The sequence below is a fragment of the Thermomonospora echinospora genome (assembly GCF_900108175.1).
Lineage (GTDB): Bacteria > Actinomycetota > Actinomycetes > Streptosporangiales > Streptosporangiaceae > Thermomonospora > Thermomonospora echinospora.
Window position 1 is genome coordinate 1 of record NZ_FNVO01000019.1, and the last position, 56,016, is coordinate 56,016.

52 protein-coding genes and 2 pseudogenes (1 of these 54 only partly in view) are annotated in these 56,016 nt (G+C 70.0%); 22 read left to right on the forward strand and 32 right to left on the reverse strand.

What is annotated here, in order from left to right; translation table 11 throughout:
- A partial coding sequence (locus C4U03_RS30540) for a transposase (RefSeq protein ID WP_200827582.1) occupies window positions 1–280 on the forward strand: 280 nt, incomplete at its 5' end.
- 29 nt (window positions 281–309) lie between these two features.
- Here C4U03_RS30540 and C4U03_RS30545 read toward each other — a convergent pair.
- The gene (locus C4U03_RS30545) at window positions 310–1,395 is read right to left on the reverse strand and encodes a beta propeller repeat protein (protein ID WP_146087579.1); all 1,086 of its coding nucleotides are present in this window, start codon (window positions 1,393–1,395) and stop codon (window positions 310–312) included.
- A gap of 135 nt (window positions 1,396–1,530) precedes the next feature.
- Between C4U03_RS30545 and C4U03_RS30550 the strand changes: the two genes are divergently transcribed.
- Complete coding sequence (locus C4U03_RS30550) at window positions 1,531–2,064, forward strand: hypothetical protein (RefSeq protein WP_200827583.1); 534 nt, start codon at window positions 1,531–1,533, stop codon at window positions 2,062–2,064.
- A gap of 29 nt (window positions 2,065–2,093) precedes the next feature.
- Here C4U03_RS30550 and C4U03_RS41355 read toward each other — a convergent pair whose 3' ends face one another.
- On the reverse strand, window positions 2,094–2,258 hold the full coding sequence (locus C4U03_RS41355; RefSeq protein WP_200827584.1) for a hypothetical protein: 165 nt from the start codon (window positions 2,256–2,258) through the stop codon (window positions 2,094–2,096).
- Window positions 2,259–2,854: 596 nt separating this feature from the next.
- On the opposite strand from C4U03_RS41355, the pseudogene C4U03_RS43055 reads away from it, so the two are divergent.
- Window positions 2,855–3,121 (forward strand): annotated as a pseudogene (locus tag C4U03_RS43055) (pentapeptide repeat-containing protein); the annotation flags it as partial.
- Between the two features lie 627 nt (window positions 3,122–3,748).
- Here C4U03_RS43055 and C4U03_RS30565 read toward each other — a convergent pair.
- Genes C4U03_RS30565 through C4U03_RS30575 form a run of 3 tightly spaced genes read right to left on the reverse strand, consistent with a single transcriptional unit; the run spans window position 3,749 to window position 7,053 of the window.
- A complete protein-coding gene (locus C4U03_RS30565) occupies window positions 3,749–4,819 on the reverse strand; it encodes an LLM class F420-dependent oxidoreductase (RefSeq protein WP_103942733.1) in 1,071 nt (356 codons plus the stop codon).
- A 6-nt stretch (window positions 4,820–4,825) separates the two neighbouring features.
- A complete protein-coding gene (locus C4U03_RS30570; protein ID WP_103942735.1) occupies window positions 4,826–5,959 on the reverse strand; it encodes a CaiB/BaiF CoA transferase family protein in 1,134 nt (377 codons plus the stop codon).
- A complete protein-coding gene (locus tag C4U03_RS30575; protein WP_103942737.1) occupies window positions 5,956–7,053 on the reverse strand; it encodes an ABC transporter substrate-binding protein in 1,098 nt (365 codons plus the stop codon). Before C4U03_RS30575 ends, C4U03_RS30570 begins: the two co-directional genes overlap by 4 nt.
- Window positions 7,054–7,188: 135 nt before the next feature.
- On the opposite strand from C4U03_RS30575, the gene C4U03_RS30580 reads away from it, so the two are divergent.
- Together C4U03_RS30580 and C4U03_RS30585 are read left to right on the forward strand one after the other, a co-directional pair.
- Window positions 7,189–8,004 (forward strand): crotonase/enoyl-CoA hydratase family protein, encoded by an 816-nt coding sequence (locus C4U03_RS30580; protein ID WP_103942739.1) that lies wholly within the window; start codon window positions 7,189–7,191, stop codon window positions 8,002–8,004.
- A gap of 136 nt (window positions 8,005–8,140) precedes the next feature.
- Window positions 8,141–9,025: a LysR family transcriptional regulator gene (locus C4U03_RS30585; RefSeq protein ID WP_103942741.1), complete on the forward strand. Its 885-nt coding sequence runs from the start codon at window positions 8,141–8,143 to the stop codon at window positions 9,023–9,025.
- On the opposite strand, the gene C4U03_RS30590 is transcribed toward C4U03_RS30585, so the two are convergent.
- Window positions 8,960–9,844, reverse strand: coding sequence for a LysR family transcriptional regulator (locus C4U03_RS30590; RefSeq protein WP_103942742.1), 885 nt, complete (start codon window positions 9,842–9,844; stop codon window positions 8,960–8,962). The two genes, C4U03_RS30585 and C4U03_RS30590, sit on opposite strands and share 66 nt — an antisense overlap.
- Before the next feature lie 141 nt (window positions 9,845–9,985).
- On the opposite strand from C4U03_RS30590, the gene C4U03_RS30595 reads away from it, so the two are divergent.
- The 5 genes from C4U03_RS30595 (at window position 9,986) to C4U03_RS30615 (ending at window position 15,827) form a co-directional block, all read left to right on the forward strand.
- Entirely contained in the window at window positions 9,986–10,792 is an 807-nt protein-coding gene (locus C4U03_RS30595; RefSeq protein WP_160147140.1) for an enoyl-CoA hydratase/isomerase family protein, read from the forward strand.
- Window positions 10,793–10,800: 8 nt separating this feature from the next.
- A complete protein-coding gene (locus C4U03_RS30600) occupies window positions 10,801–12,753 on the forward strand; it encodes an acetate--CoA ligase family protein (protein ID WP_146087580.1) in 1,953 nt (650 codons plus the stop codon).
- Window positions 12,750–13,979, forward strand: a complete 1,230-nt coding sequence (locus C4U03_RS30605) for an acyl-CoA dehydrogenase family protein (protein ID WP_103942748.1) — start codon at window positions 12,750–12,752, stop codon at window positions 13,977–13,979. Before C4U03_RS30600 ends, C4U03_RS30605 begins: the two co-directional genes overlap by 4 nt.
- A complete protein-coding gene (locus C4U03_RS30610) occupies window positions 13,976–15,001 on the forward strand; it encodes an acyl-CoA dehydrogenase family protein (RefSeq protein WP_103942750.1) in 1,026 nt (341 codons plus the stop codon). The genes C4U03_RS30605 and C4U03_RS30610 overlap by 4 nt, the downstream gene beginning before the upstream one ends.
- A 76-nt stretch (window positions 15,002–15,077) precedes the next feature.
- Complete coding sequence (locus C4U03_RS30615) at window positions 15,078–15,827, forward strand: IclR family transcriptional regulator (RefSeq protein WP_103942751.1); 750 nt, start codon at window positions 15,078–15,080, stop codon at window positions 15,825–15,827.
- A gap of 78 nt (window positions 15,828–15,905) precedes the next feature.
- On the opposite strand, the gene C4U03_RS30620 is transcribed toward C4U03_RS30615, so the two are convergent.
- From C4U03_RS30620 to C4U03_RS30650, 7 genes are all read right to left on the reverse strand, one after another.
- The gene (locus C4U03_RS30620; RefSeq protein ID WP_268817554.1) at window positions 15,906–17,075 is read right to left on the reverse strand and encodes an acyl-CoA dehydrogenase family protein; all 1,170 of its coding nucleotides are present in this window, start codon (window positions 17,073–17,075) and stop codon (window positions 15,906–15,908) included.
- Window position 17,076: 1 nt separating this feature from the next.
- The gene (locus tag C4U03_RS30625; RefSeq protein ID WP_200827585.1) at window positions 17,077–18,318 is read right to left on the reverse strand and encodes an acyl-CoA dehydrogenase family protein; all 1,242 of its coding nucleotides are present in this window, start codon (window positions 18,316–18,318) and stop codon (window positions 17,077–17,079) included.
- A gap of 113 nt (window positions 18,319–18,431) precedes the next feature.
- Window positions 18,432–19,211, reverse strand: a complete 780-nt coding sequence (locus C4U03_RS30630; RefSeq protein WP_103942753.1) for an SDR family NAD(P)-dependent oxidoreductase — start codon at window positions 19,209–19,211, stop codon at window positions 18,432–18,434.
- Window positions 19,212–19,247: 36 nt separating this feature from the next.
- Window positions 19,248–20,435, reverse strand: coding sequence for a thiolase family protein (locus tag C4U03_RS30635; protein WP_103942756.1), 1,188 nt, complete (start codon window positions 20,433–20,435; stop codon window positions 19,248–19,250).
- A gap of 3 nt (window positions 20,436–20,438) precedes the next feature.
- A complete protein-coding gene (locus C4U03_RS30640; protein ID WP_103942758.1) occupies window positions 20,439–21,644 on the reverse strand; it encodes an acyl-CoA dehydrogenase family protein in 1,206 nt (401 codons plus the stop codon).
- 111 nt (window positions 21,645–21,755) lie between these two features.
- Window positions 21,756–22,628, reverse strand: a complete 873-nt coding sequence (locus tag C4U03_RS30645; RefSeq protein ID WP_103942760.1) for an ABC transporter permease — start codon at window positions 22,626–22,628, stop codon at window positions 21,756–21,758.
- Window positions 22,625–23,458, reverse strand: coding sequence for an ABC transporter ATP-binding protein (locus C4U03_RS30650; protein WP_103942762.1), 834 nt, complete (start codon window positions 23,456–23,458; stop codon window positions 22,625–22,627). Before C4U03_RS30650 ends, C4U03_RS30645 begins: the two co-directional genes overlap by 4 nt.
- Window positions 23,459–23,586: 128 nt before the next feature.
- Between C4U03_RS30650 and C4U03_RS30655 the strand changes: the two genes are divergently transcribed.
- The 4 genes from C4U03_RS30655 to C4U03_RS30670 all read left to right on the forward strand — a co-directional run bounded on the left by C4U03_RS30655 (window position 23,587) and on the right by C4U03_RS30670 (window position 27,590).
- Window positions 23,587–24,531, forward strand: coding sequence for an LLM class flavin-dependent oxidoreductase (locus C4U03_RS30655; RefSeq protein ID WP_103942764.1), 945 nt, complete (start codon window positions 23,587–23,589; stop codon window positions 24,529–24,531).
- 69 nt (window positions 24,532–24,600) lie between these two features.
- A complete protein-coding gene (locus C4U03_RS30660; protein WP_103942766.1) occupies window positions 24,601–25,395 on the forward strand; it encodes an enoyl-CoA hydratase/isomerase family protein in 795 nt (264 codons plus the stop codon).
- A gap of 31 nt (window positions 25,396–25,426) precedes the next feature.
- Window positions 25,427–26,572, forward strand: a complete 1,146-nt coding sequence (locus C4U03_RS30665; RefSeq protein WP_103942768.1) for an acyl-CoA dehydrogenase family protein — start codon at window positions 25,427–25,429, stop codon at window positions 26,570–26,572.
- Window positions 26,520–27,590 carry a LysR family transcriptional regulator gene (locus C4U03_RS30670; protein WP_103942770.1) on the forward strand — a complete coding sequence of 357 codons (1,071 nt, stop codon included), beginning with the start codon at window positions 26,520–26,522 and terminating at the stop codon, window positions 27,588–27,590. Before C4U03_RS30665 ends, C4U03_RS30670 begins: the two co-directional genes overlap by 53 nt.
- Here the strand turns inward: C4U03_RS30670 and C4U03_RS42155 are convergent.
- Window positions 27,556–28,524, reverse strand: a pseudogene (locus C4U03_RS42155) (LysR family transcriptional regulator); the annotation flags it as partial. The gene C4U03_RS30670 and the pseudogene C4U03_RS42155 sit on opposite strands and share 35 nt — an antisense overlap.
- Before the next feature lie 128 nt (window positions 28,525–28,652).
- Here C4U03_RS42155 and C4U03_RS30680 point away from each other — a divergent pair.
- The 7 genes from C4U03_RS30680 (at window position 28,653) to C4U03_RS30710 (ending at window position 36,194) form a co-directional block, all read left to right on the forward strand.
- Complete coding sequence (locus tag C4U03_RS30680) at window positions 28,653–29,549, forward strand: SDR family NAD(P)-dependent oxidoreductase (protein WP_103942774.1); 897 nt, start codon at window positions 28,653–28,655, stop codon at window positions 29,547–29,549.
- Window positions 29,550–29,553: 4 nt separating this feature from the next.
- A complete protein-coding gene (locus C4U03_RS30685; RefSeq protein WP_103942776.1) occupies window positions 29,554–30,414 on the forward strand; it encodes a MaoC family dehydratase in 861 nt (286 codons plus the stop codon).
- Window positions 30,411–30,830, forward strand: coding sequence for a Zn-ribbon domain-containing OB-fold protein (locus tag C4U03_RS30690; protein WP_103942777.1), 420 nt, complete (start codon window positions 30,411–30,413; stop codon window positions 30,828–30,830). Before C4U03_RS30685 ends, C4U03_RS30690 begins: the two co-directional genes overlap by 4 nt.
- Window positions 30,830–31,957, forward strand: a complete 1,128-nt coding sequence (locus tag C4U03_RS30695) for a thiolase C-terminal domain-containing protein (RefSeq protein ID WP_103942779.1) — start codon at window positions 30,830–30,832, stop codon at window positions 31,955–31,957. Before C4U03_RS30690 ends, C4U03_RS30695 begins: the two co-directional genes overlap by 1 nt.
- Before the next feature lie 21 nt (window positions 31,958–31,978).
- On the forward strand, window positions 31,979–33,514 hold the full coding sequence (locus C4U03_RS30700) for an AMP-binding protein (RefSeq protein WP_103942781.1): 1,536 nt from the start codon (window positions 31,979–31,981) through the stop codon (window positions 33,512–33,514).
- A gap of 167 nt (window positions 33,515–33,681) precedes the next feature.
- Window positions 33,682–34,758, forward strand: coding sequence for a zinc-binding dehydrogenase (locus C4U03_RS30705; protein ID WP_103942782.1), 1,077 nt, complete (start codon window positions 33,682–33,684; stop codon window positions 34,756–34,758).
- Window positions 34,755–36,194, forward strand: a complete 1,440-nt coding sequence (locus tag C4U03_RS30710) for an aldehyde dehydrogenase family protein (RefSeq protein WP_103942784.1) — start codon at window positions 34,755–34,757, stop codon at window positions 36,192–36,194. Before C4U03_RS30705 ends, C4U03_RS30710 begins: the two co-directional genes overlap by 4 nt.
- 314 nt (window positions 36,195–36,508) lie before the next feature.
- On the opposite strand, the gene C4U03_RS30715 is transcribed toward C4U03_RS30710, so the two are convergent.
- The 12 genes from C4U03_RS30715 to C4U03_RS30765 form a co-directional block, all read right to left on the reverse strand.
- The gene (locus C4U03_RS30715) at window positions 36,509–37,054 is read right to left on the reverse strand and encodes a TetR/AcrR family transcriptional regulator (protein WP_103942786.1); all 546 of its coding nucleotides are present in this window, start codon (window positions 37,052–37,054) and stop codon (window positions 36,509–36,511) included.
- Window positions 37,041–37,382, reverse strand: coding sequence for a Clp protease/crotonase-like domain-containing protein (locus C4U03_RS41365; RefSeq protein WP_200827586.1), 342 nt, complete (start codon window positions 37,380–37,382; stop codon window positions 37,041–37,043). The genes C4U03_RS30715 and C4U03_RS41365 overlap by 14 nt, the downstream gene beginning before the upstream one ends.
- Window positions 37,383–37,597: 215 nt before the next feature.
- Entirely contained in the window at window positions 37,598–37,918 is a 321-nt protein-coding gene (locus tag C4U03_RS30720; RefSeq protein WP_103942788.1) for a VOC family protein, read from the reverse strand.
- On the reverse strand, window positions 37,915–38,898 hold the full coding sequence (locus C4U03_RS30725) for an LLM class flavin-dependent oxidoreductase (protein WP_103942790.1): 984 nt from the start codon (window positions 38,896–38,898) through the stop codon (window positions 37,915–37,917). Before C4U03_RS30725 ends, C4U03_RS30720 begins: the two co-directional genes overlap by 4 nt.
- Window positions 38,899–38,906: 8 nt before the next feature.
- Window positions 38,907–39,881 carry an enoyl-CoA hydratase/isomerase family protein gene (locus C4U03_RS30730; RefSeq protein ID WP_160147143.1) on the reverse strand — a complete coding sequence of 325 codons (975 nt, stop codon included), beginning with the start codon at window positions 39,879–39,881 and terminating at the stop codon, window positions 38,907–38,909.
- 47 nt (window positions 39,882–39,928) lie between these two features.
- Window positions 39,929–40,915 (reverse strand): LLM class flavin-dependent oxidoreductase, encoded by a 987-nt coding sequence (locus C4U03_RS30735; protein ID WP_103942794.1) that lies wholly within the window; start codon window positions 40,913–40,915, stop codon window positions 39,929–39,931.
- On the reverse strand, window positions 40,912–42,474 hold the full coding sequence (locus C4U03_RS30740; RefSeq protein ID WP_103942796.1) for a class I adenylate-forming enzyme family protein: 1,563 nt from the start codon (window positions 42,472–42,474) through the stop codon (window positions 40,912–40,914). Before C4U03_RS30740 ends, C4U03_RS30735 begins: the two co-directional genes overlap by 4 nt.
- Window positions 42,471–43,484, reverse strand: coding sequence for an LLM class flavin-dependent oxidoreductase (locus tag C4U03_RS30745; protein WP_160147144.1), 1,014 nt, complete (start codon window positions 43,482–43,484; stop codon window positions 42,471–42,473). Before C4U03_RS30745 ends, C4U03_RS30740 begins: the two co-directional genes overlap by 4 nt.
- Entirely contained in the window at window positions 43,481–44,620 is a 1,140-nt protein-coding gene (locus C4U03_RS30750) for an LLM class flavin-dependent oxidoreductase (protein ID WP_103942800.1), read from the reverse strand. The genes C4U03_RS30745 and C4U03_RS30750 overlap by 4 nt, the downstream gene beginning before the upstream one ends.
- Window positions 44,621–44,652: 32 nt before the next feature.
- Complete coding sequence (locus C4U03_RS30755; protein ID WP_103942802.1) at window positions 44,653–45,666, reverse strand: acyl-CoA dehydrogenase family protein; 1,014 nt, start codon at window positions 45,664–45,666, stop codon at window positions 44,653–44,655.
- Between the two features lie 13 nt (window positions 45,667–45,679).
- A complete protein-coding gene (locus tag C4U03_RS30760) occupies window positions 45,680–46,831 on the reverse strand; it encodes an acyl-CoA dehydrogenase family protein (RefSeq protein ID WP_103942805.1) in 1,152 nt (383 codons plus the stop codon).
- Between the two features lie 33 nt (window positions 46,832–46,864).
- Window positions 46,865–48,481: an AMP-binding protein gene (locus C4U03_RS30765; RefSeq protein ID WP_103942807.1), complete on the reverse strand. Its 1,617-nt coding sequence runs from the start codon at window positions 48,479–48,481 to the stop codon at window positions 46,865–46,867.
- A gap of 88 nt (window positions 48,482–48,569) precedes the next feature.
- Here C4U03_RS30765 and C4U03_RS30770 point away from each other — a divergent pair, with 88 nt between their 5' ends.
- Complete coding sequence (locus C4U03_RS30770; protein ID WP_235018249.1) at window positions 48,570–49,454, forward strand: MBL fold metallo-hydrolase; 885 nt, start codon at window positions 48,570–48,572, stop codon at window positions 49,452–49,454.
- A gap of 53 nt (window positions 49,455–49,507) precedes the next feature.
- On the opposite strand, the gene C4U03_RS30775 is transcribed toward C4U03_RS30770, so the two are convergent.
- The 6 genes in view from C4U03_RS30775 to C4U03_RS30800 are tightly spaced (at most 34 nt apart) and all read right to left on the reverse strand, a layout consistent with a single transcriptional unit that may run on beyond the window.
- Window positions 49,508–51,079: a class I adenylate-forming enzyme family protein gene (locus C4U03_RS30775; RefSeq protein WP_103942809.1), complete on the reverse strand. Its 1,572-nt coding sequence runs from the start codon at window positions 51,077–51,079 to the stop codon at window positions 49,508–49,510.
- On the reverse strand, window positions 51,076–52,599 hold the full coding sequence (locus C4U03_RS30780) for a class I adenylate-forming enzyme family protein (RefSeq protein ID WP_103942811.1): 1,524 nt from the start codon (window positions 52,597–52,599) through the stop codon (window positions 51,076–51,078). Before C4U03_RS30780 ends, C4U03_RS30775 begins: the two co-directional genes overlap by 4 nt.
- Window positions 52,599–53,096: a VOC family protein gene (locus C4U03_RS30785; RefSeq protein ID WP_103942813.1), complete on the reverse strand. Its 498-nt coding sequence runs from the start codon at window positions 53,094–53,096 to the stop codon at window positions 52,599–52,601. The genes C4U03_RS30780 and C4U03_RS30785 overlap by 1 nt, the downstream gene beginning before the upstream one ends.
- Before the next feature lie 34 nt (window positions 53,097–53,130).
- Complete coding sequence (locus tag C4U03_RS30790) at window positions 53,131–54,030, reverse strand: SDR family NAD(P)-dependent oxidoreductase (RefSeq protein WP_235018250.1); 900 nt, start codon at window positions 54,028–54,030, stop codon at window positions 53,131–53,133.
- Window positions 54,030–55,214, reverse strand: a complete 1,185-nt coding sequence (locus C4U03_RS30795; RefSeq protein ID WP_103942817.1) for an acetyl-CoA acetyltransferase — start codon at window positions 55,212–55,214, stop codon at window positions 54,030–54,032. The genes C4U03_RS30790 and C4U03_RS30795 overlap by 1 nt, the downstream gene beginning before the upstream one ends.
- Window positions 55,204–56,016: the 3' portion of a hydroxymethylglutaryl-CoA synthase family protein gene (locus tag C4U03_RS30800; protein ID WP_103942819.1), read on the reverse strand. It continues 594 nt past the right edge of the window; 813 of the gene's 1,407 nt are visible here — the last part of the coding sequence; its start codon lies beyond the right edge, outside the window; it ends in the stop codon at window positions 55,204–55,206. Before C4U03_RS30800 ends, C4U03_RS30795 begins: the two co-directional genes overlap by 11 nt.

Sequence of the window (56,016 nt, forward strand, 5' to 3'; positions counted from 1 at the left end):
GGACGCCTGGCCCTCCTTCATTCCGTTCCTGGCGTTCCCGGCCGAGATCCGCAAGATCGTCTACACCACCAACGCGATCGAGAGCCTGAACGCCCGGTTCCGCCAGGCCACCCGCCGACGCGGGCACTTCCCCACCGAGCAGGCCGCGCTCAAGGTCCTCTACCTGGTCATCCGCCAGCCGCTGAAGAACCGGCCGAACGTGACCGGCAGGACGCCCGGCTGGAAGGCCGCGCTGAACGCCCTGTCGCTGCACTACGGTGACCGCATCACCGTGAACTGAAAGCTGATCACCGCCTCACCCACAGACTTTCAGACAGTCCCGGTCTTGGGAATGTGGACCATGTCCGCGACGTAGAGTTCTCCCTCTGGTGTGGTGGGCATCGGATGGAAGGTGACCTTCCCCCCGGTGTAGTGCAGGAAGTACTTCTTGACGGTCCCGTCGGCCTGCCGGCGCCCCGTGGCGACGAGCCAGAGGCCGCCGGCGCCGTCCGAGGCGATCTTCTCCAGATGCTGGCCGGGCAGCCGCAGCCTGTCGCGGCTCCAGCGCTCGCCGTTCCAGCGCAGCAGGACCGCCCCGGCGACGGCCTCCTCACCCGGGCCGTACGGCCGGCCGGTCGCCCAGGCCGAACGCGGGCCGAGCGCGACCACGTCCGTCAGGTCGTAGCTGTGGGCTCCCTTGGGCAGCTTCACGGCGGGTGGTTTCACCGTGCGCCACGACCGTCCGTTCCAGCGCATCATTGTCGGGCCCCAGTCGCCGTAGACGCTGCCCACCGCCCAGATGTTCTTGGCCGACACCGCGCTCATCGTGCGGGGGTAGTGCGGCAGCGGCACCTGCTTCCAGCGGGTTCCGTCGTAGTGCGCCGCCCAGGGTTTGATGTGACTTTCGGTTTTGAGGCCGAGCACCCAGACGTTCTTGGGTCCGAGCGTGAGGATGTCGTGGATCGCAGAACCCGAGGGCAGGGTCTTGGTCTTCCAGGTGCTGCCGTTCCAGCGAGCGACCGCCACTCCCTTGTTGAAGTCCCCTGCGACCCAGACGTTGGAGGGCGAGGTGGCGCTGACGCCGGTGAGTTCCCAAAAGTTCGTCGTGGTGGGCGCCTTGGGGGCCGGGAAGGTCTGCCAGACCCGCCCGTTCCACCGGGAGATCAACGGAAGCCGGATCGTCCTTCCGGGGCGGGACTCCTCCTGGGTGCCAACAGCCCAGGCGTGGTGCGGGCCGATCGCGGCCACGTCGTTCCAGTTCTCACGGACCCGCAAATTCGGAGGGTCGGGCAGCACCGACACCACCCGCCAACCTGGTACGGGCGCGGCCTGCGCGCTCCCCGGCGTCCCGGCCACAAGCGACACGGCCACGGCCGTGGCGGGCAGTCCCCACAGGCTGGAGCGGCGAGAGGCCATCGGTCCTCCATGATCAGCGCTGATCGGCCGAGCGAAACTACCAGACGGCGATGATCTTGCACTTGGTTTCCGGTAGACCGGACACTCCCCGGGTCTGATATTGGAGGCTTGATGTCTCAGCGCCAGACTTGCGGCGTGGCGATCGATGTCAGTGATGAAATGCGTCGGATCTGGAACGGCCCGACTCGCGATGAGCAGGGATTCCTGGTCAAGGTCGGCTTCGAGGCCGATGAGCCGTTGGAGGTTGTGAAGACGGCCAGGGAGACTCTCTCGGCGGTCCTGCAGCGGCTGGAGGCATGGCCTGACGATGCGGAGTGGTCCGGGCTGCTGCCGGCGGCCTTCCTCTCACGTTGTGCGCCCGAGTCACCCGAACCTGAGCAGGAGATCGGGCCCGAGGCCATCGCGGAGTGGGAACGCCAGTGGCGGTCCCTTCCCGTCGAAGAGAAGCTCGCCCTGGCTGAGGGCCCCTGGACGTTGTCGGATTGGCTGTATTACTTCGACCCTGCAGACGACGGCCGCGGCCACGATCGCCATTGGTGGTGGTGGGACGCCGGGATCGACGCTGCCGACCACGGATGGATCGAGGTGACGACGACCGGCTGGCCGTTCGAGACGGGCTCGCTCTACTGGCTGATTGAAGCCAGCGGTGGCCACTGCACTCACCACTGATGGCGTGGTGCCGGTGAGGTCTCTGGCGGTCACCTCGTGTGGTTGCCGGGGGCGTAGCGGTTCCAAGATCCGCCGACTTCGGCGGCGATGCGGGGGGTGCTCTTGTGGTGGAAGCCGAGGGAGCGGGTGATGACTGGCGCTGGGGCTTGGAGGACGAGCTGACGGAGGGAGGCCGGGCGGGCCTTGCCGGTCATGTAGCCGTGTTGGCGGAGTTGTTCGCGCAGGGTGCCGGGGTTGAGGGGTTGGCCGGCGCGGCGTCCGGGGAACCCATCGGGTGTCGGAGTTGGTGGCGGTGTTCATGTTCGAGCGGTTGGCGGCCTGCTCAAGGAGCAGGGCGGCAACCGGTTCGGGGACCGAGCCGGATGAGCACCTCGCCGTCTTCTTCGAGGCGGCAATCCCCTCATCCGCTTTCGCGGACACAAGGTTCCCATGCCCTCGGCTGTATCGAGGTAGACAGGACTTCCCGGCTCTCAAGATCGTCGAGGTGTTTCCGGTAGGGAGTACCTGATGGTAGAGATCGATGTGGCCGCGGCCGTGCGGAGAGCGTCCCTGGGCATCAGGGTGATCGCCCACGGGTGGAACCATGCCTTCGGCGGTGGACGGCTGCCCGGATCGCGTCGATGATCCGGGGGCCTTCCCCCTGAGGTGTGGACACCTTGAAGCCTGGATCATGGGTCCAGGGGAAGGAGGTGTCTTTGATGGCGCTGAAGCACTATCCAGAGGAGTTCAAGGCCGACGCGGTGGCGTTGGGGGCTTCCCCCTCGGTTGTGGACACCTTGAGACCTGGATCATGAGTGGTTCAGGGAGAGGAATCCGACGCCGGCGCGGGCTCGGCGACGCCGACAAGCACCAATCGTCTTCGCGGTGCTCGGGTGCGACGGACGCCAGCTTCGATGGGGCGTCGCTCTCCGGGCACGTCCGCTTCGCTGGGGCGTTGTTCTCCGGGCACGCCAGCTTCGACGGGGTGTCGTTCTCCGGGGACGCTGGCTTTGTCAGGGTGTCGTTCTCCGGGCACGCCGACTTCGGCAGGGCGAGGTTCGCCGGTGATGCACGGTGGTCCTCCTGCCGGATCGGGGTCTTGTCCTTGGACCAAGTGGTGGCCGACGGAGAGATGCGGGTGGAGGCGGCGGCCGGCCGGGTGTCGGCCTGGCGGCTGCGGTCGGCGGGGCGGGTGGCGTTGCGGCTGCGCTCAGCGCGGGTGGACCTGTCGGAGCTGGTGTGCGGCGGGCCGGTGAGCGTGCACGCCCTGGCCCGGCCGATCCTCGACGTGCCGGATCTGGACGGCCCCACCCGGGTGGCGGTGACCTCGCTGCGCGGGGTGGACGCCGGGTCGCTGACCTTGACCGATGTGGACCTGAGCGAGTGCCTGTTCGCCGGGTTGCACCGGACCGATCAGCTCCAGCTGGACGGCCGCTGCACCCTCGCCCCCGGCCCGGGGGGACGGCGGCGGGTGCTGGCCGAAGAACACCACTGGCACGCCGCACGCCGCAGTGGGCACCCGAGAGCGGCGGGCCGGTCCGGTCCGCGCCCGGGCTGCCTTGCCGCCCGGTCCTTGATCAGTTGGCCGTCGGGGCGAACAGGACGCGGGGGCGGCCGCCGCCCCGCCGCCCCCGCCGGGAAGACCGACGCCGTGCGCACCGCGTACCTGGAGGGCCGCCGCTCCATCGCCGCTCTCGCCCGCGACCTAATGCCGCCCCACGATGGCCTCCGCGATCTTCCGCAGGTGTGCGAACTGGCGAGCTCGCTCGTCATTGTCGGTCGACACAGGCGACAGGTTCAGCTGGCCCACACCTGCTGCGGCGTAGGCTGCCACCCTCTTCTCGATGTGGTCCGGTCCCCCGACGAGCGAGATGCTGTCGACGAGCGAGTCAGGGACGGCCGCGGCCGCCGCAGCCTTGGAGCCGCCGAGGTAGAGATCCTGGATCTCGTTCGCGGCGGCGCCGAAGCCGAGGCGGGTGACCAGTTGGTGGTAGAAGTTCTTGCCGCGGGCGCCCATTCCGCCGATGTAGAGGGCGAGGCCGGCGCGGACCTTGGCACGGGCCGCCTCGAGTTCATGCTCGTCGTCGCTGATGAAGAACTTGGCGTCCGCGATCACCCGGAGGTCGGGCAGGAGCGGGTCGCGCTTGGCGCGGCCCTCCGCGAGTGATTCGCCGAAGACCTCGTCGGCGAGCTCGGGGTAGTAGAAGATCGGCTGCCATGCCTCGAACAGCTCCGCGGCCAGGGCGATGTTCTTCGGCCCCAGGGCCGCAAGGGTCATCGGGATGCTCGGTCTCACCGGTGGGTTGATGAGCTTGAGCGACTTGCCGAGGCCACTGCCACCGCGCTCGGGCGTGAGCGGCACGTCGTAGTAGTGGCCGTGCAGCTCGACCTTCTCCCCGCTCCACACCTGCCGACAGATCGCCACGACCTCCCGGGTGCGCCCGAGCGGCGCGTGGAACGGGACCCCGTGGAAGCCCTCGATGACCTGGGGGCCGCTCGACCCGACACCGAAGGAGAACCGGCCGTCGGAGACGTAGTCGAGTCCTGCGGCCGTCATCGCGAGGAGTGCGGGCGTGCGCGAGTAGATGTTGAGGATGGAGGTCGCGAGCTCGACCCTGCTGGTCCGTGCGGCGATGTAGCCGAGCTGGCTGACGGAGTCGAAGGTGTACGCCTCGGGGACGGTGACGACGTCGAGGCCCGCGTCCTCCAACGCCTGGAGCCCTTCGACCGACTGTTTGAAGCCGGCGGCGTACGGGATCGGCATTCCGAACTTCATCGGGCATCAACTTCCTGGAGAGCGGGGGTCCCGTGGCGCGGCGGGCCGGGCGGGTTCGCACCAGCGGCGCAGGGCGTCGTCGGCCGAGAGATGGGTCGAGGCGGTCAGGTACGACGTCTCGGCGCCGGCCTCGCGCGGGGCAGCAGCCGCCAGGACACCGTCGGGGGTGTTCCGGAGCACCGAACGTGCGGCCATGTGGGGGTGGGTCGATGCCTCGGCCATCGTCAGGACCGGCGTGACACAGGCGTCGGTTCCCTCGAACACCGATTCCCAGTGGTGGCGCGGACGGCTCGCGAAGGTGCTTGCGAGGAGCGCCTCCAGCGCCGGCCACTGGGCCGGGTCGGCGCGATCCGGGACGTCCGGGCCGGTCAGCCCGAGGCCCTCGAGCATGGCCCGGTAGAAGGCCGGCTCCAGGGCGCCGACGGCCATCCAGCCGCCGTCGGCGCAGCGGTAGGTCCGGTAGAACGGCGTGCCTCCGTCGAGCAGGTTCGCGGCGCGCCGGTCCTGCCAGCGGCCGTCGGCCCGGAGCGACCAGATCAGCTGCATCAGGCTGCTGGTTCCGTCGACGATCGCCGCGTCGATCTCGCAGCCCTCCCCGGTGCGGCCGCGTCGGAGCAGCGCGGACACGACACCGAGGACCAGGTAGGCGGACCCGCCGCCGAAGTCGCCGACGAGGTTGAGCGGGGGCGACGGCCGGTCGTCCCCGATGGCATGGAGCGCGCCGGTGAGCCCGATGTAGTTGATGTCGTGCCCCGCACGGTCGGCCCAGGGGCCGTGCTGGCCCCAGCCGGTCATCCGGGCGTAGACCAGTCCCGGGTTGAGCGCGCGGAGCTCGGCGGGGCCGAGCCCCATCCGCTCGGCTACCCCCGGACGGAAGCCCTCGACCAGCACGTCCGCAGCCGCGGCCAGGTCGCGGACTCGCCGGACGTCCTCCGGCGACTTGAGGTCGGCAGAGATGACCGTCCTCCCCCGGCGCGTGGCGTCCCAGGCCCGCGCGTCCGGCTCCGCACCGGATCGCTCGACCCGTACGACGTCCGCGCCGAGGGACGCGAGCAGCATGCCGGCGTGCGGAACGGGACCGATGCCGCCGAGCTCGACGACACGGACACCGTCCAGGAACCGTGGGGCACCTGTGCTCATCCGACGACGGAGGCGCAGCTCGCCGCGGCCTTGGTGAACCGGGTGTCGATGAGGTCCGCGGAGTCGAGCGGCTTGTCGTACTCCAACTCGCCACGCTTGAGGGCGAACTCCTGCAGGGCGTCCGCGAACTTCTCCGTTCCGTCCATCGAGAACGACGGGTCGAAGACGAGGAGGGCCGAATTCTTGATCGTGGACTCCTCGACCTCCTCAGCGGCCGCGAGCAGGCGCACCGTCTCGGGGTTCTGGCGGTAGTCACCGGTGAGGTACTTCTTGGTGACCTTGCTGAGCACCTGGGTGAACTTGACGGCGAGCTCGGGTCGATCGAGGAGCGCCCGGCCGGCCATGATGGCGGTACCGGTCACGCCCGGCTCGTAGCCCGCGATCGGGACGAGGTCGGGGTTCTTGGCGGCCTCGACTTCGAGAGGGGCGGAGATCCAGGCGGCCGAGACCGCACCGTTCGCGAGTCCGTTCAGCGCGTCGGGGCCGACAAGTGGCGACACGAGCTTGACGTCCTTGATGCCCAGACCCACCTTGCTCAGCGCGTTGTCGAGGATCAGGCCGCTCACACCGGTGCCACCGGTGGGAGTGCTGACGTCGGCGCCCTTGAGCTTGGAGAGGTCGGGGGAGGTGGCACTACCGACGACGTCCTTGCGGGACCAGTAGCCGGGCACCGGGGTGCCGGGCGGGATCTCCTGCTGGTCGTCCATTGGCACGATCCAGCGAACGTCGACCCCGTCCTTCAGGGTGTTGAAGTGGGCCGAGCTCAGCGAGGTCATCTGTGCGTCGAGCTGACCGCGGGCGACCAGCGGCAGCGATTCGGCGCTCGGGATCTTCTTGATCTCGATGTCGATACCGGCCTTGCTGAACTCCCCGGTCTCGACTCCGAGCAGGAGCGGCGCGAACACGGCGAGCGGGGAGCTCATGCCGATCTTGATCGTGCCCTTGGTGTCAGCGGTCGGGCAGATCTCCGCCTCTGGCCTCTTGTCCGCCTCGCTGTTGCCGCCCTGGGGGCTGGCGCAGGCGACCAGGGTACCCGACAGCACCAGCAGTGCGGCAGCGACAGCGGTCGCCGAACGGGCAGGAACTCGACGCATCGTGGGCCATCTCCTTGATCGATCATTTCCTTCAATGGAATTTCATTCCGCTGTGTGCAACCATGTGACCATGGTCACTGGTCTGTCAAGACCTGCGCCGACATTCGCCCACATTCACCCAAGAGGAGGTCACCCGTGAGCGACGCCCAGGACACCACTCCCTCGGCCGCGACGACCGACGCACGCGACGCACCCGAAGTGCTCGTCGAGGATCGGGAGGGCGTGCTCGTCATCACCCTCAACCGGCCGCAGGCGAAGAACGCCATGACCCAGACCATGGCGCGGGTCATCGCGTCCGCCCTCGACCGGCTCGATGACGAACCGGCCCTGCGCCTCGCCGTGATCACCGGCAGCGGAGGCAGCTTCTGCGCGGGCATGGATCTCAAGGGCTTCCTGCGCGGCGAGCGACCGAGCATCCCAGGACGCGGCTTCGGCGGAGTGACGGAGGCACCGCCGCGCAAGCCGCTCATCGCCGCGGTGGAGGGATGGGCGCTGGCCGGTGGTTTCGAGCTCGTGCTCGCCTGCGACCTGGTCGTCGCGGCGTCGACGGCACGGTTCGGCATCCCCGAGGTCAAGCGCGGCCTGGTCGCCGCCGCCGGTGGCCTGCACCGCCTGCCGGACCGGCTGCCCGAGGTCGTCGCCATGGAGCTGGCGCTGACCGGCGACCCGGTGAGTGCCGAGCGGCTGCACGCCCTCGGCCTGGTCAGCACGCTGACGGACGAGGGAGGAGCACTCGACGCCGCCCTCGCCCTCGCCCGGACGATCGCCGCCAACGGACCGCTGGCGGTCGCCACGAGCAAGCAGATCATCGTCGAGTCCCGCACCTGGCCCCGCGAGGAGCGGTTCACCCGTCAGCAACCGTACGTCGACGAGGTGCTCCAATCGAACGACGCTCAGGAAGGCGCTCGCGCGTTCACCGAGAAGCGGCCGGCCGCCTGGACCGGCAGCTGAGTCCTCGTGGCCGTTACGGCGCCGTCGAACTCATGGGGCCGGACATGCGGATACCGCTCCCTCCCACAGCGTGCTCACGTAGGGGAGTCGTTAGCTCGCTTAACGAGGTTCAGGCAGGCAGGACTAGGCTGCTGCCGTGGAGCTTCACCAACTGCGGGCCTTCCTGAGCGTCCGCGACACCGGCAGCGCAACGGCCGCCGCGGCACGGCTCGGCGTCCGGCAGTCGACGGTGTCGGCCGCCATCCGTGCCCTGGAGCAGGAGCTCGCGGCACAGCTGTTCCACCGCGTCGGTCGCGGGATGTCACCGACGCCGGCAGGCCACGCCCTGGTCGGGCCGGCGCGCCGGATCCTCCGCGACTGCGAGCAGGCCGCGGAGACCCTGGCCGCGGCCGGCCAGGGCGGTCGGCTGGAGCTCGCAGCCTTGTCAACCGTGGTCAGCGGCCCGTTCTCGTCGCTCGTCTCCGCGTGGCTCGGCGCCGCGCCGGGACGCGCGATCCGGGTGCACGACCTCGACCGCGAGGACGCGGTGGCCGAGGTCCTGACCGGCGGCACGGCAGAGATCGTCTGCACCCGGCTGCCCGTGTCCCCACCGGTGAACGACGCGCTGACGGTGCTGCCGATCGGCTCGTGGGGGTGGCGGGTCGCCTTCCCCCCGCAATCGGGAGCCGTCCCGGAAGATGCGGTGACGATGCGGGAGCTGTCCGCCGTACCGACCGTGCTCGTCGCGGCGGGCCGTAACTCGGCCCTCGAGCGTGCCACGACCCGGACTCCCCTGTCGGCCGCCGTGGTCGCCGACCAGCGTGAGGCCCGTACCGCATTGATGCTGGCCGGGGTGGGCGCCACGATCGTCGGCCCTCGACTCGCCGTGGACGCGGCGGCCGCCGGCGCACACGTGCGACCGCTGGACCCACCGTTCACCCAGTCGATCGGGCTGGTCTTCGACCCGGTCCGACTCTCACCGCTCGCTCGGGAGTTCGTCGCGGCCGCGGGCGAGTTCGACGAGGGCAACGCCGGCGGGTGACAGCGCCTGCTCGCGCCAGACCAGGTAGGCGTCCCGCCACAGCGGCGGGTCGAGCGAGCGGAGCGACGCCCAGGGCATGACGGTCTTCGCCGTGTCCCGGCCGACGAACGTCGCGACCGTCCCGTCTCTGACCAGCTCCCACAGCATCGCCCGGTGGGCGCACTGGGCCCGGACTCGGCCCGCCATCGACGCCACGGCCGTCGCGGCGGCGCTCGCGGAGTCGAGGTCGGAGGGAACCACCCCGAGGTCGAGGCCTGCGACCCGTGCCCGCGCGACCGGCTCCGTCAGCCCTGCGGCGAACTCCGGACTCGCCACCAGCACGATCTCCTCGGCACCGAGGTCGCACCAGCCCCATCCCGCGTCCGGGGGCATGACGTCGACCACGCCCAGTTCGGCCTCGCCCGAGCGCACCATGCCCAAGGCTCCGGCTGCGGTGCTCGCGTCCCGGACGTGGACCTCGAGTCCCGGATGCCGCCCGCGAAGCGCCGCGATGAGCGGGGTCAGCGGATGCACCGCGAGTGTGGTCGACGTCGCGACGACCAGCCGGCCGACCTCGAGGTTGGTCACCTGCCGGACCCGTTCCCTGGCGCCGTCGGCCTCGGCGATCACCTGGCGTGCCAGGCCGACCAACCGCGCACCGTCGGCCGTGGGAACGGCACCCCGCCCGGACCGGTCGAAGAGCCGGACGCCGAGCTCGTCCTCGAGCCGGCGCATCGCCAGGGAGAGCGACGGCTGGCTCACGAACAGGACGCGTGCGGCCTGTGTCATGCCGCCCTCGTCGACGACCGCGACGAGGTAGCGCAGCGTCCGGAGGTCCATGGCTCCTCACCCTAGCCAGACATAGGAAGGGCCGATAGGACCTGCGAAAAAGCGGTCTTTGCGCGTATGCCTCCTGCAGCGCGACAGTGGGAGCCGAGACACCCGGACCACGCCACACGCTCGCAGAACACCGGAGCACCCATGACCGAACGTCACGTCACCGTCGAACAGGAGGGCCGCGTCGGGCTGGTCTTCCTGGACCGCCCGGACCGTCGCAACTCCTACACCCCGCTGATGGCCCTCCAGCTGCAGGAGGCGCTGGTCGCCTTCGACGCCGACCCGGAGGTGTCGGTGATCGTGGTGAGCGGGCGGGGCGAGCACTTCGGCGTCGGTGCGGACCTCGACATGAACTGGCGCGACGAGAAGACCCACGGCGTCGAGACGCTGACCGAGCCGGAGAAGGCGCCCTGGAACCTGAGCACGCCGATCATCGCCGCCATCAACGGTGACGCTATCGGCGTGAGCCTCACCTGGGCGATGCAGGCCGATATCCGCGTCGTGGCCGACTCGGCCCGACTGGCCTTCTCGTTCAACCGGGTCGGCATCATGCCCGACCGCGGCTCGACCTGGCTCCTCCCCCGGCTGGCGGGCTTCGGCGTCGCGATGGACCTGCTGCTGACCGGCCGCACGATCGACGGCACCGAGTTCGAGCGCCGCGGCCTGGCGACCCACATCGCCGCACCGGAGGACGTGCTCAAGGTCGCCGTCGAGCTCGCGACCGACATGGCCGAGCGCTGCGCGCCGGTGTCGATGACCGCGACCAAGCGGCTCATGTACGAGTTCCTGGAGTCGACCGACCGGGTCGCGGCGTACAACCGCGAGCGCCGCACCCTGACCTGGATCCGCACCTGCGGCGAGACCCTGCGAGGCATCGCGGCCTTCAAGGAGAAGCGCGTGCCCGAGTGGGGCACCACCAAGCACACCCGTATCCCGGCCGAGCTCCGATGAGGCCGGACGTGACGAACCAGTCCGACCTGCGGGTCCCCGACCTGCGCCCCCTGCTCTCCCCTGCCACCGTCGCCGTCATCGGGGGTACGTCGCGGGAGACCGGCCTCGGCGCGCGCACCCTGCGACACCTGCGCGAGGCGCAGTTCGGCGGCGAGGTGCTGACGCCCGACCCGCGGGACGGTCTCGACCGGGACGTGGACGTCGCGCTGCTCTGCGTGCCGGCCGCGGCCGCCCAGGAGGTGCTCAACCGGATCGACGGGCGTGCCACGTTCGCGGTCGTGTTCGCATCCGGCTTCGAGGAGACCGGTGGCAGCTCGCTGACCACCGCCCGGGGCACCATCGTCCTGGGCCCGAACACCGTCGGGCTTTACCATGCGCCCGACCACGCACTGCTGACCTTCGCCCAGGCCTTCGACAGCCTCGTCGACTGCCGGCACGGGAGCGGCGCCTTCCTCGTCTCCCAGAGCGGTGCCTTCGGCGCCCGCGTCGTCACGGCGGCAGCCCGATACGGCTTCCACCTCGACGGCTTCATCGGCAGCGGCAACGAGGTCCACCTGGACGCCTGCACCCTGGCCCGAGGTGTTCTCACCGCGGTCGAGCCCCGGGTCCTGCTCCTCTACCTGGAGGGGATCCGCGACGCGGGCACGCTGCAGGCCCTGCTGGCCGATGCGGAGCGCCGCGGCGTGCCGGTCGTGTGCCTGCTCGGCGGCCTCTCCGCGGCCGGCTCCACCGCAGCCGCCTCCCACACCGCGGCGGTGAGCACGGACACCGCGGTGACCCGCGAGCTGTTCGAGGCGTACGGCGCCATGCTCGTCGGCTCCGACCGCGAGCTCGTGCTCGCCGGGCTGGGCCTCTCCCTGATGGGCCGCGCGGCCGGGCGTCGTACCGGCATCGTGACGGGCTCCGGCGGAGCCGGCGTCGTCGCCGCCGACCTGCTCAGCAGCGTCGGCCTCGAGGTCCCGGTCCTCAGCGCCGGCCTCCGGGAGCGGTTGATGGCGCACCTGCCGGACATCGCCTCTGCGCGCAACCCCGTCGACGTGACCGCGCAGACGATCGGCGACGACGCAACGCTTGAGAAGGTCTGCGCGACGCTGCGCGAGAGCGGCGAGGTCGATCTCGTCGTCGTGATCGGCCGTGAGAACCAGGCCGCTGCCGCAGGCGCGCACGCCGGCGCCGCGCTGCCCACGGTCGTCGCCACGCTCGACCGGGAGCCGGCCAGCGTCAAACCGCGCATCGAGGCCGGCGAGGTCGTCCTCCCCGACCTCGACTCGGCGTGCCGGGTCCTCGCGTCCTGCGCGCCGCCGAGGTGGAGCGTCGACGCCTGCCTCCGGCCGGTCGCCGCCGATTCCGGCTCCCTCGACTCCGACCCGACCGCGTCCGAGAGCCTCCGCCTCGTCGCCGACGCCGGTGTGGAGGTGGCCGGCTGGGGCGCTGCGACCACGGTCGCCGAGGTGCTGACCCATGGCGAGGGTCTCGGCTGGCCGGTCGTCCTCAAGTCCGACGTCGCGGCCGGCGTCCACAAGGCGCGTGCCGGTGGGGTCCGACTCGACGTCACCGCAGCCACCGCTCGCGAGGTCGCCACCGAGCTCCTCGCGAGCGGTATCCCACTCATCGTGGCGCGTCAGCTCCGTGCATCGATGGAGCTGTTCGCCGGCGTCCGGCGCGACCCCCAGTGGGGCCTGGTCGTCTCGGCGGGCCTCGGCGGCGCCCACGTCGAGTTGCTGGACCGTACGGTCGCCATGCCGGCGGCCCTCGGGGCCGAGCACTTTACCCGGCGACTCGCGGCCGAGCTGTTCGACCGTGTGGCGGGACGGTACGACGGACTGGCGGCGGGGCTTGCCGCAGCGGCGTTCGCCCTCGCCGACCTCGCCGACCGCACCGGTGCCGCGCTCGTCGAGTGCAACCCGCTCGGAGTCGTCGACGGTCGGATCGTCGCCCTCGACGCCAGGGTCGTGCGATGAGCGCCGCGCTGCAGCTCGAGGAGCTGCTGCGGCAGGTGCTGCCCGCGCGCTGGACCGAGCTGGTCGACAGCGACGACCGCGAGGGCCTGGCCGACTACCTCGCCGGCCTCGATGCCGACCTGAGCACCGATCTCGTCCGTACCGTCGCGGCCGACGGCTGGCTCGTCCCGGAGTGGCCGACCCACCTGGGCGGACGCGCCTTGTCCGCCGACGAGACGGTCGACGTCCGTCGCACCCTCGCCCGCTGGCGGGTGGGCACGGTGGACAGTGCCATCGGCACCGGCTGGGTCGGACCTGCGATCCTCACGTTCGCCGGCGACGACGTCGCCGCCGAGCTGCTCCCCTCGATCGCCCGCAACGAGGTGCTCTGGTGCCAGCTCTTCAGCGAGCCGGAGGCCGGTTCCGACCTGGCCTCGGTCCGGACCCGCGCCCGCCGCGACGGCGACCGGTGGCACCTCACGGGCCGCAAGACCTGGACCAGCCGCGCCGACCGGGCCGGTTGGGGCCTCGCGGTCGCCCGTACTGACATCGACGTGCCCAAGCACGCGGGCCTGACCTGCTTCCTCGTGGACCTCTCGACGCCCGGCATCCAGGTCCGGCCGATCCTCCAGATGACCGGCGACGCGGAGTTCTTCGAGGTCACCCTCGACGACGTCGTGGTGCCCGACCGGTACCGCCTCGGTGAGACCGGCCAGGGCTGGGAGGTCGTGCGCACAGTGCTCCAGCTTGAGCGCATGGCCGGCTCGGGGGCGGGCGCCGCCACCCCCGGCTCCGTCGTCGGCCGCACCGTCGACGAGCTCGTCGCCGAACGTCTGCCGGGATCCGACCCCGTCCAGGCCGACGCGATCGTGCGCCTGTACGTCGAGGCCCAGGCGATCGCGCTGAACAACCGGCGCAACGCCCTCCACCGTTCGGAAGGACTGCCTCCGGTGGCGAACGGCACGCCGTACAACAAGGTCCTGCAGGCCGAGCACACCAAGCGCCTCCAGCGCGGCATCCTCGGCAGCGCCGGCCTCGGCGCGGTCGCCCACGCCCCCGGCGACCGCGCCCGCTCGTATGACGCCTGGGCCTTCCTGCGCGTGCAACCGAAGACCATCGCCGGCGGCACCTCAGAGGTGCTCCGCGACCAGATCGCCGAGCGTGCCCTCGGCATGCCGCGCGGAGCGGACCCGAGCAAGACCGTCTCCTGGCGCGAGTTCACCGGCTCCCGGGGAGGGAACGCATGAAGCTGGCGTCCACCGAGCAGACGGACTTCGCCGAGACCGTCAGCGCCCTGCTGCGCAAGCGCGACCCGCTGGAGCGGATGCGCCACGCGCCGGGACCGCGGAGGTTCGACGCGGGGCTCTGGTCCGAACTGGTGGCCAACGGACTCCTCGACCCGGCCGAGGTCGGTGACGTGGTCACCGCATGCCTGGTCGCCGAGGCCCTGGGCCGTGCCGCCGCTCCCCTGCCGTTCCTGAGCGCTTCGGTCGCGGGCGCCCTCATCGTGTCGGCCGGTGGCGAGGTCACCGGCCTGGCGACCTACGGGCTGCTGGCCGAGGACGGCACCTGGTCCGCCCCCGCGCTCAAGATCCGCGACGGCCTGGTCCACGGCGCCCTTCCGTTCGTGCCGGACGCGGACATCGCCGACGTCGTCGTGGCGGCCGTGCAGGCGCCGGAGGGTCGTCGGCTCGCGCTGGTACGGAGGAGCGACACCACTGTCGAGCCGCTGGAGAACCTCGACGCCACCCAACCACTCGCCCGGGTGGTATGCGGGGGCTCCCCCGCCACCCTGCTGCCGGCCGGCGGCGACGCCCTGGCCTCCGCGATCGAGGAGGCACGCCTGCTCGCCCTGGCCCTGCACAGCGCGACGCTGCTGGGACTGGCGACCTGGCTGCTGGACACCACCGTCGAGTACACCGGCCAGCGGGTCCAGTTCGGCATGCCGATCGCCGGCCGGCAGGCCGTCAAGCACCGGTGCGCGAACATGCTGATCCAGGTCGAGTCCATCCGTTCGATGGTGCTCGAACTGGCCGACGCCCTGGAGGCCGGCACCGACGACCGCGCCCTCGTCGCCGCGACCACGATGGCCTGGACGACGGAGGCGGCCGAGGAGGTCGCCGGCGGCGCCTTCCAACTGCACGGCGGCATCGGCTTCACCTGGGAGCACGACCTGCACCACTACTTCAAGCGCTGCACTGTCGGCGCCTTGCTGTTGGGCACCTCCAGCCACCACCGCGCACAGATTGCGGCCGCACTCACCGCCTGACCTGTAATTCGATTCGACTGAACAAAATCCTGATAGGCTCCAGTGGAATCGTCTCGGAGACTCAGGAGGTCGACCGGTGGCCGAGGGTTCGATCGCACGGACGCTGCGAGTGCTCGAGGCAGTCTGCGACCACGGTCCGGAGACCCTCAAGGCGCTCAGCGAGCGCACCGAGCTGGCGCCGCCCACGCTGCTGCGGATCCTGCGCCTGATGGCGGACGAGGGCTACGTCGTGCAGCAGGCCGACCGGACCTGGCGCGGGACGATGCTGGTCTGGCGGCTCGGCTGTGCCGTCAACACGTCGGTCGGCCTCCTGGCCATCTCCCGCGAGCACACCGACCGGCTGACCGCTGCGCTGGACGAGACCTCGGTGTACGCCGTCTACGAGCAGGGCGCGGTGACCTACGCGGCCCACTCGGAGCCGATCAAGCCGGTCCGGGCGCACGTGCGCCTCGGTCAACGCTATCGACTCCTCGCGGTCACCACCGGCCAGGCCGTGCTGGCACAGCTCGACGAATCGATGGTCGAGCAGGCCCTCGCCGAGCAGGCCGCGAGCGGCGACCCCCGCGACCCCGAGCAGGTCAGGACCATGCTGGCCGAGATCCGGCAGCGCGGCTACGCGGCCGGCCCCGGTGTGCGCTGGCCCGACCTGTGGGGGTGCGCCGCGCCCGTCTTCGACGCCACCGGAGACGTCATAGGCGCCCTCGGCGTGTCCATCCCGACCGCGCGCGCCGAGCAGATCCGCGACCAGGTCGTCGCCGGCGTGCTGCAGGAGGCGGATGCCATGAGCACCCGCCTCGGCCGGCCTGTCGTCGTCCGGGAGGTCTGACCGGGCAACGCACGAAGGCCCCTGCCGCACCGTCCTCGGACAGCGTGACAGGGGCTTTCCTGTGGTGCCCTCATCGCATCAGGTCAGCTCAAGCGTCCGGGCGATGATGCCCTTCATCACCTCGCTGGTCCCGCCGTAGATGCGGGCGACCCGCGCATCGGCGTACAACCGGCAGATGTCCTGCTCCCAGACGTAGCCGTAGCCGCCGTGCATCTGGAGACAGGCATCGGCCACACGGCCGTGAAGCTCGGTGCAGAACAGCTTGACCTGGGCCGCTGCCGCCGGGGCGAGCTCGCGACGCTCGTGCCGGGCCATGGCCTGATCGACCAGTGCCTGGCCCGCCGCGATCTGCGTCGCCTGCTCGGCGAGCACGAACTTGGTGTTCTGGAACCCGCCGAGCTGCCGGCCGAACACTTTCCGGTCGCGGACGTAGGCACAGGTCAGATCCAACGCCGCGACGGCCTGGGCCTGCGAGTTGACCGCGATGGACAGCCGTTCCTGGGCCAGGTGGGAGGACAGGTAGCCGAACGCCTGCCCCTCCTCACCGAGCACATTGGCCGCGGGTAGGCGCACGTCGTCGAAGAAGAGCTCGGTCGTGTCCTGCGCCTTGAGGCCGAGCTTGTCGAGCTTGGCGCCGCGGGTGAAGCCCGGCATGCCCGCCTCGACCACGACGATGGTCAGCCCGGCACGGCGGTCGTCTTCGGACGACGAGGAGCGGGCGACCACGAGGACCAGGTCCGACTGCGCACCACCGGTGATGAAGGTCTTCGCACCGTTGAGAATCCAGTCGGACCCGTCACGACGCAGCGTCGTGCGCATGCCGGCCAGGTCGGAGCCCGTGGCCGGCTCGGTCATGGCGATCGACGTCATCAGCTCGCCGCTCGCCATCCCGGGGAGCCAGCGGCGTTTCTGCTCGTCGGTCGCCAGGGACAGCACGTACGGCGTGACCACGTCGGTGTGCACGCGCAAGGAGCCCAGGGTCACCCGTTCGTAGGCGACCTGCTCGGTCAGGACGCAGTTGAAGAGGAAGCCGTCCTGGCCACCGCCGCCGTACTCCTCCGGGATCTGCAGGCCGACCAGGCCGAGCTTTCCGGCGGACCGGTACACGTCCCGGTCCACCATCCCCGCGGCCTCGAACTCGGCGACGCGCGGCGCCACCTCGTTGCGCAGGAAGGCGCCGACCATGTCGCCGAAGTCCCGGTGTTCGTCACCGTAGACCGTACGGTCCAACTGGGGTCGCAGCGGCACGTCACTTCCTCCGCTGGCTACCGCTGACGCCCAGCATCTGGGCACCGAGCACGTTGCGCATCACCTCGGGCGTCCCGCCGCCCATCACAAGGCCGCGCCCGTCGCGGAAGTAGCGCTCCACCGGCCAGCGACGCGAGTAGCCGCGAGCGCCGTGGACACCGATGGCCGCGTTGGTGACCCGCTGCACCATCTCGCTGCTGTGGAGCTTGGCCATGAGGGTCTCCGTCTGGTCCGGGAAGCCCCCGTCCCCACTGCGAGCAGCCCGCCACACCAGCATGCGCGAGACGTGCACGTCCAACGCCATGTCGGCGATCTTCCACTGGAGTCCCTGGAACTCCGCGAGCGGGCGGCCGAACTGGCGACGGGCGTTGAGGTGGCCGATGCTCGCGTCCAGGGCGGCCTGGCCGAGACCCGTGCACATGGCGGCGTTGCCGCACCGCTCGGGGTTGAACTGGTTGACGAGGATGCCGGTGCCCTTCTTGGAGTGCTCCTCGGGCATGACCAGGACGTTCTCCGGGCCGATGCGCACGTTGTCGAAGTGCACCAGGCACTCCGCGACGCCCCGGATCCCCATCTTCGGGTCAATGTGAAACTCGCCCATCCCGTCGGGCCGCTCGGTGAGTACCACAGCACCGATGCCGTAGGGGCCGGAAGTGCCGGCCAAGCGAGCGAACACGATGATGGTGTCGGCGACGTGACCACCGGTGATCCAGCACTTGGTGCCGGTCAGTCGGAACCCGTCACCGTCCGGAGTCAGGGTGGCCCGCAGGTCGGTGCCGGCGCTACCGGCGGCCGGCTCGCTCATGGCGATCGCGAAGTGGTTCGTGCCGTCGGCCACCCCGGGGAGCAACCGGTTCTTCATCTCCTCGGTACCGAGCACGTTGATCGCGCGCCACGGGCCGTTCAGGAACGGCTGTACCGCCATCGCGGTGCTCAGGCAGGCGCGCGCCAGCTCCTCGACCACGATGCATCCCTCAAGCAGGGTCTCGCCCTGGCCTCCGTACTGCTTCGGAATCGTCAGTCCGACGAGCCCGGTCTCAAGGACGGCCTCGAAGGTCTTGCGCGGGAATTCCTCGGTCTCGTCCCAGTGGCCGGCCATGGGACGGAGCTCGCGGACCGCCACCTCGCGGGCCAGTTCCCGGATCTCGCGCTGACGTGGCGTGAGCTCTGCCCACATGCCGTCGTACGTCGGCTCCGGGTCGAGCGTGGCCGGGTCCCAGACGTCGCGGACGACGTCGAACATCGGCTCCTGCCCTGGCAAACCGTCCCCCGCCGGGCGGCCGGCTGTGGGAGTCGTGGTGTCGACGCTCATGGAGGGTTGCCTTTCGGAAGGAGGGGGCGAGGACTCGGCCGGCGTCATCGGGGCGCCATCCGGATGGCTCCGTCGAGCCGGATCGTCTCGCCGTTGAGCATGGGGTTGGTGATGATGTGGGCGGCCAGGAGGGCGAAGTCCGCGGGGTCGCCCAGGCGCGCCGGATGCGGGATCGAGGCGGCCAGGCGGTCTCGGACCTGCTCCGGCACGCGGGAGAGGATCGGGGTGTCGAACAGACCCGGTGCGATCGTGTTGACGCGGACATGGTTCCGGGCCAGGTCACGGGCGGCGACGATGGTCATGCCGACCACACCGGCTTTGGAGGCGGCATACGGCAGCTGCCCGATCTGCCCCTCCCAGGCCGCGACCGAAGCGGTGAGCACGCACACACCGCGCTCGCCGTCGGGCAGGTCATCGAGGGGGACCATCGCCGCGGCCGCGTGGCGCAGCACGTTGAAGGTCCCGATCAGGTTGGTCTGGATCACGCCCTGGAACTGCTCCATGGAGCCCGGCGCGCCGTCCTTCTCGACCACCCGGACGGGCCCGCCCCGACCGGCGCAGTGCACGAGTGCGCGGAGCTCACCGAGTTCGGTCGCGGCCTTCACGGCCGCGTCGACCTGCTCGGAGTCGGTCACGTCAGCCGCAACGAACCGCACCCGTCCCTCGGCGGTCCCGCCGAGATCCTTGGCAACGAGCTCGCCGTCGCTGCCCTCCAGGTCAAGGAGGACGACGTGCGCTCCGTCGGCGACCAGCCGCTGTGCGGTCGCCCGGCCCAGGCCGGACGCCGCTCCGGTGACGAGTGCCGCTTTGCCCCGGATGTCCATTCGTTGTGCCCTTCATGTCGTCGGTGGCGTGCGCCGTCAGGCGATCCGCTCGATGACGGTCGCGTTCGCGAGGCCGCCGGCCTCGCACATGGTCTGGAGACCGCGGGTGCCGCCGGTCTGCTCCAGGTGGTTGAGGAGGGTGACGAAGATGCGGCATCCGCTCGCACCGAGCGGGTGGCCGAGCGCGATCGCGCCGCCGCGCGGGTTCAGGCGGGCGAGGTCGACTCCGAACTCCTTGGCCCAGGCGAGCGGAACGGAGGCGAATGCCTCGTTGACCTCGAAGGCGTCGAAGTCGTCGAGCCCGAGGCCGGTGCGCTCCATGATCCGTCGGGTCGCCGGAATGGGGCCGGTCAGCATCATCTCCGGGTCATCGCCGACGACGGACGAGCCGGTGATCCGTGCGCGCGGGGTGAGGCCGAGCTGTTCGGCCTTCTCCTCGCTCATCAGCAGCACGGCCGCCGACCCGTCGGTGAGCTGGGAACTGTTCCCGGCGGTGACCGACCAGGTGCGGCCCGGCAGCAGGTCGGCGTAGTCCTCGGACTCGAAGACGGCCTTGAGCCCAGCGAGGCCCTCGACCGTGGTGGCCGGGCGGATGGTCTCGTCGACGGTCACCTTGGTGCCGTCGGGAAGGGTGACCGGGACGATCTCGTCGTCGAAGCCGCCGGACTCGGCGGTGGCCTGTGCCCGCTGGTGGGAGGCCGCGGAGAGCCGGTCCTGCTCCTCTCGGGTGATGCCCCAGGTCTCGGCGACCCGCTCGGCGGCGACGCCTTGCGGGACCAGGCGGAAGCGCTTGGCGACGCCGGGGCCCCAGGGGTCCTGCTCGATGCGGGCGATCCCCATCGGGACGCGGCTCATCGACTCCACCCCTGCGGCGATGACGACGTCGTGCATGCCCGTCGCGATGCCCTGAGCGGCGAACTCGATCGCCTGCTGCCCCGAGCCGCACTTGCGCTCGACGGTCGTGGACGGGACGTGGACGGGCAGGCCCGCGGAGAGCCAGGCCATCCGGCCGGGTGTCGCGGACTGCTCACCGGCCTGGCTGACGCAGCCCACGATGACGTCACCGACGATGCCCGGGTCGATGGACGTCCGCGCGATGAGGTGGGTGAGGGTCTGGGCGAGGAGTTCGACGGGGTGGAGGCCGCTCAGCGCGCCCCCCGGTTTGCCCTTGCCCATCGGGGTGCGACACCCGTCGACGATGACGACCTTACGAAGCTCGGCCATGACTCACGCCTCCTGGTGGTCGACAGCGGCCTTACGCGCCGGACGCTGGTCGAAGGAGCGTTTGAGCAGCTCGGAGGCGATGCGGGTGCGCTGGATGTTGGGGGTGCCGCCGGCGAGTGCCCAGCCGTGTGCGTCCCTGTGCATCCGCTCCAGGCCGTACTCCTCGGTGTAACCGTTCGCGCCGTGCAGCATCATCGCCATGTCGGTGACCCGCTTGGCCATCTCGTTGGCGGCGCACTTGGCGAGCGAGACGTGCAGGGTGCTCGGGTTGCCGGCGTCGAGCCCGGCCACCGCGCGGTCGCGGAGCAGGCGCGCCGACTCGACCTCCAGGAGCATGTCCGCGAGGCTGACCTGGACCGCCTGGAACTCCGCGATGGGCCGGCCGAACTGCTCGCGTTCCTGGACGTAGGCGATGGTCTTGTCCAGAGCCGCCTGCCCCAGGGCGAGGCTCATCGTGGTGTTCCCCAGTCGTTCGATGGAGAACATCGAGAAGAGGTCGCGGAAGCCGTCGGGAGGCCGGGCGACGATGTTCTCGACCGGGATCTCCACGTCGTCGAGGATCACGTCCGCGGACGGCAGGCCCCGAAAGCCCATCAGCCGCTCGCGAGCCCCGAACGAGACGCCCTTGCGGTCGGCCTCGACGATCACGGCTCCGATGCCCTTGGCACCCGGGATGTCGTTCATCCGGCAGTAGACGAGGTAGCGGTCCGCGTCTCCGCCGTTGGAGATCCAGCGCTTCAGGCCGCGCACCACGACGGTGTCGCCCCTGATCTCCGCGCGGGTGACCATGTCGGTGGCGGCCGATCCGGCGTCTGGCTCGGAGATGCCGATGGCCATCGCGTTGTCGCCACTGATCACCCCGGGCAGGAACCGCTGCTTCTGCTCTTCGGTGCCGAGTCGCGCCAGGTGCTGCGCTGGTCCGACGTTGGCCTCGAAGACCTGAAAGGCCGCCGGTGGCCATACCTTCGCCAGTTCCTCGACGACAGTCAGGGCTTCGGCGAACGTCCCTCCGGCGCCTCCGTACTTCTCGGGAAGGGCGATGCCCAACCATCCGAGGGATCCCAGGTAGCGTCGCTCGTCATGCGTGATGACAGTCCGGTCGCGGTCCCACTGTTCGACGTAGGGCGCGTAACGCTTCTCCGCGACCTGGCGGGCGATCTCGCGTAGCTCGGATACTTCGGTCGGCTGCGGCTCGAACGTTGTGGTCATGCGCTCTGCTGCTTTCCCGTCTCGGGGAGTGCGGGTCCTTTCCGACGCTCGCCGTCGAACGCGGGCAGGTCCTGCATGATGGATGGGAGGTGCGTTGCGATGGTGGCCGGGTCAGCGGCTCTGGGCGTATTCGCTGTCCGCCCAGCGCGCCACGCGGGAGCCGAGCAACCCGACCAGTCCGCTGAACAGGACACCGACGATGGAGATGGTCACGACGCCGACGTACATCCGGTCGGGAACGAAGATCTGCCAGGCGTGCCAGGTGTAGTAACCGAGTCCCTCGTGGGCGTTGACGAACTCGACGGCGATGACCAGCAGCATGGAGATGCCCGAGGCGAGCTTGAGGCTGGAGACGATCTGCGGCGTGATCGCCGGGACGATCACCCAGCGGAACCGCTGGCCGGACGACAGGCCGTAGGACCGCGCGACCTCATGGAACGCGGTGGGAATCATCATCGCGGCGGACAGCGTGGTGAAGGCGACGATGTAGAACGTGCCGAGGGCGATGAAGATCAGCTTCGGCACCTCGCCGAGCCCGAAGAGGAGCAGGAACAGCGGCAACAGCGCGAGCTTCGGAATCACATAGAGCGCGCGGATCATGGGCTCGAGCATCCAGCGCAGAACCTTCACCTGGCTCATCAGGAGGCCGATGAGTATTCCGGCTAGCGATCCGACGACGTAGCCGGTCAGCAGCCGGACGATAGTGATCTTGAGCTCGGACCAGAGCAATCCGCTCTGCATGTCCTCCCACGCCTTCGCCGCCACCGCACTCGGCTGGCTGAAGAAGCGGGCGTCGATCCAGCCCGACCGGGCCGAGATCTCCCAGGCGACGAGCATGCCGACCGGGAGCACGAGGCCGAGCACGAGCCGTAGGACGCCGTCGCGCCTCGCCTGGTGCGCCGTCGACCGCTGCTTGGAATCGGGCCGGTGCTCGACCCAGCTGTCCTCGTTCCGGGAGACGCTCCGGTCCATCTGCACGGTCATCGGACGACTTCCTCGATGGTCTCGACGTCGCCTTTGAGGTCGGCCCAGAGTTCCTCCTCAAGCCGGACGAATTCCGGGTCCTTCCTCAGCTCCGCTGACCGCGGGCGCGCGAACGGGACGTCGACGATGCGACGCATACGTCCCGGGCGGGCCGACATCAGGGCGATCCGGTCGGAGAGGAGGATCGCCTCATCGAGGTTGTGGGTGACGAAGAAGACCGTGTAGGTGTGCTCGCGGACGATGGCGAGGAGCTCCTCCTGGAGCACCTTGCGCAGCTGCGCGTCGAGCGCCGCGAAGGGCTCGTCCATCAGCAGGATCTCGGGCTCGACGACGAACGCGCGAGCCAGGGCGACGCGCTGCTTCATGCCACCGGACAGGTTGCCCGGAAGAGCCTTCTCGAACCCGGCGAGGCCGACCCGCTCGATCCACTCCTGTGAGCGGCGGCGCGCCTCAGAGCGGTCCACACCGGCGGCGTCGAGCCCCAGGCGCACGTTCGCCTCGACCGAGCGCCAGGGAAAGATCGAGTACTCCTGGAACACCGGGGCGACGAGCGGCCGGCCCCGGCGCTCGCGGTTGATCCGGACGACTCCGGCCGTGGGCTTCTGCAACCCCGCGAGCACCCGCAGCAGTGTCGACTTCCCGCAACCCGACGGCCCGGCGACCGAGAGGAACTCGCCGCGCCCGACGGTCAGGTCGACGTCGTCGAGGGCGACGACGTCCTCCCGGCCGCGACGGCGGTAGCGGTAGGACAACCCCTCGATGCGGATCTTGTCAGCGATCGGCGCAACGTCGCCCGTCGGGGGCAACCCAGAGCGCACGGCCTCAGTCATTGGGCCCCTCTCTGCATCGTCACAACCACAAGCTCGATTCGATTGAACGGAATCAAATTATCCTGGTATGAATCATCAGTGTGATCTGGGGTTATGTCAAGGGTCACAGCCCACCGAGAGGAACGACCATGCGTCTGTGCGCCAACTGGCTCCCGCTTTCCCCTGACCTGACCCGGGAGGTGGCCGCCCGGTGCGAGGCGACCGGCCTGTGGGGCATCGGGGTCGGCGACTCCCCCAACTACGGAGAGCTCTACTCCGCCTGCACCGACGCGCTCGGCGCGACGTCCTCGCTGGTCGTGAGCACCAGCGTGACCAACCCCGTGACCCGGCACTGGTCGGTGCACGCCAGCGCCGTGCGCGCTCTGGCCTCGGCCCATCCTGGCCGGTTCCGCCTGGGGTTCGGTCGAGGCGACTCGGCCGTGCACACCTTCGGCCTCCGGCCCGCGTCCCTGGCAGACCTCGAGCACTTCGGGCGCTCGGTGGCCGATTCCGCGCGGGCGGCCGGCGTCGGCCCCTTCCTGCTCGTCGCGGCCAGCGGTCCCGCGACCGCGCGCATCGCCGGGCGCGTGGCCGACGGTGTCATCGCCGGCGTCGGCGGCGACCCCGTCGCACTCCGCACGATCCGCGAGCGCGCGCACGCCGCCCGCGCCGACGACGCTCCTTTCGAGGTCTGGGCATCGGTGCGGATCGCCATCGGACGGGACGACGACGAGGTGCGCGACCTGCGACGACGCCTCATCCCGCGCGCGGTGAGCGCGTCGCACTTCGCCTTCGCGTCGACCTTCGAGGGCAAGAACGTGCCCGAGGCGTACGCCGACGTGCTGGCCGAGCGCTACGCGACCTACGATTACGGCTCGCACGGCCGCTCCGGAGCGACCTCGAACGCGACGATGTTCGCGGACCGGCCCGACATCGAGGACTACCTGCTCAACCGCTTTGCCGTCGTGGGACGCCCGGACGACTGCCGGGCCCGGCTGGAGGAGCTCTCGACGCACGTCGACGGCATCTACCTGTCACTGCTCTTCGAGGACGCCCTGACCCAGATCGACCGGATCGGTGTGATGCTCGCATAGGCAAGGGGCTCCCCCGCGTTCGGCAGCAGGTCTTGGTCGGCGAGCGCCGCAGCACCCTTGAATGACGGCGTGAAGCAGGAGAGCAGTCCCGGCGACGAGGTCCGACTCACCTTCGAGGGTTCCGTGGCCACCATCACGATCAACCGCCCAGCCGTCCGCAACGCGATGAACCGGGATGCCTGGACCGTCCTGGTCGACCACCTGGGAGCGGTCACCCGGTCGGAGGCGCGCGTGCTGGTGCTCACCGGAACGGACGGCCACTTCTGCGCCGGAGCCGACACCTCGGCGCAACGGCGCACCGACCTGCACCCCCTGGACCGCCTCAGCCACGTCACCGCTGCGCTGGTCGCCCTGCAGGAGCTGCCGCTCCCGGTCGTGGCGAAGGTCGACGGTCCCGCTGTGGGCGCCGGCTTGAGCCTCGCGCTGTCGGCCGATCTCGTCGTGGCCACGACCCGGTCCCGGTTCGGGACCGCGTTCTCGCGCCGCGGGCTTTCACTCGACACCGGGTCGTCGTGGCTGCTGCCCCGGATCGTCGGCCTGCAGACAGCCAAACGGCTCGCCTACCTGGCCGAGACGCTCGACGCGGAGAAAGCCCACCGGCTCGGCCTGGTGACCTGGCTCGTCTCACCCGACGAGGTCGACCCGTTCACCGACGACCTGGCGCTGCGCCTTGCCGCAGCCCCACCCGTCGCCGTACGGCTCGACAAGGAACTGCTCAACCACTCCCACGAGCGGTCGTTCCGGGAGGCCGTCGCGGCCGAGAACGTCGCCCAGGTGGTCAACATGGGGACCGACTCCCCGACCGCCCGGGAGGCGCTCGCCCGAGGCGAACGTCCCGCCTTCACCGGCCGCTGGCGTGGTTGACCCCGCCCCCGAGCAACCAAGGAGACACGTGATGCAGACGTCGATCTACCACGAGGAGCATGAGACCTTCCGGCAGTCGGTGCGGGCCTTCCTCGAGAAGGAGGTCGTCCCGCGCTTCCCCGACTGGGAGGCGGCCGGGTGCGTTCCGCACGAGGTCTACCAGAAGCTGGGGGACCTCGGAATGCTCGGTCTCCGCGTGCCTGTGGAGTACGGCGGTGGCGGCGAGGACAGCTTCCTCTACTCGTCGGTGTGGTCGGAGGAGTGCAGCAGGGCGGGCGTCTCGCTCGGTGGTGCGGCGACGCACATGAACCTCGTCATCCCCTACATCCTGCACCAGGGAACCGAGGAGCAGAGGAAGCGCTGGCTGCCCGACATGGTCGCGGGCCGACGGATGGGTGCCATCGCGATGACCGAGCCGGGCACCGGCTCGGACCTGGCCGGCATCCGTACGACGGCGCGGCTGGAGGGCGACCACTGGGTGCTGTCCGGCAGCAAGACCTTCATCACCGGCGGCATCAACGCCGACCTGGTGGTCGTCGTGGCGCGCACCAGCGAGCACGCCAACCGGCGGGTGGGCCTCTCCCTTCTCGTCGTCGACGCCAACAGCGAGGGTTTCAGCCGCGGCCGCAACCTGGAGAAGATCGGGCTCAAGGCCACCGACACGGCCGAGCTCTTCTTCGACGACGTCGCCGTCCCCGTCGATCACCTCCTCGGCGAAGAGGGCCAAGCCTTCCGCTACCTCGCGCACAACCTGGTGCAGGAGCGGCTCGGCATCGCCCTCGGCGCCCAGGTCTCGGCCGAGAAGGCACTGCGGATCACGGTCTCCTACGTCAAGGACCGCAAGGCGTTCGGCCAACCCGTGTCGTCCTTCCAGAACACGAAGTTCAAGCTCGCCTCCTGCCACGTCGAGGTGACCGCCGGGCGCGCCCTGCTCGACCAGGCCATGCGCGCGCACGAGGCCGGCGAGCTCACCGCCGCCGAGGCGTCCACGGTCAAGGTCTACTGCACCGAGATGCAGAACCGGGTCATCGACCGGTGCCTGCAACTGCACGGCGGGTACGGGTTCATGCGGGAGTACGAGATCGCCCGGATGTACACCGACTCGCGCATCTCCCGGATCTACGGTGGGACCAACGAGGTTCAGCGCGTCATCATCGCCAAGGCACTGGGACTGTAGAAGCGAGCGGGAGGTCGCGACCATCGAGCTGCAACAGCTCCGCTACTTCGTCGCGGTCGCCGAGGCGCAAAGCATCAGCGGCGCGGGGACGACGCTCGACGTGACCCAGTCGACCATCTCCCAGTCGGTGCACGCACTCGAGAAGGAACTCGGCGCCCTCCTGTTCCACCGGACCGGCCGTGGCATGACGCTGACCTCGGCCGGTCACGGCCTGCTCGGTCCCGCACGCAGGATCCTGCGCGAGACCCGGCAGGCCGAGGCCGCGGTCTCCGCCGAACCGCGCCGCAGCGCACCGAGGCTCGACATCGCGGCCCTGCCACCGACGCTCAACGGTCCGCTGGCCGAGGTCCTCGCGGCGTTCCTTCGATCGAACCCCGGGACGGTCGTGCACGTCCACGAGCTCGGCTCGGAGCAGGAGGCCGCCGAGGTGCTCGCCTCCGGCACGGCCGAGGTCGTCGCGACCCGCCTCCCGCTCGACATCGGACGCACCGGCGACCGGCTCGCGACGTTGCCACTCGGTACGTACGACGTCTACGTCGCCCATCCCCCGAGTCCCGGGGAGGAACCGGCCACCACCGGCCACGAGCCACCGATCGGCCTCACCGAGCTGCACGACGTACCGCTCGTCCTGATGCCGCCGCGTCCGATCCTGTCCGCCGGCATGGAGGCGATGATCGAGGAGAGCGGCCCGCACCTCGTCCGGCGGGCGGTCGTCGGTCAGCGGGAGACTCGCACCGCCTGGATGCTGGAGGGCATCGCGGCGACGCTGCTCGGTTCACGGCGGGCGGTGGAGGCGGCACGGTGCGGAGCACGCCTGGCCCCGTTGCGCGGGGTCACCGATCTCACGGTCGGTCTGGCATGGGATCCCCGGACGACGTCGCCGGTGGCGCGCCTCTTCGTGGCCTCCGCACACGCGGCGACAACGCGATCTCCAGCAGCGCCTGGGCCGCCGGCGTCAACCGCTCCGGGCGATGGGCCAGTCCAACCCGGCGGAACACCGGCGGGTCCAGGGACCTGAGCTCCACGTCCGGGAGGAGCCGCTCGGCGACGGCGCGCGACACGAAGGTGACCAGGACGTCCTGACCCACGAGCTCCCACAGCAGTTGGCGATGCGCACTGCGTATCCGCGGCTCCCCCAGCACCTCGGCCATGGTCCGCTCACTGGCCGTCCGGCCGCCGGGCACCCGCGCGAGCGCGCCCGACGGCAGGTCCGGGACCAGCGCGCGCGGCAACGGGTCCGGGAGTCCTGCGGCCAGGCCAGGGCCGGCCGCGATGACCAGTTCCTCCTGCGCCAGCTCGACGGTCTGCAGGGAAGCCTTGTGGACAGGGAGCTCGACCAGCCCGATCTCGGCTGCGCCGTCCGTGATCTCGGCCAGCACGGCCGGGACCGACCCGGGCTCGGAGACATGCACCTGCAAACCCGGGTGGGCGCCCAGCAAGTGCTTGACCCAGGGACCGAGCGGATGGATCGCCAGGGTCGAGGCCGCCGCAACGGTGAGGCGGCCGGCGTCGAGCCGCGCCACCCGGTCGACCCGGGCCCGTGCCTCCTCGACCTCGGCGAGAACGGACCGGGCCCGGACCTCGAGTTCGCGGCCGGCGTCGGTGAGCCGGAGGCCTCGCCCGACGCGCTCGAACAGGCTGACCCCGAGACGCTGCTCGAGCGTGCGCAGCGCCTGCGAGACCGACGGCTGCGCGACGTACAGTGCCTCTGCGGCACGGGTGACACCGCCGTGGTCGATGATCGCCACGAAGAACCGGAGCAGCCGCAGGTCCACGCCCACACGGTAGTACGGCTCACTCGGCCGCCCCGCGGAGGACCCATAGGTTCCAACAATCGCAGCGACCGGGATCAGGTCTTTGTCGCCGCCCGTCACCGGCCGACAGAGTGCAGCCATGAGCGTCGTGTCCAGCAGCGGCACTGGAGCAGCTCGGACTTCGACGCGCTGTCGCATCGGGACCGGGCCATGGCCGCCCGGGAGACCCTCGCCCACCTGACCCACCCGCGCCTCGCAGGCCGGGTGACCGTCCACGACTCCGCTGTCGCCATGTCCTGGCACGGCGGCGAGAGGAGCACGCCCTGATGACCACTCCGCTCTCCACCGACGGAGCCTGCTTTGGCCGGGTCGCCGTCGTGACCGGCGCCGGTCGCGGCCTCGGCGCCGAGTACGCCCGTCGCCTCGCCCGCGCGGGCGCCGCCGTCGTCGTGAACGACCTGGGCGTCGGCCTCGACGGCGAGGCCGACGGTACGACGCCCGCCGACGAGGTGGTCGCCGAGATCCGCGCAGCCGGTGGGCAGGCCGTTGCCAGCGGCCACGACGTCTCCTCCTGGAAAGAGGCCGAGCAGCTCGTCGAGTTGGCCGTCGATACCTTCGGCGACCTCGACATCCTGGTCAACAACGCCGGGGTGCTGCGCGACCGGACGATCACCCGCATGACGGAGGCCGAGTGGGACTCGGTGATCCGGGTACACCTCAAGGGCACCTTCGCCACCACCCACCACGCCGCAAACCACTGGCGCGAGCGCCACGCCAAGCACCCCGAACGCGTGGGCCGCCTGATCAACACGACCTCCGTCTCCGGCCTTTTCGGCAACGTCGGCCAGGCCAACTACTCGGCCGCCAAGGCCGGCATCGCCGCCATGACGATCGTCGCCTCCCTCGAACTGGGCCGCTACGGCGTCACCGCGAACTGCGTCTCGCCGGGTGCCGCGACCCGGATGACCGCCACGCTCGGTGGCGACCCCGACGACCCGACCCGCTCCCCCGGCTTCCCCGCCGCGGTGGTCGAGTGGCTCGCGTCGCGCCACTCCGACGGCGTGACCGGTCGGGTGTTCCTGACCTCCGGCAAGCGTCTGTCGGTGGCCGAGGGCTGGGAGCACGGCACCCCCGCCAGGCCGAGCGAGGACCTCACCGAGCTCGACGCGACGCTGCGCGACCTCCTGGCGACAGCTCGGCCCAACGCCGACATGAGGGGCTGAGCCGATGCTCGACCGCACTTCGGTCGGCGCCCGCTCGGCGCCGTACACCCGGGCGTGGACGTCGGACGACGCGCTCCTCTACGCGCTGGCGCTGGGCGCCGGCTCCGATCAGCTCGATCTCGTCACCGAGAACTCAGAGGGCGTGACCCAGCGGATGCTGCCGACGTACGCCGCCCTGCTCGCCGGCGGCACCAAACCACTGCGCGACCGGCTCGGCAGCTGGCCCGCCCACGCCACCGTCCACGGCGCGCAGCGGGTCACCCTCCCCGGCCCGCTGCCCGTCGATGGCGAGGTCGAGGTCGTCTCGACCGTGGCGCGCATCACCGACAAGGGCTCCGGGGCACTGCTGGAGATCGAGGCCACCGGCACGGACCACGCCACGGGCGCCGCGGTGTTCTCCGCCCTGACGTCGCTCTTCCTGCGCGGCCAGGGATGGGGCGAGCCGGAGCGCAGCACGGAGACCGACCCGGTGCCGGACCGCGAACCCGACCTCGTCGTCGAGACGCCGACGAACCCGAACCAGGCACTCCTCTACCGCCTGTGCGGCGACCGCAACCCCCTGCACAGCGACCCCACGTTCGCGAAACGTGCCGGATTCGAGCAGCCGATCCTGCATGGGTTGTGCACCTGGGGCATCACCGCCCGGGTCCTGCTCCAGGAGCTGGGCGCGGCCGGTCAGGCCGACCCGCTGGGCCGGGTGGCGTCGTACTCCGGGCGGTTCCGCACACCGGTCATCCCGGGCGACAGGCTCACGGTCCGCGCCTGGCAGACCGGGCAGGGCACCTGGGCGCACACGACCTCGGTCGGCGAGCGCACCGTCGTCGACCGCGGCGAGCTGGTGCTGCACCCGCAGGTGGCCGGATGAGCGGCGAGCCCAAGCCGGTCCCACGGCCGACGCCCGAGACGCGGCCCTACTGGGAAGCGACCCAGCGCCGTGAGCTGGTCCACCACCGCTGCGACGGCTGCGGTGCCGGTACGCAGCACCCGCGGGCGATCTGCGCCTGCGGTTCGACGGACCTGACCTGGACTTCCTGCACCGGGCGCGGTCGGCTGTTCTCCTACGTCGTGGTACACCGGCCCGAGCCGGCCTTCGCCGACGAGGCCCCCTTCGTGCTGGCCATCGTGGAGCTCGAGGAAGGCGTTCGGATGACCACCCGCATCGTGGACGTGCCCGCCGACCCGGCCGCTCTCCCCCTCGACATGGATGTCGAGCTCCGCTGGCTCGAGCGTGGGGACGTGAACCTTCCGGTGTTCGCACCGGCCGCACCGGAGGGAACGTGATGGACGCGATCATCATCGGCGCGGCGGAGACCGACGTGCTCGGCCGCAACCCCGACCAGTCCGTGCTGGGGCTGAACGTCGAGGGTGGCCTGCGCGCGCTCGCCGACGCCGGCCTGGAGCCGGGCCAGATCGACGGCGTCGCCGGCGCCTACTCCCCCCACGGCGTCGCCCACGCGCTCGGGATCACGCCTCGCTGGGTCGACTCCACCAATGTCGGTGGCTGCTCCTTCCTGATGCACGTGCGGCACGCCGCGGCGGCGATCGCCGCGGGGCACGCCACCCGGGTGCTGGTCACCCACGGCGAGTCCGGCCGGTCGCGAGCCGGCACCGTGCCGCGGCCCCGGGACCCACAGTCGTGGACCGGCCAGTTCGAGGAGCCGTACGGCGCCAAGCCGCCGTACACCCGTTTCACCCTCCCCGCCCTGCGCTACCTCCACGACAACGGTCTCGACGAGACCGCCCTGGCGCAGGTCGTCGTTGCACAGCGTCGCTGGTCCTCCCGGGTACCGCGGGCCGGACGGCGGGACCTGATGACCATCGACGAAGTGCTGGCGGCACCGGCCCTCGCGTGGCCGTTCACCGTCCCGATGATCTGCATGCTGACCGACGGCGGCGGCGGACTGGTCGTCACCGCGTCCGAGCACGCTACGGCGGAGCAGCTCCGGCGGTCCGTGAAGGTGCTCGGCACCGGCGAGAGCTCCGACCCCCTCCTGGTGGCCCAGGTGCCCGACCCGGTCGGCGACTCCGCGGCCCGGCGCGCTGCCGACGACGCCTTCGCGGAGGCGCGGATCGGGCGGTCCGAGATCGGCCACGTCATGGTGTACGACGCCTTCGCGCACCTGCCGCTGATCGGGCTGGAGTGTCTCGGGCTGGCACCGGTGGGCAAGGCGGCCGAGCTGGTCGCCGCCGGCGAGACCTCTCCGGGCGGCTCCCTCCCGCTCAACACCAACGGAGGCGGCCTGGCCTACACCCACACCGGGATGTACGGCATGTTCGCCATCCAGGAAGCCGTCCGCCAGCTGCGCCACGAGGCCGCAGCCCAGGTGCCCGACGTGAGCACGAGCGCCGTCCTCGGGTACGGCGGGATGTTCACGGCTTCCTCCGTCCTCATCCTCGCGCGAGACTGAAACCATTACGGGAGGGCCAAGGTGCGCAACTTCTTCGAGTACGCCGACAACGACCCGGCCCGGGTCGCCGTCGTCCACACCGACGGCCAGCAGGTCACCTATGGCGAGATGCGGGACGACGCCAACCGGATCAGCAACTTCCTCTGGGACCGCGGACTCGCTCCCGGGGACACCCTCGCCTGCCTCCTGCCGAACTCCTACCAGTTGATGGCGGTGGTCCGTGGCGCGACGCAGCTCCCGCTCTACCTCACCCCCGTCAACTGGCACCTGACGGCGTCGGAGATCGCCTACATCCTGAGCGACTCTGGTGCGAAGGTCCTCTTCACCACCGATCCGTTCGTCGAGCTCGCCGAGAGGGCCGCCATCGAGGCCGGGCTACCGGCCGAAGCAGTCGTCGTCCTCGCGATCGCGCCGGAAGGCAGCGCGTCGCGCCTGACCGGGCCGGTCGCTGCGGCGTCCGCAACGACCCCGCGCGACCGGGGGGCCGGCAACCGCATGCTCTACACCTCCGGCACGACCGGGCGTCCCAAAGGTGTACGACGCCCGCTGCGCGGGATCAGCCCGGTCGAGGCCGCCGGGGCGGCCCTGGCCCGGGCCCGTCGCTACGGCGCCGACCATGAGGACGGTGTGTTTCTCGGGCTGGCCCCGATGTACCACGCCTCGCCGCTCGCCTACGCGGACCAGGCGCTCGACGTCGGTCACCGGGTGGTGCTGCTCGAGCGGTGGAACCGCGAGCGGGCGCTCGAGGCGATCGCCGAGCACGGCGTGACGTGGCTCTACCTCGTCCCGCTGATGATGCAGGAGCTCGTCGCCCTGCCCGCGGACGAGCGCGCCGCGCTCCAGGTGGGGAGCATCCGGTCCATCGTGCACACCGCCGCGCCGTGCCCCCCGCACGTCAAGCAGGCCATGATCGACTGGCTCGGTCCGGTGCTGGTCGAGATCTACGGTGGCACCGAGGGGTCGGCCACGGTGATCACGTCGGAGGAGTGGCTCACCCACATCGGCAGCGTCGGACGCCCGCTGCCCCACGTGAGCCTGCGGATCCTGGACGAGGACCGCAACGAGGTGCCGGTCGGTCAGGTCGGCACCGTGTACTTCAAGAATGAGGAGCTCGCGTTCGTCTACCTCGGTGATCCCGAGAAGACGGCCGCGTCGCGCCTGGACGGGCACGTCACGCTCGGCGACCTCGGCCGGCTCGACGAGGACGGCTACTTGTACCTTTCGGACCGGGCGGTCGACCTGATCATCAGTGGGGGCGTGAACATCTATCCCGCGGAGATCGAGCACGCGCTGCTGGAGATCCCGGGGGTGGCCGATGCGTGCGTCGTCGGCCGGCCGGACGAGAAGTGGGGCGAGAGCGTACACGCGGTCGTGGTCCTCGACCGCTCAGGTACCCACGATGAGGTCGCGGCGTCGCTGGACGCCGAACTCCGCGCCCGCATCGCCGGCTACAAGATCCCGCGCAGTTGGACGTTCGTGGAGGCGCTTCCGCGGTCGGCGGCGGGAAAGCTACTGCGCCGCGAGGTACGGGAGAGCGTCGCGACGTCGACGCAGTGACCGGCCTGGTCACCGACGTGACCACCGTGTGGACCGCCTGGTGTCACCTCCGCGCCGGCTGGCGTGCCGGCGACCCTGGACTCGTCTTGTGGCACCAGTCACACGCCAGTAGATTCCATCCAACAAAAGCTGATTAGAATGAGCAAAACGATGATGAGGAAGGTGCCGTGCGCGCACTGGTCTGGGACGGAACAGGTCTCTACGTTGACTCGACCATCGAGGTCCGCTCGCCAGGCCCGGGCGAGGTCGCCGTCGACATCGCCATGGCCGGCCTATGCCACAGCGACATCAGCCCGATGGAGGGCCGCATCCCCCAGCCCACGCCGACGATCCTCGGTCACGAGGCCGTCGGTGTGATCGCCGCGGCAGGCCCCGGCGCCGACGTACCCGTGGGACAGCGGGTCGTGCTCACCGTCCTGCGCCGATGCGGCGAGTGCCGCCACTGTCGCGAAGGCCGACCGAACCTCTGTCCCGCTTCCGGCCTGCCCGTCGCCAGCCCGTTCTCCCGCGACGGCGACATCGTGCACCAGTTCGTCAGGCTCGGCGCCTTCGCCGAAAGGATCGTGGTGTCCCAGGAGCAGGTCATCGCGATGCCCGCAGAGATCCCCGACCCGGTCGCCGCCATGCTCGGGTGCGCCACGGTCACCGCGTTCGGTGCCGTGGAGGACCGCGCCCGGCTCCGGGCCGGTGAGTCCGTGCTCGTGACCGGTGCCGGCGGGATCGGCCTGAACACGGTTCTCGCCGCCAGGGCGGCCGGCGCAGGGCGCATCGTGGTCGTCGATCGCAACCCGGCGAAAGAGCAGATCGCCCGTACGTGCGGGGCGACCGACTTCATCATCCCGAGCGACCCGTCACAGATCGCCCCGGCCGTGCAGGCGCTGGTGCCCGGTGGCGTGGACGCCGCGTTCGAGTGCGCCGGCCACACCGGCCTTCTCGACGCCGCGATCAAGTCCCTCGCCGGGGGCGGACGGGTCGTCGTGCTCGGGCTGCCGCCGACCGGTGCGACCCTCGACCTCGGGGTACGTGACCTGTTCCACGACAAATCCCTGCTCGGCTGCCGCATGGGCTCGGTCGACCCGCACCGGAAGCTTCCCGACCTCGCCGAGCGCGTCCTCCGCGGCGAACTCGACCTGACCCCGCTCGTGTCGGCGGTGGTGCCCATGGAGGGCGCGGCGCAGCTCGTCGACGACCTCCGTAACGGCCGCATCGACCGCGGTTTCCTCCGCGTTGGGAGTGCCTCGTGACCACGACCACCCACCACCACTTGATCGCTGGCGACACGCTGAGCACCTCCACGACGTATGAGGTCACCGACCCATACACCGAGCAGGTCATCGCCGCGGTCGCCGACGGCGATCGCACCGCGGCCGATGCCGCCGTGGCCGCGGCCGCCGAGGCGCGCGAAGCCTGGGCGGCGACCCCGGTGGAGACCCGCCGCCGTGTGCTCGGCCGCGCCGGCGGGCTGCTCAAGGACCGGCGCGACGAGCTCGTCGACCTGGCCATCGCCGACACGGGCGCCCGCCGGGCCGTCGCCGAGGAGACCCAGGTCGACGCAGCGCTGGCCCGGCTCCGGCACTGGGCCACCCTGCCCGCCGACCTACTCACCGTCCCGGCGGAGCCCGTGGTGGCCGGCCTCGCGGGAACGGTCACGCGCACGCCGGTCGGCGTGGTCGGCTGCATCAGCCCTTACAACTTCCCGCTGCTCGCGATGGTCGCGAAGGTTGCGCCCGCCCTATTCGCCGGCAACACCGTGGTGATGAAGCCCGCCCCGCAGGACCCGCTGCTCGTCATCGCGCTCACCGAGGCGCTCAACGAGGCCCTGCGTGCGGAAGGCGCACCGGCGGGTGCGGTCAACCTGGTGACGGGCGCGGGCGCCGAGCCCGGTGCAGCGCTGGTCGACCACCCCGAGGTCGGTGCGATCAGCTTCACCGGCAGCACGGTGGTCGGCACCGAGATCTACCGAGCGGCGGCGCCCGGCATGAAGCGACTCCTCCTTGAACTCGGCGGCAAGGGCGCGCTCATCGTACGGGCCGACGCGGACCTCGACGCCGTCGTCGCCGGCGCGACGCGGGCGTGGACGGTCCACTCCGGGCAGATCTGCGTGACGCCCTCCCGCGTCATCGTCGACGCCTCGGTGCACGATGAGCTCGTCGGGCGGCTGCGCACCACGCTGGGCAGCCTCGTGCACGGCGACCCGCGGGACCCCGCGACGACCACCGTCCCACTGATCAGCGAGGTCCAGCGCGACCGCGTCGGTGCGCTGGTGGCCAGTGCCCGCGCCGAAGGCGGGACAGTGCACACCGCGGCGAACGTGCCGGATCACGGCTACTTCCACCCCGCCACCCTCGTGACGGGCGTCGGTCCGGAGACGACGGTCATGCAGGAGGAAGCGTTCGGTCCGGTCGTCTGCGTCACTCCGACGTCCTCGGACGACGAGGCGGTCGCCATCGCCAACTCGACGCGCTACGGACTGACCGATCAGGTCTACTCGCGCGACCTCGACGCGGCGCGCCGCCTAGCCGCTCGGCTGGCCGCCGCGCAGGTCGGCATCAACACCTGCGCCCGGCGGGGAGATCTCCCTTTCGGCGGCAACAAGGCCAGCGGCATCGGACGCAGCGGCGGCACCTACGCACTCGACTCGTACACCGAACTCCGCGCGACGGTGTATCCAACCGGCTGATGGCCACCGGTGTGTCCCGGGCGGACGCCGAGTATGTCGTCGGCTGGTATGCCGAGCCCGGTGATTCCGCCACGACCGTGGACGACACGGTGGAACGGGTGATCGGTCGTCCGGCAGCCGGTCATCGATCAGCTCACGCAGCGGACGCCCTGACACCTCCCCCACAGTAGACGAACGATCACTTAGCGTGGCTGACGTGGAGTCGGCGACACTCTCGATCACGGACATCATGCACATTCCCCCGTACAGGCGGACCCTCCCGCCCGTCACTTGCTTCCTTTGCGACCCTCCTTACACACCTGACGAGATACCCCTCAGTGCGTCATCAGAGGGAGGATGTGCTCACGGATTTGTGTCTCTTCGGGGGGAGCGCCGTGCAGGAGCAGATGCTGGAAGATCAGGGCTGGGCCGACATCTGCGCGGATTTGCAGGTCAGGAACCGGGCCGATCACCCGGTGCAAACGCTCGCGGGTGGCCTCGCTGGCGGGGTGAATCTTCGCCTCGCGAACTGCGGCGGCCACTTCAGAGGCGGGGTCGGTCAGCAGTACCGCCAACAGCGTGCCGCGATCACCGAGTTCCTCGGCAAAGGCCTCCAAGACCGCGGCCAGGTCCTCGACCGGATCATCGGTGAGCTCCACCTCGCGTGCCGGCGCCGCGGCGCGCAACGCATCGACGACCAAGGCGTACTTGGTCGGCCAACGCCGGTACAGCGAGCCGAGGCCGACGCCCGCCTTACGGCCGACGTCGGCCATGCGCAGCCGTTCATAGCCGCCGCTGTCCAGCAGGGCCAACGTCTCCCGAAGAATCACCCGGTCGACGGCGGGGTCTCGGGGCCGTCCCCGTCTCCTACCGTTGCTCATAATGATCAGAATAACGGAAGAGATCTTTCCGTAATTCTGTCCCCCGGCTCAGGCAAAGTCCCGTGAACATCGGTTCTTCCCGCGCCAAGAACGACGAGACGGCGGTCAAGTGGTCTCGTGTCATGCCGAGCGCGATCTGTTCGGCGGCCTCGGCCCGGAGGGTCTCGGCGAGCGGCCGGGAGGAAGCCGCCAGCAGGCGCTTCGACGCGGCTGGCCCTGGTCGGACCGGCCGCAAGGCGGCGCCGGTCAGGACCACAGCGCGCACCGAGGCATCATCGGCGACCTCCCGCAGCACCTTCAGCAGCCCCGTCTTCAGAGCGTTGTTCAACGCGTTGCCGTGGTCGGACGGTTCAGCCGGACGACCGCGACCGCGTCGGTGAGCTGAGAACGACATCGCTCATCGGTGCACCACCCTCCTGCCGGTGGCCGTGGGACCGCTGAAGCGTTCGGCTGCGGCGGCGCCGCCGGTGTTTCCGGCCGGCATCGGGCGCTCCGCTCTCCCCTCCGACAAGATCGACAGGCGGTGGCCCGCCACGGGGCTGCTCATGACAGCCGCTCGTACAGGACCACGGGATTGCCACACGGGTCGGTGACCACGACCCGACGCTCGTGCGGGCCGGTCACTGGTTCCCCGGCGGGCAGACGCGCGACGAACTCGTCCAGACGGTCGACCTCGATACTGATCAGCGTCTGGCCGGCGACCGGCTGCTGCGTCTCATCCGCCAGCCCGATGGTGGTCCTCCCGTCGGTGATGGCGGCGTACCTGTCGCCGTCGCGGAACTTCACCGTCAGCCCGAGCGAGGCGTAGAACGCAAGCTGCGCCTCCACGTCGGCGGCTGGAACGATCACGTGGCCGATCTTCATGCGCGGAACCTCGGCATCACTTCGCGTGCGAACCTCTCCACGATCTCGAAGGACCGCTCGATCGGCAGGCCGAGCCACTGCGTTCGGAAGACGAAGTGGTTATAGCCGGCCTGCGCGAAATCCTTGATCTTGGCCGTGATGTCGTCGGGCGACCCGAAGAACAGGGCCTTCTGTTTGATGGCGTCCCACTGCGTGTCGAAGTAGTCCATGCCGTACTGGACGTATTCGCCGTAGGAGGCTCGGACCGCGGTCCCTGCCACCTCGTACGCCTCCTCGAACGAGTCGGCGACGCACAGGTCACGGTGGATGGGGAACACCGCGCCGTCCTCGCTGAACCCGGCCGCCTTCCGCTCGGCCCTGTAGTCGGCGAGGTTGCCGACCGCCCAGTTGCGGCGGACGTTCGACGGCGCGATCCAGGGATGTCCCTGGCGGGCGATGCGTTTGATGCCGATCGGGCCGTTCGCGCCCACCCACACCGGAGGGCCGGGCTTCTGTGCGGGCAGCACGCTGCACCGCACCCCGTCGAGTTCGAAGTGCTTGCCCTGATGCGAGACCTTCTCACCGGTCCACAGCTTCTGCATCACTTCGAGGGATTCGTTCATCCGGGAGACCCGCGTGCGCCGTTCGATGCCGAAGGCGTTGAACTCGTCCTCGCGGTACCCCGACCCGATGCCCAGCACGAACCTGCCGCCGGACATCTGGTCGATGGTCGCGATCTCCTCCGCCCAGTGCACCGGGTGCCCCATCGGGAGGATGAGGATGCCCGTCCCGATCTGCATGTCTCCCGAGTGGTCAATGAGCCGCGACAACAGCGGAAGCGGCTGCGGCGTGCTCAGGGACGAAAGGTAGTGGTGGACGCCGAACAGCGAGTCGTAGCCGAGATCCCGGATGTGCTGGGTGAACTCCACGAGTTCCCCCGTGCGGCGGTTGATGTCGTCGCCGAACTCGTACTGGTGGTCGAGGAGGATTCCGAACCTCATGGCGGTTCCTATTCCTCCTCCGACGAGCGCGTCTCGCTGAGGCGGAAGTACGGCGCGACCAGCCTGTCGCGCTCCTCCAGCGCCTTCGCGACTCCCTTCTCGCGGCGCTGCTTGAGGAAGTTCCAGTCGCCCTCCTCGAAGCGGACGTTCGTGGCCCAGCCGTGACCGACCCAGCCGGTCATCGCGCCCAGGCCCTTGCCGCGGGCCTCCAGTATGATCTGCATCATCGACTTGCCCATCATCAGCGAGTCCAGCGGCATGACCGCGATCGCTTCGGCGTAGTCGTTGACCCACTTCTCCAGCTCGTCGGGCTCGACGACCTTGGTGATCAGGCCCTTGCGCTCGCCCTCCTCGGCGCCGATGGCGCGCATGGTGAGCATGACGTCCTTCATGGTCGTCAGCCCCACCTTCTCGATCCAGTGGTACATGTCCTGCGGGGCGGGGCCGAGGTACCGGAACGCAGGGTGGGTGAACCGGGCGTTCGGGGTCGCGATGACGATGTCGGCGGACAGCGCGATCTGGAAGTGGCCGCCGTAGCAGTAGCCCTGCACCTGGCAGATGGTCGCCTTCAGCGACTCGATGATCGGGCGGGTGAAGCCCGAGGTCAGCACGTTCCGGTCGGGAAGGATGCGCTGGCGCTGGGCCGGCCGGCGGCGCGACGCCTTGTCGGTGCCCGACTTGTAGCCGATGTAGTGGCCCAGCTCGGAGGCGTCCGCGCCGGTGCCGAAGTGGTCGCCCTCGCCCTTGAAGACGATGACCTTCACGCGGTCGTCGGCCTCGGCCTCGCGGACCAGGTCGCCGACGCGCTCGAAACCGGCGACCGGAATGGCGTTGAGCCGGTCGGGACGGTCGAAGGTGATGGTGGCGACCGCGCGCTTCTCATCCACGTCGTACTTGACGTACGACGCGAGGACCTCAGGGTCCACCTCCATGTTCGCGACGTCCCACTGGTTCTCCAGCAGTTCCGCTTCAGTCTTCTTCACAATTCTCACCCGTTCATGGATCGGTACGAAGGCCCGTCGGGCCGATGTCAGCGAAATGCGGGGAACACCTCCGCGGCGAACAGCCGCAGAGAGTCCTGGACCTTCTCCGTCGGCATCCCCAGCCAGCCCGGACGGAAGATGATGTGGTTGAAACCCATGTCCCGCAGAGCGGAGATCCGTTCGATGAGGAACTCCGGGGAGCCCAGCAGCAGCGTGTTCCGCACCAGGTCGTCGAACCGGTCGCGCTGCCATCGCAGGGCGGGGTACTCGGCGTAGGTCGAGTATTCGACCCGCGCGTGCGGCAGGGCCGTCTCGACGGCCTCGTCCGTGCTCGGCGCGCAGTACAGCTCCACGCCGATCGGCCTCTCGACCGACGCCGGGTCCTTACCGAACTCGACGAGCGCGTCGTTGTAGACGCCCAGGTGCTCGGGCAGGTACCGGCGGCTGGGCGAGTTTCCCGGCGCGTACCAGGCGTCGCCCAGGCGCGCGGCCCGGCGCACCGCCTTCTTGCCGCCGGCGCCCACCCAGATCGGTGGACCGCCCGGCGTCAGCGGGCGGATGCCGATGGAGGCGTCCGAGAGCGGGTAGAACTCGCCGTCGTGGTTCACGATCTCACCGGTCCAGAGCGACCGGATGAGGCGGATGCTCTCGTCGAACCGGCGGAACCGGGTCTCGGGGTCGACGCCGAACGCGGCGAACTCGTTCTCGCGGTAGCCGGCGCCGACGCCGAGGACGACCCGTCCACCGGACAGGTGGTCGAGAGTCGCGAACTCCTCGGCCACGTGCACCGGATGGAACAGCGGCAGGAGCAGGATGCCGGTACCGAGCGTCATGTCCCCCGAGCGCGGGATGAGGCTCGCCATCATCGAGATGGGCTGCGGCGTGGCCAGGTTCGACTGGAAGTGGTTGATCGTCCACACCGAGTCGTAGCCCAGTTCCACGGCGAGCTCGACGGTCCCGAACAGCTCGTTCAGGTGCTTGCCGAGGTCGTCGGCGTGCGGGTACTGGTGCGACGCCATGATGCCGAACTTCATGTGTGCGAACCCCCCTCACGATCGGGCACCGATGCGCGGCTGACCTTGCCGGTCGCACTGCGTTCCAGTTCAGGAACGAATTCCACCCGCCGCGGCGCCTTGAAGTGAGCCAGCCGCTCGCGGGCGAACGCGACGAGGGCGTCCGCGAGCTCGTCGTCGGAGACCGGACCGTCGGCGCGGACCACGAGCGCAACCGGGATCTCGCCCAAGCGGTCGTCGGGTCCGCCGAAGACGCGGATGTCACGCACGAGCTCGTGTTCGCGCAGGACGTCTTCGATCTCCTCGGGCCACACCTGGAAGCCGCCGCATTTGATCATGTCGCGCTTGCGGCCGGACAGCCACAGCACGCCGTCCTCGTCGACGCGGCCAATGTCGCCCGTGTGCACCCAGCCGTCGCGCACCAGCGCGGAGGACGCCTCGGCGTCGTCGACGTAGCCCTTCGTGAGCTCGGACCTGACCACGATCTCACCCTCGGACCCGGGCGGGAGCGTGTTCCCGTCCTCGTCACGGATCTCCAGTTCGACGCCCGGATAGATCCGGCCGGCCGAGCCCGGCTTCCACAGCCCGGCCTTCATGTCCTTGCTGTTCCAGCCCGCGATGTGGCCCGACTCGGTCGAACCGTAGTTCACCAGGATCGGGATGCCGTACCGCAGTTCGAACGCGCGGCGCACCGTCCAGGAGATCGCCTGTCCGGCGACGAGGATGTGCTTCACCCCCGTGAACGGGAGGTCGCGCTTGGCGTGCACGATGTCGTAGACCATCGTGGGCAGAAGGAAGAGGTTGTCGAAGGCGAACCGGTCCGTGAGGTCGGCGAGGCGGTCCACCCCGAACCGTTCCCAGACGACCGCGCCGCGCCCGACGAAGTACGCGAACAGCAGCGAGTGCTGGCCGCCGGAGTGGAACAGCGGCAGGGCGATCAGGTTCGGCTTCGCGGTCGGCGTCGCCGTCCCCTGTTCCTTGCTGCCGGTCGAGACCCGGGCGAGGCGCCGCAGCGAGTCGAGTGTCCCGCCGTGGGTGACGCTCACCGCCTTCGGGCGCCCGGTGGTCCCGCCGGTGAACAGGATGCAGGACTCGCCGTCCGCCGGGACCTCGACCGCGTCGACCCGGGCCTCCTCCCCCCACTGCAATGGCCGGACACCGTCTGTCGACGCTCCCGGGGCCGTCGGCGGCCCCACCGATCGGATCGTCACCTTCGTACCGTCGACATCGCCCAGGGCGTCGGTACCGCGGGCGTCGACCAGGAGGAGCTTGGGGTCCGTCTTCGCGACCGACTCCGCCAGTTCGGAGACGTTGTACAGGCTGCTGATCGTGACCGGGACCGCGCCGAGTTTCCACGCACCGAACAGAAAGAACACGATCTCCGGACCGTTGGTCAGGTAGAACGCGACCCGGTCGCCTGCGCCGACGCCCTCTGCCTCGAGTGCCTTCGCCACGCCGCCCGCGATCAGATCGATCTGTTCGAAGGTCCAGGAGCGGCCGTCCTCGCCATGAAGGCCGACGGTCCGGCCACGGTCTCTGGCACGCGCTTCGAGGATCTGGGCGAGGTTCGTGCCGCTCATCGCGAATCCCCGCCCGTCGGGCCCTGCGCCGCCGCGTCGAGCCGCGGGATGATCTCGGCGCCGAACCGTCGGATCTGCTCCAATGTCCCCTCCTGACCACCGCCCACGAACTGGAGCCGCAGAGACACCTCGGTGATGCCGAGTTCGGTCTCCCAGCGGCGCAGCTTGGCGATGATGTCGTCCGCGGTACCGACCAGGCAGTCCTCGGCCATGTACCGATCGATATCGAGGGTCTGGGCGTCCTCCCACGACTTGTAGCCGGCGTATTGGCGTTCCATGTGGGGCCGCACGCCCGCGATCGCCACCGCACGGGTGTCGGCGACGAACGCCTCGCGGGCCATCGGGTACTCGCGGTCGAGCGAGAACCCGTGCTCGGACAGGGTGTCGCGGTAAATCGTCAGCATCGCCGCGAGGTCCTCATCGTTCCCCTTCGGGCCGATGAGCCACGACGTGTCCAGGCGGGCGGCGCGCCGGACGGCCGGCTCGGCGAACGCACCGACCCAGATCGGCGGGCCGCCCGCTTGAACGGGCTTCAGCGGCAGTGATGCCCCCGCGACCGCTCCCCAACTGCCTGCGAGGTCGATCCTCTCGCCATTCCACAGCGACCGGAGGGCCGGCACGTACTCGCGCAGGCGCCGCAGGCGGTCGCCCCACTCGACGCCGAAAGCCGCGGTCTCACGCTTGCGGTACCCGGCGCCGATGCCGACGGTCAGCCTGCCATTGGTGAGCACATCGAGGGTGGCGAGGTCCTCGGCGAGCGCGATCGGGTTCAGCAGCGGCGCCAGCAGCACACCGAACCCGATGCGGATTCGTGTGGTCGCGCCGGCCAGGTAGCCGGCGAGTGGCACGGGCTGAAGGAACGCCGACTTCGCCAGGTAGTGGTGCCCGAGGTAGACGGCGTGGAAGCCGGCCTCCTCAGCGGCGACGGCCTGCCGCAGGACATCGTCCAGCCCTTCGACCGCCGACGCCGACGGGTCGAACTGGGCGCTCAGGAAGGCGCTGATCTTCACCCTGCGACCGCCTCGGCGGAAGATGCGGCCGGCTCCTGCGCGCGGAAATGCGGGATGACCTTGGTGGCGAACTCCTCCATCGACTTCAGCGCAGCCCTGCGGTCCAGGCTGGGGATGCGAAGCCAGCCGATGTAGTGGTTGATGCCGAGTTGTTCGCGCAGCAACTCAATGGTGTCGATGACCTGCTGGGCCGAGCCGAAGTTGCCCCCGTGGGTCAGCGTCTTCTCGAGCGTGAGCAGCTCGATGTTCTTGGCGACCGCCTCGTAGTACGCCCGCTCTTTCTCCATGGCCTGTTCCGACCCCGGGATGACCTTGCCCACCGACCGGTAGTAGTTCAGCGCGGCCTGGGCGGCCGCCCTGAGGCCTTCCTCGCCATCGCCGCACCACACCTGCTGCATGAACGGAAGGTCATAGGAGGCGATGTCGAATCCGTTCTCCTGCATAGCCGTCCGGTACAGGTCGAAGTTTTTCTGCATGATGCCGAGCGGCGTGAAGTTCGGCGAGGTGATGATGGCTTCGCCGGTCGCGCCGCGCTCACGGAAATTCTCCGGCGAGACCGTGCCCTGCAGGATCGGCGGCCCGCCCGGGGTGAACGGCCGCGGGTACGTGGTGATGTTGTCGTAGTGGAACACTTCACCGTGGTAGCTGAAATTCTCCTGCGTCAACGCCAGCCGGAGGATGTCCAGGGTCTCCTTGTACCGGACCTTTGACTCTTCGAGCGGAATGCCGAAGCCGGCGAACTCCGACGGCTGGTAGCCGCGGCCGACACCGATCGTGACCCGGCCGCCGGAGAGCACGTCGAGGGCGGCGATGTCCTCGGCCAGCCGGAGCGGGTTGTGCAGCGGGAGGACCAGGACGGCGGTGCCGATGGTGATCCTCTTGGTTCGCTCGGCGATCGCCATGGCGAAGCTCACCGGGCTGCCGAGGATGCCGTACTTGGAGAAGTGGTGCTCGGCCAGCCACACCGAGTCGAAGCCGAGATGGTCGGCGAGCTCGATCTCTTCGAGGGTGTCGCGCAGCACCTGGTGGTCCGACGCCCCGTCGCTCACCGGGAACAGGTTCATGATCCCGAACTTCACTGTTACTCCTAAATTCCGGCTAGTCGGTATGTTATCTGTCGAGATGAAGGCCGGCATGGACCGGTCGGCCCATGCCGCCCTCTCCGTCGCTAGGCGCCCCGGCGCTGCTGAACCTGTAGTTCGCCGACGCGACGCCGGTGCCACGAGCCGCGGCCGAACCGCGCGTCGAGCACGTGGGCGCGCCGCAGGAACAGGTGCGGATCCGCCTCCATCGTGATGCCCATGCCGCCGTGCACCTGGATGCAGCGTTCCGCGGCGAAGACCGCGGCCTTGCCGGCGGCCGCCTTCGCGGCGTGCACCAGGCTCTCCGCCTCCGCCCGCTCCCGGTCGACGGCCCAGGCGGCGTACAGGGTCAGGTCCCATGCCGCCTTGCGGTACTTGACCGCGTCGGCGAGCTGGAACGCCACCCCTTGGAAGGAGCCGATGATCCGGCCGAACTGCTCCCGGGTCCGGGCGTGCCCGGCCGCCAGTTCGATGGCGCCGGCGGCGACGCCGCACAGCTCCGCGGCGACGACGAGCGCTGCACGTCCGGCGCCGGAACCGACGGGCCCGACCTCCGGCGGTGCGGAGAAGACCACATCGGACAGCGGTACCGACGGATCGAACGACTCCCGGAGGGTGAGGTCCGTCGGAGCGGCGATCCAGACGCCGTCGGCACCTAGCACCGCGCACCCGTCCGCCTGGGCGGCGTACGGCACCAGCGTCCGGACCAGCAGGTCGGCCCCATCGCCGCCCGGCCACCCAGACGCGCCGGGGACGTCGGCCGCGGGGGTGAGGACCGTGCGGCCTTCGAGCACGTCGTCGGGGAGCACGCCGAGCCCCCCGACCAGCTGGACGGCCGCGGCGTGCGCCGGGAACCTGCTCGGAACCAGGTGTTCGCCCAGGACTTCGACCGCCACGAGGAGGTCGATGAGGGACGATCCCATGCCGCCGGCCGATTCGGGCACGCCGAGCAGCCCGAAGTCGGTGAGGAGGGCCGCGTCGCAGGCAGGCGGCGTCCACTCCCCCGCGAGCGCATGGCGGGCGGTGACCTTCTCTGCCTTGGCCATCGAGCGGATGGACTCCTCGATGGCCGACTGCTCCTGGGTGAACGTCGCTTCCATTCCACCACTCCGCTCAGCGTGAACGGGGCAGGTTCAGCACCCGCTCCGCAAGGATCGACTTCTGGACCTCCTCGGTGCCTCCCTCGATGGTGTGGGCGCGCGAACGGAGGTAGTGGCGCATCCGGGCCGCGGCTCCCGCACCGTCGAGCAGCACGCCGCCGGTCTCGTCGAGCTGCATCGCCAGGCGGGTGGCGTCCTGGACGACGCCGGCCCACAGGCTCTTCAGAGCCGACGTCTCCGGGCCGGGAGCGCTGCCGGCCCGGGTCTCCCCGACCATGCGCAGGGAGCCGATGCGGACGGCCTCGGCGTCGCAGCGCAGTGCGCCGAGCATGTCGAGGAACGCCGAGTCGTCCGCCATGCCCCGTTCCAGGGCCAGGTCGGTGAGGCGGTCGACGGCCTGGCGCGCCCAGACCCACAGGTTGAGCGCCATGCTGCCGCGTTCGAACGCCAGGGTGGTCAGGGCGACCCGCCAGCCGTTCCCGACGCCGCCGAGCACGTCCTCGTCAGGGACGAACACGTCGTCGAGGAACATCTCGTTGAACTCGGTGTCGCCATTGATCATGACGAGCGGCCGGACCTCGAACCCGTCCATCGGCGCGAGGAAGTAGGTGATGCCCTCGTGCTTGGGCGCGTCCGGGTCGGTACGCGCCAGGAGGAGGCACCTGGAGGCGTTATGGGCGTTCGATGTCCAGATCTTCGAGCCGTTGATGACCCAGCCGCCGTCGACCTTGACCGCGGTGGTCTGCAGGCTCGCCAGGTCCGAACCGGAGCCGGGCTCACTGAACCCCTGGCACCAGTAGTCGGTGCCCTTCAGGATGCCGGAGAGGTGGCGGGCCTGCTGCTCACCGGTGCCATGGGCGATGATGGTCGGCCCGGCAAGGTACATGCCGACGCCGTTCAGGGCGTACGGCGCCCCGCGGAGTTCGGCCTCCTCGTTGAAGATGGCCTGCGCGAGCGCGTCCATGCCGCGGCCGCCGTGCTCGACCGGCCACGAGAGCCCGGCCCAGTTCGACGCGCAGATGCGGTCCTGCCACACCCGTGACCAGTGGGCGCGCTCCTCCTCGGACAGATCCTCCTGGTCCGGGATGTCGGCGAGCACCTCGTCGAGCCAGTCGCCGACCTCTCGCCTGAACGCCCGCTCGTCGGCGCTGTCATCGAAGTCCATCGTCACCTGCCCACTTGCTGTAATTCAGAACAGTCACGCGAAGACTTCCTCGGTGTCCGCCAGCCGAGCCTTGTAGAGCTTCCCGTTCGGATCGCGCGGCAACGACGTGTGCACGAAGTACTTCTTGGGAAGTTTGGGCCCGGCCAGTCGTCCGGCGAGGTGCTCGCGGATCGCCACCACGGCGGTCGAGGCGTCCGGAGCGATGTCGCTCAGGACGATGTGCGCGGCCGGGATCTCGCCGTAGTCGGGGTCCGGCAGCCCGACGACACCCGCGTCCGAGATCCACTCGTGTCCGAGGAGAGCGCTCTCGATCTCGGCCGGGTACACGTTCACGCCGCCCACCAGGATGAGTTCGGCGGCACGGCCGGTGATGTAGAGGAAGCCGTCCTCGTCCACATGGCCGACATCCCAGACGGTCATCAGGTCGCCGCGCCGCGAGCCGTCGGTCTTGTCGGGATCGTTGTGGTACTCGACCCTGTCTCCCCCCTGGCGCATGTAGACGATGCCGGTCCCACCGACCGGAACCTCGTTGCCGTCCCTGTCGAGGATCTTCAAGGTCGAGATCGACGCGGGCCGGCCGACGGTGCCGGGATGGTCGAGCCACTCCTGCGGCCGCGCGATCGTGGTGCCGACCTCTGTTGAGCCGTAGTACTCGTAGACCACAGGGCCGAACCAGTCCATGATCTGCTTCTTGACCTCCACGGAGCACGGTGCGGCGCCGTGCAGCACATAGCGCAGGGACGAGACGTCGCAGCCGTCGCGGACCTCCGCCGGAAGCCGGAGCAGCCGGTTGAAGTGCGTGGGGACCATGCTCGTTCCGGTGACCCTGTGCTCTTGGACTCGACGCAGGAAGCCCTCCGGGGTCCAGCCGTCCATCAGCACCAGGGTTCCGCCCCAGTTCAGCGCGCCGATCGCGGGCGTGATGTTGGCCGAGTGGTACATCGGCGCCGACACGAGCCACGCGGCGAACGCCTCACGGCTCATGCCGAACTCGTTGAACAGCCAGACGTAGGTGAGGGCGCCCTTGTCGGCGCTGATACCGCTGAGGGGACGTTTGACGCCCTTCGGGCGGCCGGTGGTGCCCGAGGTGTACATCATCAGCGACCCGTGCGGGGTCCGCTCCGGGTCGGTCGCCGGCATGCCGTCGGTCAGCTCCGCCATCGGGCGGGCATGTGCGGCCTCGCCGTCGACGAAGACCTCGACGCCGGGACGGACCGCCGCGAGCACCGTGTCCTCGACCCGCTCCGAACACAGGACGATCTTCGCCTCGCTGTCCTCGAGGATGTAGGCGATCTCCGGGGTGGTCAGGTGGTAGTTGATCGTGACGAGGTAGATGCCGGACTGCATGGCCGCCAGATAGGCCGCGACCATGGCGGCGCTGTTGCGCATCACCACGGCCACCGTGTCGCCCTCATTCACTCCGCGGGCGCGCAGGCCGTGACAGATCCGGTTCACTTCGGCGAACAGCTCACCGTAAGTGATGTGCTCATCGTCGGCCGTGATGATCGCATACAGGCCCGGGTCGGACACAGCCCACAGTCGGAAACCGATCTGTTCCTGTGTCTCTTCGCTCATCTTCCCCCCTGAACTACATTCCGACCATCCGGTATCTTTATCGCAAGAGTAGAGGGGATCCCCCACCATGTCCATACCTGTCAGCGAACAACATACGGCGGCTTACCGAGCTCGTAAGGTTCCGGCCCCGCTGCGGGTCACGGACGGCGTCTGGGCCGTTCCGGTGCCCCTCCGCGGCAGCCCCCTTCGGTTCATCACCGTCTTCCTCGTCGAGACCTCCGAAGGACTCGTCCTCATCGACGCCGGCTACGAGCATCCCTCCTGCTGGGAGTCGTTCACCGGGTCCCTCGCCGAGATCGGGCACGACCTCGGCGCCGTCCGGTTGGTACTGCTCACCCACAACCACCCCGACCACGTCGGCTTCGCTGACCGGGTCCGAGCCACGACCGGCGCCAAGGTCGTGATGGGGCGTGACGACGACTTCGCCCATCAGAAGCGCGTGCGTGGTGGCGGATTCCTGGTCCAGTTGCGCAGAGCCCTGGAGCTGACCGGTGCGCCGCAGGAAGTGATCGACGGCATGTACGACGCCGCGGTCCCGGTCGCCAGGCATTCGGAGAGCCTGGAACTCGATCTGGCCCCCGAGCGCGACACCGAGCACGTCCTCGGCGACGTCACGATCCTCGGGATCCCCACGCCCGGACACACCTACGGGCACACCGTCTACGTCGACACCTCGCGCGGCGTCGTGTTCACCGGCGACACGATGATGGCCGAGGGGCCGACTCAGCTCGCCATCCCCAGCCTGCCGGCGGACAACCCCGCAGGCGACCTGCTCACGTCCCTGGACCGCATCCGGGATCTCGGGGTCGAGATCGCCTGCCCGGCACACCAATTCCCCTATCGAGACATCGCCGCGCGGGCCCGGGAGCTGAAGGCCTTCCACCAGGCCGAGCTCGACACCGTGGAGAAACTCCTGCGGACCCACGACTCGGCGTGGGAGATCGCGCCGCACCTGAATCGGGCCAGGCCATGGGAAGAGCTCGGTACGGGGGCCAGGCGCTTCGCTCTGATACATACGCTGTCACTCGTCCTCGCCGTCACACAGTGACCGGCGCCGGGGCCGCACGGGCGGCGATCCGCCCGTGCGGCCCCGGCACACGCCTACGTGGGCGTCCCCGGCTCGTCCGGACTCGGCTTGGCATAGGCCCAATCCGGGGTCATGGCCAGGCGGAGCTCGCGCAGGACCCGCTTGAGGACCTTGCCCGAGGGGTTCGTGGGGAGTTCCTCGACGAGATAGATCTCTTGGGGAACTTTGAACTTCCCGAGACGCTCACGTGCGTGGTCGATGAGATCGTCGGCCACAAGTCCCGGCCGGCCGACGACGAAGGCGACCGGCACCTCGACCCACACGGGGTGCGGGACCCCCACCACCGAGGCCGCGAGAACCAGCGGATGGTCGGCGAGAACGTTCTCGATCTCAGCGCTCGACATGTTCTCGCCACCACTGCGGATCATGTCCTTCAGACGGTCCCTGATGTAGAGGTAACCGTCCTCATCGAAGCAGCCGACATCACCCGTGTGGAACCAGCCGCCGCGGAACGCCTCGGCGGTGGCGACGGGGTCGTCGAGATAGCCCGGGCTGACCTTGGGGCCACGAGCGATCACTTCGCCGTTCTCCCCCACGCCGACGTCGTTCCCCTCGGCGTCGACGACCCTGACGTCCACCCAGGGAACGGGGATGCCCACCGAGCCCTGTTTGCTCTCCATGTGGGCCTCATCCAGGTAGGTGAGGCCACTACAGGTCTCCGTGAGGCCATAACCCTCGATGAGGCGCGCGTTGGGGAACAGCGTGTGAGCGACCTTGAACAATGCGGAGGTCACCTGAGAGAAGATCAGCCACCGCACCGTGGACAGGTCCGCGTCCACCGTGTCCGCCTCGCGTCGGATCATGTCGAGCATGGTCGCCGCGACCACCATGCCGGTGATGCCCTCGGCCTCGATCGCGGCCAGGACGCCGGCCGGCTCGAACCGTCGCTGAACGACCATGCAACCGCCGACATGCCAGATCGCGTATCCGGGAAGGTCGGTGCCGCCGACGTGGTACAGCGGTGCAAAGTTCAAGATCCGGTCGGTCGGACGAAGTCCCAGCTCGACGATCTGAGCGTGCATGTTGGCGTTCACGTTGCCGTGAGTCAGCATCACGCCCTTGGGCAGGCTCGTCGTCCCCGACGTGTACACGATTCGCTGAAGCGCCGCGTCGTCCAATTCGGCGTCCGGGACCTTCTCCCCTCTGTGGGCCGCGATGAGCGCAGGCAGTTCCCGCCAGCTGTCGTCGATGGGTTCGAGCGCGAGCCGGCGGACCATCGGTAGTCCGGCGACGGCCCTCGCCGTCAGTTCCGCGAACTGGGGGACGGTCGCGACCGCTTCGACCCCGGCACGCTCCATCAGATGCCCAAGCTCACCCGAGGTCAGCCGGTAGTTCAGTGGTACGCACACGGCACCGAGCCTGGCCAGCGCCAGGGACAGGATCAGGAACTCCGGGACGTTGTCGGCGACCACCGCGACACGAGTGCCGCGGGTGACGCCGTCCACCGCGATTCCGGCCGCGAGCGCGTTCACGTCGATGTCGAGTTCGCTGTACGTCCAGCGTCGGCCCTCGAAGACGAGCGCGTCCCTGTCGGCGAAACGGACGGCGTGGAGGCCGAGCATCCGAGCGAGGTTCGCCGTGCTCATGGCGCCTCTTCCCGCTCACGCAGCCTCTTCTTCAGGACCTTGCCCGAGTCGTTGCGCGGGAGAGAGTCGACGATGTCGACGTACTTGGGCACCTTGTACTTGGCGAGATCGTCCAGGCAATGCCGCCGGATCTCCTCGGGCGCGACCGCGCCAGGCTCGCGGAGGATGACGAAGGCCTTGGGGACCTCGTCCCATTTCTCATCCGGGACACCGATCACCGCAACTTCCGCGACCTGCGGATGCCGGGCGATGACCCGCTCGATCTCGGCGCCGGCGACGTTCTCGCCACCGGACTTGATGAGATCGGCACGGCGGTCGACGAACCAGAGGTAGCCGTCCTCGTCCATCCGGCCGACGTCGCCGGTGAGGAACCAGCCGTCCCGGCGGGTGGCCCTGTTGGCCTCGTCGTCGTTCCAGTATCCGGGCGAGATCTTGTCGCCTCTTACGATGATCTCGCCTTCGACGCCGGGCGGCACTTCCTGGAAGTCCTCGTCGACGATGCGGATGTGGACTCCGGGGAAGGGGGCCCCGAGCGCGCCGAGCTTGGACTCCTCGTGGGCCGCGTCCATGTAGCAGACACCGTTGCAGAGTTCGGTCATGCCGAACGTGTCGACGGTGCGCACATGCGGGAAGAGGTCCTTCACCTTGCGGCGGACGCTCGGCGCCACACCGGCGAAGAGAAGGTAGCGCAGGTCGTCGAGCCGGGGAAGCGGGTCGAGCTCCATGATGCCGAAGAGGATCTGGGCGGCGAGGACCATCCCGGTGATGCGTTCTTCGGCGGCGATGCGGGCGATGTCGGCGGCCTGGAACGTCGGCGTGAGGACCATTGTGCCTCCGGCGACGAAGGTCGCGAGCCCGGGTGCCTCCAGGCCGCTGACATGGAACAGAGGGGCCGAGATGAGGATTCGATCGTCTTGCGTGAGCTCCAGTTCGAGGATCTGCGCCCGATGGTTGGCGACCAGGTTGCCGTACGTGTGGATGACACCCTTGGGGCGGGCGGTGGTGCCGGATGTGTAAAGGAGCCGGTGTACGTCGTCGGGGCCCTTCTCTGCATCGGCGACGCGGACGTCCGGCGACTGGGCGCTGAGGAGTGTGTCGAGACGTTCAACGCCCGGGAGTGGGTCCTGCCCGTTCGCGATGACGACCCGCAGACGGGTGTTCTCCTTAAGGTGGGCCGCGTCGGCCCGGAAGTCGTCGTCGTACAGGAGGCAGGTGATTCCGGCCTGGTCGATGATGTACGCCTGCTCGTTGGCGTGCAGACGCCAGTTCAACGGCACCGCGACGGCGCCGATGCGGCTGAGGGCCAGGAGCTCGATGACGTAGGTGGCCGTATTGCGTCCCAGGACGCCGACCATGTCCGTCGCCGTGACACCGCCGCTGAGGAGGGCGGCGGCGTGCCGGTCGACGTCGGCGTCGAGCTCGGCATACGTCCAGCGCCTGCCGTCGCCGACGAGGGCTTCGCGTCCGGCGCGGCGGAGCGCCTGGACGCGAAGTGTCTCGCTGAAGTTGCTCGTCGCCATCAGTTCGCGTCTTCCCCGCTGCGGAAGGCCAGGATCTCCTCCCGGCTGGGAAGACTGACGAACTCCAGCAAGTTGCCGTCGAGGTCACGGGCGGCGAACGCCGTGATGTAGCCGTAGTTCTCCAGAAGCACCCGCTGCGGGGGACGGATGCACTCGGCACCAAGGTCCACGAGCCGCTGGTGGACCTCGGCGATCTCGTCACGCGGAACCTGGAAGCTCAGCAGGAAGGTGCCCAGTTCAAGATGCCCGGCGGTCGCGGTGCGTTTCTTTGTACCGTTCCATTCGATGAGTTCGAGCTGACCTATCTGCGTCGGGCCCTGAAGGTACTGAACCTTGCCGGTGGTCCCCTTCGGGAGCCCGAGGCTCTCCTCGATCCCGGGCCCGCCGACGTCGGTCCGCAGCGTCTTCTTGTAGCCGAGGGCCTTCTCGTAGAAGTCGGCGGCGCGATCAAGGTCGGAGACGGTTATCGCCACGTGGTGGACTTCGCTGACAGGCATGACTTCTTCTCTCTCCTGAGCGGGCACGAAGCGGCTACGCGCCGAGAACCTTCTGGATGAGCGCGACCTCGTCCGCACCGCTTCGGGGAACGATGTGGTCGTCGAGCGATCGGATCTCGTCGATCGCTTCGAGGATGTCCTCGGGCGACGCGGGCTCCGGCCCCGAGTACCAGCCGGGAGTCACGCCGAGGAAGATCCGACCGACGCGGCCGCCGCCGGCCGTGAGGATCTGCCGGTTGAGATCGCACTGCTCCGAGGCGAGGTAGGCCGCGACCGCCGCGACGTGCCGCGGGTCGAACCGGTCGGCCAGCTCGCCGAGGAGGCCCTCGGTCATGCGCGTGGCCGCGGTCGGCGACAGCGCGTTGACGCGGATTCCGTAGCGCTCGCCCTCCAGCGCCAGCACGTTCATCAGGCCGATGAGACCCGCCTTCGCAGCGGCGTAGCTGGACTGGCCGAAGGTCCCGAGCAGCCCGGACGAGGAGGTGGTGAGCACGATACGGCCGTAGCCCCGCTCGACCATGTGCTTCCACGCCGGGCGCAGGACATTGAACGCTCCCCCGAGGTGGACGTCGAGGACGGCGGTGATGTCGTCGTCGGTCATCCTCCCGAAGGTGCGGTCCCGCAGGATCCCGGCGTTGTGGATGACGGCGTCCACACGGCCGAACTCGTTCATCGCCCGCCGTACCAAGGCGGCGCCGCCCTCGACGGTCGCCACCGAGTCCGTGGACGCGGTGGCGATGCCGCCGAGTCTGCGGATCTCCTGGGCGACCGCCTCGGCGGCGCCCGAGGAGCCCGAGCCGTCGACGGCCCCGCCGAGGTCGTTGACGACCACCCGCGCCCCGCGTTCGGCCAGCGTGAACGCGTGCGCCCGGCCGATGCCGTTGCCGGCACCGGTGACGATCACGGTCCTGCCTTCGAAATCGACCTTCTCCATCACAGCTCACTCCCCAGAACGGCGACGAACGCGACCGAGGAACCGGGCTGGCCGCCCAGGTTCTGCACAACGGCGAGCTCGGCGTCCGGAACCTGCCGCGCGCCCGCCTCGCCGCGAAGCTGGGTGAAGCACTCGAACATCATGCGCAGGCCGGTGGCACCGATCGGGTGGCCGAAGGACTTCAGGCCGCCGTCGGTGTTGACCGGCAGGGCGCCGTCGAGGTCGTACCGGCCGTCGAGGATGTCGCGCCACGCCTTGCCGCGCTCGGAGAACCCGAGGTCCTCCATGAGCACGACCTCGGTCGGGGTGAAGCAGTCGTGTACCTCGGCGAGCGAGATCTCCGTCGCCGGGTCCGTCACGCCCGCCTGCGTGTAGGCCTGTTCCGCCGCGGCGACGACCTCGGGGAAGGTCGTGAAGTCGTACCCGCCGGTGGCGAGCCCGGCACCGGAGCCGGCGACGAAGCTCATGCCCCGCAGGAACACCGGCTTGTCGGTGTAGTCGAAGGCGTCCTCCGCGCGGACGATGACGGCCGCCGCCGCCCCGTCGGACACGCCGGAACAGTCCAGCACGCCGAGTTGGCCCGCGATGCGCGGCGCGCTCTCGACGGCCTCCGCCGTGACGGGCCTGCGGAACTGGGCGCGCTCGTTGAGGGCCCCGTTCGCGTGGTTCTTCACCGCGACGCGGGTCAGCGCACTGCGCATGTCACGGTCACCGACACCGTACGCCGCCTGGTAGGCGGGGCCCAGCAGCGAGAATCCCGCCGGGGCGGTCCAGTCGATGTCGGTCCCGTCCGAGGGCGGAAGGACCGCGGACAGACCGGACTGTGAACTGTCCTTGAGCTTCTCGACGCCTGTGGCCATGACGACGTCGTAGGCGCCGGACGCGACGCCGAAGACCGCGTTGCGGAACGCCTCCGAACCGGTCGCGCAGTAGTTCTCGACTCGGGTCACGGGCTTTCCGACCAGGCGCAGCGGTCTGGCGAGGACCTGGCCGGAGAGGCCCGTCCCCTGGGTGCCGACCCAGAACGCGTCGATGTCCCCCACTGACAGGCCGGGCAGGGACTTCAGGCAGTCGTCGACGGCGTCAACAACAAGGTCGTCGGCCGAGGAGTTCCAATGGTCGCGGAACGGCGTGCACCCCATCGCGACGATGGCCACGTCGTGGGCCATGCGGCTAGTCGTCATTGGTCGTGGCCTCCCACGGACGGAGCTTCCAGAAGTAGTTGTGGATCGCGTCGGTGGTCCACAGGCGGCGGAACGTGGGCCGCATCTTCATACCCACGACGACGGCCTCGGGAGCGACGTCGGTCGCATAGGCGCTGAGCCGACCGCCCCTGGTGCCGTCGGCTTCGAAGTCCGCAACGACGATCGCGACCTCGGCCTCGGGCATGGTCGTCAGACGGTCCCGGGTGACCGAGACCACGGTGGCGACGCGGTCGCGCAGCGAGACCTTGCCCGGGGCGCCGGCGTCTCCGGCGATGCCGCAGGACGCGCAGACCCGGCCCGGCGGTGTGGTGATGCCGCCGCAGGCGTCGCAGAGGGCTCCTTCGAGCCGGTACTTCCAGGCGGCCCGGCGGTGCATCGGCGGGGCGGCGGGAGACGGCGCGGCCGGACGGGCCGGGCCCTGGACGTCGAGCAGGCCGCGCCAGCGCAGATAGCGGCCGTAGGAGAGGTTCTCCCGGTCGGCGAGCTGGTCCCGCACCGAGCGTCCGCCGCGCGCGGTCCGGACGCCGCCGCCGACCCGGAGGACGAAGGCGTCCGCGCCCTCGGCCGCCGAAAGCAGCAGGACGGTCTGCCCCGGCAGGGCCACGTCAAGGGTCGCGGCGAGCAGCAGGCCCGGGTGGGCGGCGCCGGTGTAGCCGGTGAGCCGTTCGATCTCGGCGTCCTCGCCGGACCCGCCGAAGGTGCGGCGGAGGGCCGCGGCCGCGCGGGCGTTGGAGGACGCAACGACGACGTGGTCGACGGTGTCCAGGCCCGCGTCGGCCAG

What these genes read in the sequence shown, in the direction of transcription:
- C4U03_RS30545 (WP_146087579.1), bottom strand. Translation starts at nt 1,395, where the DNA reads ATGGCCTCTCGCCGCTCCAGCCTGTGGGGACTGCCCGCCACGGCCGTG.
- C4U03_RS41355 (WP_200827584.1), bottom strand. Translation starts at nt 2,258, where the DNA reads ATGACCGGCAAGGCCCGCCCGGCCTCCCTCCGTCAGCTCGTCCTCCAA.
- C4U03_RS30565 (WP_103942733.1), bottom strand. Translation starts at nt 4,819, where the DNA reads ATGAAGTTCGGAATGCCGATCCCGTACGCCGCCGGCTTCAAACAGTCG.
- C4U03_RS30570 (WP_103942735.1), bottom strand. Translation starts at nt 5,959, where the DNA reads ATGAGCACAGGTGCCCCACGGTTCCTGGACGGTGTCCGTGTCGTCGAG.
- C4U03_RS30575 (WP_103942737.1), bottom strand. Translation starts at nt 7,053, where the DNA reads ATGCGTCGAGTTCCTGCCCGTTCGGCGACCGCTGTCGCTGCCGCACTG.
- C4U03_RS30590 (WP_103942742.1), bottom strand. Translation starts at nt 9,844, where the DNA reads ATGGACCTCCGGACGCTGCGCTACCTCGTCGCGGTCGTCGACGAGGGC.
- C4U03_RS30595 (WP_160147140.1), top strand. Translation starts at nt 9,986, where the DNA reads ATGACCGAACGTCACGTCACCGTCGAACAGGAGGGCCGCGTCGGGCTG.
- C4U03_RS30605 (WP_103942748.1), top strand. Translation starts at nt 12,750, where the DNA reads ATGAGCGCCGCGCTGCAGCTCGAGGAGCTGCTGCGGCAGGTGCTGCCC.
- C4U03_RS30610 (WP_103942750.1), top strand. Translation starts at nt 13,976, where the DNA reads ATGAAGCTGGCGTCCACCGAGCAGACGGACTTCGCCGAGACCGTCAGC.
- C4U03_RS30625 (WP_200827585.1), bottom strand. Translation starts at nt 18,318, where the DNA reads ATGTTCGACGTCGTCCGCGACGTCTGGGACCCGGCCACGCTCGACCCG.
- C4U03_RS30630 (WP_103942753.1), bottom strand. Translation starts at nt 19,211, where the DNA reads ATGGACATCCGGGGCAAAGCGGCACTCGTCACCGGAGCGGCGTCCGGC.
- C4U03_RS30635 (WP_103942756.1), bottom strand. Translation starts at nt 20,435, where the DNA reads ATGGCCGAGCTTCGTAAGGTCGTCATCGTCGACGGGTGTCGCACCCCG.
- C4U03_RS30640 (WP_103942758.1), bottom strand. Translation starts at nt 21,644, where the DNA reads ATGACCACAACGTTCGAGCCGCAGCCGACCGAAGTATCCGAGCTACGC.
- C4U03_RS30645 (WP_103942760.1), bottom strand. Translation starts at nt 22,628, where the DNA reads ATGACCGTGCAGATGGACCGGAGCGTCTCCCGGAACGAGGACAGCTGG.
- C4U03_RS30650 (WP_103942762.1), bottom strand. Translation starts at nt 23,458, where the DNA reads ATGACTGAGGCCGTGCGCTCTGGGTTGCCCCCGACGGGCGACGTTGCG.
- C4U03_RS30655 (WP_103942764.1), top strand. Translation starts at nt 23,587, where the DNA reads ATGCGTCTGTGCGCCAACTGGCTCCCGCTTTCCCCTGACCTGACCCGG.
- C4U03_RS30665 (WP_103942768.1), top strand. Translation starts at nt 25,427, where the DNA reads ATGCAGACGTCGATCTACCACGAGGAGCATGAGACCTTCCGGCAGTCG.
- C4U03_RS30680 (WP_103942774.1), top strand. Translation starts at nt 28,653, where the DNA reads ATGACCACTCCGCTCTCCACCGACGGAGCCTGCTTTGGCCGGGTCGCC.
- C4U03_RS30685 (WP_103942776.1), top strand. Translation starts at nt 29,554, where the DNA reads ATGCTCGACCGCACTTCGGTCGGCGCCCGCTCGGCGCCGTACACCCGG.
- C4U03_RS30690 (WP_103942777.1), top strand. Translation starts at nt 30,411, where the DNA reads ATGAGCGGCGAGCCCAAGCCGGTCCCACGGCCGACGCCCGAGACGCGG.
- C4U03_RS30695 (WP_103942779.1), top strand. Translation starts at nt 30,830, where the DNA reads ATGGACGCGATCATCATCGGCGCGGCGGAGACCGACGTGCTCGGCCGC.
- C4U03_RS30715 (WP_103942786.1), bottom strand. Translation starts at nt 37,054, where the DNA reads ATGAGCAACGGTAGGAGACGGGGACGGCCCCGAGACCCCGCCGTCGAC.
- C4U03_RS30720 (WP_103942788.1), bottom strand. Translation starts at nt 37,918, where the DNA reads ATGAAGATCGGCCACGTGATCGTTCCAGCCGCCGACGTGGAGGCGCAG.
- C4U03_RS30725 (WP_103942790.1), bottom strand. Translation starts at nt 38,898, where the DNA reads ATGAGGTTCGGAATCCTCCTCGACCACCAGTACGAGTTCGGCGACGAC.
- C4U03_RS30735 (WP_103942794.1), bottom strand. Translation starts at nt 40,915, where the DNA reads ATGAAGTTCGGCATCATGGCGTCGCACCAGTACCCGCACGCCGACGAC.
- C4U03_RS30740 (WP_103942796.1), bottom strand. Translation starts at nt 42,474, where the DNA reads ATGAGCGGCACGAACCTCGCCCAGATCCTCGAAGCGCGTGCCAGAGAC.
- C4U03_RS30750 (WP_103942800.1), bottom strand. Translation starts at nt 44,620, where the DNA reads ATGCCGGCCTTCATCTCGACAGATAACATACCGACTAGCCGGAATTTA.
- C4U03_RS30755 (WP_103942802.1), bottom strand. Translation starts at nt 45,666, where the DNA reads ATGGAAGCGACGTTCACCCAGGAGCAGTCGGCCATCGAGGAGTCCATC.
- C4U03_RS30760 (WP_103942805.1), bottom strand. Translation starts at nt 46,831, where the DNA reads ATGGACTTCGATGACAGCGCCGACGAGCGGGCGTTCAGGCGAGAGGTC.
- C4U03_RS30765 (WP_103942807.1), bottom strand. Translation starts at nt 48,481, where the DNA reads ATGGACATGGTGGGGGATCCCCTCTACTCTTGCGATAAAGATACCGGA.
- C4U03_RS30775 (WP_103942809.1), bottom strand. Translation starts at nt 51,079, where the DNA reads ATGAGCACGGCGAACCTCGCTCGGATGCTCGGCCTCCACGCCGTCCGT.
- C4U03_RS30780 (WP_103942811.1), bottom strand. Translation starts at nt 52,599, where the DNA reads ATGGCGACGAGCAACTTCAGCGAGACACTTCGCGTCCAGGCGCTCCGC.
- C4U03_RS30785 (WP_103942813.1), bottom strand. Translation starts at nt 53,096, where the DNA reads ATGCCTGTCAGCGAAGTCCACCACGTGGCGATAACCGTCTCCGACCTT.
- C4U03_RS30790 (WP_235018250.1), bottom strand. Translation starts at nt 54,030, where the DNA reads ATGGAGAAGGTCGATTTCGAAGGCAGGACCGTGATCGTCACCGGTGCC.
- C4U03_RS30795 (WP_103942817.1), bottom strand. Translation starts at nt 55,214, where the DNA reads ATGACGACTAGCCGCATGGCCCACGACGTGGCCATCGTCGCGATGGGG.